This window comes from Prochlorococcus marinus subsp. pastoris str. CCMP1986, assembly GCF_000011465.1.
Taxonomy (GTDB): domain Bacteria; phylum Cyanobacteriota; class Cyanobacteriia; order PCC-6307; family Cyanobiaceae; genus Prochlorococcus_A; species Prochlorococcus_A pastoris.
In genome coordinates, this window is the sequence record NC_005072.1 from 1,196,968 (window position 1) to 1,254,638 (window position 57,671).

Sequence of the window (57,671 nt, forward strand, 5' to 3'; positions counted from 1 at the left end):
ACCTAATACTAGTATATCCATTGAGGTATTTATAAAACATCTTAAAGCATCTTCTGGAGTGCAAACTATTGGTTCTCCTCTTACATTAAAAGAGGTATTGATTAAGACAGGGCAACCAGTTAATTTATTAAACTCAGAAATTAATTTAAAGAACTTCTTATTTCTTGATTCTGAAACAGTTTGAACTCTACAGCTATTATCTAAGTGAGTAATTCCAGGATAAATTGATCTAATTTGATTTACCTTATCAATGCCATACCTATTATCTTTAGGATCTGAATCTATTAAATATTTTTTTGATAAATTTCTTGTAATCAGCATATAAGGAGATGAATGTTCAATTCCAAAAAGTTCTTTTTTATGAGAGTCAAGAATAGCTGGAGCAAATGGTCTAAAAGATTCTCTATTCTTAATTTTAATATTCATCTTCTTTTGCATATCTGGAACCCTAGGATCTCCAAGGATTGATCTATTACCTAAAGCTCTTGGGCCGTATTCCATCCTACCCTGAAACCATCCAACAACCTTACTGTCTGAAAGATATTGAGCTACCTCTTTAAATAATTCATCATCCTGATATTTTTCATACGAAATATTCAAACCTAAAAGAAATTTCTCAATTTTTTCATCTGAAAATTCTGGTCCTAAATAAGAAGAGTGCATCTTGTCAATTTTTACATTATTTCTTTTGAAATTTTTGGACTTAGACAATAAAGCTAAAGCTGATCCTAAGGCTCCTCCCGCATCACCTGCTGCAGGCTGAATCCATATATTTTTAAATTTGCCTTGATCTAAGATTTTGCCATTTGCAACACAATTTAGTGCAACTCCACCTGCCATACAAAGATTATTTATTTTATATTTTTCATATAATTTATCAGTAATATTCAAAATTAATTCTTCAGTGACTTTTTGTATAGAAGAAGCAATATCCATATAAAATTTGTTTAAAGGTTCATTGGATAATCTCGGCTTTTCTCCAAATAGATTTATAAATTGAGATGATATCATTCTTAATCCCCTATGGTATTTAAAATATTTCATATTTAGTTCATATGATCCATCAGAAAAAACAGTTATTAAATTATTCAAAATTTTGTCTTTATATATAGGTTCTCCATAAGGAGCTAAACCCATTAACTTATATTCACCACTATTAACTTTAAAGCCGCAATAATATGTAAATGAGGAATAAAGCATACCTATAGAGTGAGGAAAATTAATTTCCCATAAAGGTTTTAAATCCTTTCCTTTTCCATGCCAAGCAGTAGTTGTAGCCCACTCGCCAACAGCATCTAGACATAAAACTATAGATTCATTGAAAGGTGAGGGATAAAAAGCAGATGCTGCATGAGATAAATGATGCTCTGAAAAAAAAAGTTTGTCTTCAGTAAATTTCTCATCAATTAACAATATTTCATCAACAAGATTTTGTTTTGTAAAGATTTTCTCCCCAATCCAAGTTTCCATAGCAGGTATAAAGCTCGTGAGCCCTCTTGGAGCAGTTGAAAAATAAGTTTCTAAAAGTCTCATAAAAACTCTTATAGGTTTTTCGTAGTAAATATATTTTTCAACTTCAATATTATTTTCCTTAGCTATTTTCAAGCAATAGTCTACAGAGCAAAAAGGAAAGCGAGAATCAAACTTTTTTCTAGAAAATCTTTCTTCCTGAACAGCTGCGAGTATTTCTCCATCTTCAGATATTAATGCTGCGGCACTATCATGGTAGTAACACGAAATACCAATAATTCCCATATATTAAGTGTTTTTTTTCGAATTATATCATAATTCAATATAATAAATAGAAACGCCTATCTAGGAAATTCATTTAAAATCATTAAATTCTGAATTTTTATTTATAAATTTGATAATCTTTTTACCAATGTATTTGTAACCCTTTATTTCAGGATGATGATCGTTATACATATAAAATCCATTGCAAGTTTCATCTTTATCTTTACAGGGGAATAATTTTTGATCAATTGATATTGGAATATGGTATGACTTTAAATCATCTATCTCATTATTCATTTTTACAACATCTTCTACTAAAGAAGCAATACTGAATTTGAATTTTCTATCTTCTGAGACTGAATCAACAATATTTCTAGGGTGAGGCATAGTAACAAAATACAATTCCTTAACTCCCAAGTCTTTAGCAGATAAAATATAATTTTCTAAAACTTCTTTAAAATATTTCTCCTTCTTAAAATCCTTTATAATTAGTGGCTTTGTTATGTCTGACCATCCTGGAGTTCTGGTTAAATTAATCTTACTATTGGTAAGATAAAAAAGTTTTACTACAGAAAGAGTATAAATTTTACTTATAAATTCAAATGTAAGTGGCTTAATTCTATAAGGACTTACTGGGTTAAGGGCACTTCCATAATTATAAAAACGAAAATGTTTATTTTTAAAAGGTTTTACTACGTAATGTCGAAAAGGCTCATTTTTATAAACAGAGTTATTTTTGTATCTAATAGCGTCATCGCCTAGGTCACCTTGATCTACATAAGTAATTAGGATATCTGGCTTAATTCCCTTACTATTAAAATAAGCTAATTGCCCAGAAAAATTTTTTGGGGAAAAGCTTGTTGTCCCACCATGTAAAACCTGCCAACCATTTTGAGAAACTTTTGAAAACAAAATATCTGAGGCATGATTACCAATACCTTCCCCAACAGAGTCTCCCTGAAGCAATACTGTTTTGCAATTATTTTGATTTACACAAGATGCAAATCTTGAATATATGAAAAAAGAATCCTCTTTAGTATTAATAGGTTTCAATTTATTATTTGATTCAACCTCAGATTTTAAAAAAGCATCTCTAAAATCTTTATCTCTGTAATGATTAACATACTTTAGATAATTAGCTATTTCTGGGTATGTATTTATCAGCAAGGGCTCTTTAATCTTAAACCTATAAAAGTAGTAAAAACGTGACAGGAATTCTAAACCAATAAAAGCAAATACTAAGTTTAGAAATATAATTTTCAAGAAGGATTTAGATAGGCTCAAGATACTTTTGATATATCGTAAAATTATATACCTAATTCAATTTTAATTAAACCTTTCTAAAAAATTTAAGATTATTTAGAAAAATAAATTTAGTAATTAATAAAATAGAACAACTTGCTATATATTTTTAAAGAAAATTTTATTCAATTATAATTACTATTAATTGATATATTCTTTATATATATAGTAAAAGTGAATAAGCAATCTTGAAGATTCTTAATAATAGGTTCTTTATCTACTTTTATAAATTATTTCTACAATTTATCATCTTTTCAATTTTTATTAAATATTTGATTAAGTCCTTTGATAGTTAATTTATCAGGAATTATCAAAAAATATGTCTTCGGATAAAATGGGGTTTAAAAAGTAAAAAATTTTAATCATAGTTTGTTTTTAAAGTTTCTATATGTATATTTAATTCCTGGTATTGTTATGAAATTAATAATTTTTCTTTTTAATAATTGAATTGAATATAGGTTAGATTGATGCTTCGAAAAAATTTTTTTATATTAAAAAATTTTCTTGGCTCTAAATATTTAGTATTTGATAAAACTCAATGAACTTAATTAGAAATAAAATATTATTGTTAAAAGGATGCAGATCAAATTAGTGGACTAAAAACTAACAATATTATCAGGTGATTATTTACTTTTAAATATTTACCAGTAATACGGATACCATACCGTCAATACAAGCAGCTTTTTCATTTTTTAGATCTCCTATGCAATATATGCTCTTTTATAGTGAAGATAAGGATACTAAAAATCTTTTGACTTCAAAATAAAAATTTAACCTATAGAAATCTACGCTGAGTATAAATGAATATTTCATTTGCAGATGAGTTATTAAATTTCTCTAATATTAAGTTTCAAAATTGCTATCGTACGTAACTTAAATTTCAAAGAAATTCTATAAATTTTTAATTTATTTTTTTTTACTTAAATGGCTTGAAAGAAGTTCAGCAAATTTTTGATATCCTAATTTAGATAAATGCGGTCCAAGGGGTGCATAATTTTTAATATCCTTAGTATCTATTACTGTTGAACCATCAATAAATTTAATTTTTAGTTTCTTAGAACTCTTCTTAAGATGTAATTTATAAAGATCTCTCGCTTGATTTGGACGCCAATAATCACTGTTGGGTATATAAGCAACATAAGGGGTACATAATAAATTCACGTTACAAGTATCATTGAGTTCGCGTATGGCATTAAGACTAGTTGAACTTTTTGAATAATCATCATGTAAACCTCTAAATCGCTCTAAATTTATAATTCTTCTACGTAATGGCCAAAGAGATAGAACCCTATACCAAAAAAACATTTTTTTATTTGGATTGAGTAACTTATTTTTATTTATCTCTAATTTATTTAAGATTCCCTCTTCATCTGTAGGATAATTTTTTTTATTATTCTATTAAATGTTAAATTATATTCCTTGCTGGGATTAATTCTACCTCCTTTTGTAAAAACTGGAATTGGTCTAATTACAGACAAATGCTTAACTACAGTTTCATTAAAACCTACATTATCGTTATCATAAAAAACCAAAACAATGTCAAACTTTTGCTTTTTGATTGTCGAAATAATAGGTTTTACTACACCTTTTAAATTAGCTATATATTCATTTGGTCCATTATTACCAGCCCCAAGATTAATCGTATTTGCACCAACTAATGTTTCAAATACCTCTGTAAATGTGTATTCATCATCAACACAAGCGCCATTAGTATAAGAGTCACCTATAAAAAATGTTGCACCCTCTTTATTGATCTTATCCCAGTTTTGATCTTTATTTCGCATTCCAAATCTGTCAGACTTGTAAGTCACCAAGCCATAACCCTCATTACATAAATAGGAATTTGTATATGGAAGTGTCCCTACAGGGTAAAATTTCGAAGACAAAAAATATTTTAAAGTCTCTGCTGGATAGAAAGTTGGCAAGTTCCCTTCTTTAACACTATTGATTTTGAAAGGATAGTCAAATTCAATTTGACGTTTTAATTCTTTATCATAGGGTACCTGAAAATCCTGGTGCTTTACAGATATTAATTCTTCTAAAAAAGAGTAGGCTAATAGAGGGAAAATGGAGGCCGAACAAAATAAAGCACAATTTAAAACTATTCCTTTAAATTTCATCCTCAAAATATTGAGTAAATAAAAGGCGCAATAACAGAACCTTGCGTAAATACAATCAATGTTCCCATGAAGACAATTGTAAAAATCAAAGGTGCTAACCAATACTTTTTGCGGACTTTGAGGAAGTCCCACATGTCTTTAACTAGATCAAGAAATGCTTCCATAGTTTAAAAGATTCGTGTAATGTCAGTTTGATGATTCTGTTTGTTTTCCCTATAGGTTTTTTTATCTTTTCTTTTTTTTCTTAATGGATCGTATCCAGAAATACGCATAATTAAAGCAATTGGTAAAAGGACAAGAATAAATACCAGACCTAATACTAAATGACTATTGACCCATCCTAGCTTATGACCAAGTAACATCCAGCCCTTATACGGATAAAGCAATATTCGAGGTGCGATGAGCCCAATAATTAGTCCAGGGATACCTATCAAAAGGGTCCATTCTCTAAATCCATGACCTGCAAAAGAAGGCATTATCCAACCGATTAGGAATGGAAATCCAATTCCAATAAGAATACCAAATTCACGAAGTTTCTTTTTAGTGATTTTTTCTGACATAGTTAATCGAGTTCAAATTCTTGCATCCAGGTTTCATCCGTTTCAATCTTTGGTTGTTCGCTTTTGAAGAGAATTTGATTCTCAAGAACCAAAATATCCATCTCAGTTCTCATAAAACATCTGTAAGCATCTTGGGGAGTACAAACGATAGGTTCTCCTCTTACGTTGAATGAGGTATTAACAAGCGTTGGGCAACCAGTTTTTCTTTTGAAGGTACTTATCAGATTGTGATATCTAGGATTTGTTTTATAGCTAACTGTCTGGATACGTGCCGAGTAATCAACGTGAGTGATTGCTGGCAATGAAGACTTAGGTACATTAAGTTTTTCAATACCAAAAAGCTTATTTTCTTCTTTTGACATCTTCTTTCGAAGTTCTTCTTTAACTGGAGCGACAAATAGCATATAAGGACTTTTAGTAGATATTTCAAATTGGGTTCTGACATCTTCTTCAAGAACAGATGGAGCAAAGGGTCTAAAACTTTCTCTATATTTAATTTTGAGATTCATTACGCTTTGCATTTCTTTATTTCGTGGATCACCAAGAATTGATCTTGCTCCAAGCGATCGAGGTCCAAACTCCATCGGCCCATTAAACCAACCAACTACATTTCCTTTTTCTATTTCGCAGGCTAATTTGTCGAATAATTCATTATCGTTATAAGTATAAAAAGTAGCATTTATTTGATTGAGATATTGAACGATTTGGTCATTACTGTATTCTGGACCAAGGTATGCTCCTTTCATTGAGTCGCATTTGTTTATATTTCGATCTTTTTTATGATATTGGTACCAACTTACTAGTGCCGCGCCTAGTGAAGATCCTGCATCTCCGCTTGCAGGCTGAATCCAGATATTTTCAAATATATTTTCTCTTAGAAGCAATCCATTCGCTACACAATTAAGTGCAACACCGCCAGAAAGGCATAAATTTTTCATACCTGACTCTTTACGAAGAGAACGCGCTATTTTTAGAACAATTTCCTCAGTTACAGATTGAATTGAGGCTGCTATATCCATATGGAATTGTGATAATTCCGTCTCAGCTTTACGAGGTTTAATTCCAAAAAGCTTGTGGAATTTTCGTCCAGTCATGCGAAAACCCCTATGATATTTGAAGTAACTTATGTCGAGATTGAAAGTACCATCTTTTTTGATATCAATTAAATTCTCCTTAATTTTGTCAGCATATTTAGGCTTTCCATATGGAGCAAGGCCCATTAATTTGTACTCTCCTGAATTTACCTTGAAACCACAATAGTAAGTAAATGCAGAGTACAAAAGTCCGAGAGAGTGAGGGAAACTAATTTCCCAAATAGGTTTTAAAGAATTATTTTTACCGGTCCATGTTGAAGTTGTCGCCCACTCGCCAACACCATCCATACATAAGACTGCTGATTCATTGAATGGACTTGGATAAAATGCAGCAGCAGCATGAGAAAGGTGGTGTTCTGAGAAATGAAGATTTGGTAACTGAAATAAGTCTTTAGAAAGTTCTTTTTGAATTAGTTTAAGATTGAGTTTTATTTGATTCTTCAAAAATAGTTTTTCTTTTAACCAAACTTGCATTGCTGTAATAAAAGATCTAATACCTCTTGGAGCTACACCAAGATAGGTTTCCATTAGTCTTTCAAAAGTCAGGAGAGGTTTTTCGTAATAAACAACTTCTTGTATATCAGCAAGACTAATTTTTTGTGATTTCAAACAATATAGGATTGATAATTTCGGGAAGCTTGAGTCATGCTTTTTTCTAGTAAATCTTTCTTCTTGTACAGCAACTACAATTTCGCCATTCTTAAGTAAAGATGCTGCACTGTCATGATAAAAACAAGATATTCCAAGAATGTAATGATCCATTAATTAACAATAAAACTTTAAGTGAAACTTAGGAGATTTGAACTCCTTCCTCTTCATGCCATGAAGAAAAAAAACTGGCGAGTCCCATTACTATAACATCCATTAGAGATCATTACTAAAAGTAAATTGCGAAATCCGTTATAGGTTTTTAAGAGAGTATAAAACTCATTTCAATTATAAATATATCGCCAGCTTTTTCTTTAAATCAAGTGTAGAACCCGAGTACTTTACTAAATATCCATCTTGAGTATAGTTTCAGAAAGAATCCCAATTTTGTTAAGAATTTATACTAAAGAATATAATAAAATTTCTTTACAAAAATGGCTATAAAAAAGATTTACTAATTTCCTGTTTTATCCATATGGAAACATTCTCGTTTATGAATTAATAATATCTCTGAAGCGAAATTTTTATTATTAAATAATCTTCCATAACAATTAAAATCAATATCTTATATTTTAATTTTTGTACTATAAGTATATAAATACAAAACAATTATTAGATTTGAATGTAAATGATTACTTTTAAACAATCAATTGTTGGGATTTTAGGTAATATTGCAACAACCTTTTCATTCCTCCCATACTTGCCAAATTTTATTCACAAATTTCGCGGAGTCAGGTTTGAAAATTTTTTAAAGGTACATTTTTCAAGCAATGTTATTTTAGATAATAGATATCCAGATAAAATCAGAATAGATAAAGGAGTTGTTTTTGCTACAGGGTCTTTAATTACAGCTCATTCTTTTGTGCCTAAAAATAACAAAGTAGTTGGCATTAAAGAAATTATAAAATCAGTATTTATTGGTAAAAATGTGTTTATTGGAGCAAAAGCAATTATATTACCAGGAACACATCTTGAGGAAGGATGTTATGTCGCTGCTGGTGCTGTTGTCTCAGGTAAATTCAAAAAAAATTGCTTAATAGCAGGAAATCCAGCTATTATTAAAAGAAGTATTAAGTCTTGATTTTGAAAAGAGATTTTATATGCTTATTAAGAATCTTTATAGATTCGTTGCCTGAATTCATAAGAAATAGCGAAATACTTTTTAGAATTTCAATGTTTATTTTTAAAGTTCCTGCATCATTATTTACATTTAGAAAAAAATATAAATCTGGAATAATTAAAGATCTTTCAGAGTATTATTCTGCCAATGAAAGTTTTTCACTGAAAAGGATTTCAAAAGATACTGATATAAATTCATTGCATTTAAGAATTATCAAAAGATACTTCAAAAAATATTTGCCTAATTCTTTATTAGATGCTGGATGCGGATCTTGTTATTTGTTAGATAATTTTAGAATTTTAAAACCCTCTGCAAAGTTGGTAGGAATTGATTACGATACCCCCATCTCAACAAACAACAAATTCAAATTAATTGAGGGGGATATATTAAATACACTTAAAGGATTTCTGGAAAATTCATTTGAATTTGTTGTTTGTACTCATGTTATTGAACATTTAAATTATCCCGATGAGGTTGTTCTTGAACTAAGAAGAGTATGTTCGAAAATCCTTATTATTATATGTCCAATTGAAAAGGAGTTAAAATGGGGGATGAATTATCATATCAATTTTTATAGTAATAAAAAATATTTTCTGAATTTTATTCTTGATACAAAATTAAAGAATAAAAAAATTAATAATTATAAAATCTATCAAAGATTAGGAGATTTAATGTATGTTGAAAATATTATTTAATTAAAAATTAAGTTTATTTTTTATAGTAAAATTTAATTTTTAATAATTTCTTCTAGATTTCAATCTTCTTATTAGAGGCTGTTGAGTTGAATCATAATAAAGGAATCCAATAACAAGCTGAGAAATAATAATAGCAAGTAAAGTTATAAGATTTGCCTCGCCAGGAGTAGCTAATTGGTTATTAAAAGTACCATTCAAATAGGTTTTGATTATTAAGATAGCTAAAACCAAAGAAAGAATTGAACTACTAAGTAGTTCAAGAGAACCTATATTAAAATCAAGTAAAAAATATTGATAAATTATTCTTTTTAAAAAATTTCTCAAATGATTTTTACTAAATCTGAATATTTCCACAAGAGGTTTAAGAGAACTTTCTTCATCTGAATAATTACTTTTCATTGGAAGTTGAGTAAAACATATATTTTGTAAGCTGCATTGAAACAAGAGATCAGATTCAAAAAAATATCTATTATCTACTTTATCTAATCTAACTTTGAGTAAACCAGTTTCTGTAAATGCGATAAATCCATTTGTAGGATCAAAAAGTTCCCAATAACCACTTGAAAGTTTGTTTAGAAAGCTTAGAAACAAGTTACCAATAAGCCTCAAAAAGGGCATAGTCAGTACATGATCTAGACTGGAAAAACGATTACCCTTTGCCCCATCAAATTCACTTCTAATTAAAGGCTCAATTAATTTAGGAATTAATTGAGGATCAATTTGACCATCGGCATCAACTTTAACAATAATTGCAGAATCATTTTTTAGTAAATACTTCATGCCCCTTATAGTTGCTCCACCCACTCCTAAATTTTTTTGATTATATAAAACTTTAACTTTTTTCGAATTTGCAAATAATCTGGCAACCCTTTCACCGGTATTATATGGGCATCTATCATCGACTAAAACCAATAAATCAGTATACTTTAGAGCTGATTTGATAACGTTTATTGTTTTTTTACCACCTTTATAACAAGGGACAACACAACCTACTTTAACCTTATTATTTTTCATTGTAGTAAAAATCCTCAATCATTTTTGTATTTAAAATTTTTGAAATTGTCATTGATGATATCAAAATATAAGGCGTTATAAACATATAATAATATCGACTCATTGCTACTCCAATTAAGCTTGGAGAAATAGAGATTATACTTGCTAATAGGCAAATCCATAATCCAGTATTAATTATTTTTCTTCTGAAAATAAAAATTCCTAGAATAGATATATAAGTAATAGGAGCTAACAAAGTTGTCCCCACCGAAACCCTCATTAAAAAGGATAATAGAGGAGTTGTTTCTGAATTATGAGTATCTCTTATATCAATTATTCCAGTTAAAAAATCGTTCATCTTCCATAAAACTTGATATAAAAATCCTTCTAGATTTTTTAATATTTCAGAACTTTGAAGCAAAATTTGAATTTTATTTCGCATTAATTCACGATCAAATCCCATGAATGTTCCTTTTTCAATTGAAAATGCATTTAAAGCTGCAATTGAATAATTTCTTGTTTCCCAAAGTTGATTAAAACTAACCACTAAGGAAATAATAAAAATAAATATAAAAAATGAAGATAATTTCTTATCCTTTTTATATTTTAAAATATTTAAGATTTCTAAACAGGCCATTATTAAAGAAACAATAATACAAAAAATTATTGAACTTGGTCTTAGAAGTGACATATAAATCAAGACTAGAAAGAGAAATATTTTTTCTAAAGTTTTATTATTATTCAAATAATTTTCAGATTTGCAATTGAAAATTTTTAAAATTAAATAAGTGCAAATACTCGTACCAAACATAATATAAATAGTTATGCCTCCAGATAAAGCATAAAAATACGAATATGGAGAAAAAGTAAAAAAAATCATTGAAATTATTCCAGTTCTTTCATCAAAAAGCAACCGCCCAGATGCATACGTAAATCGAATAGTTAAAAATGTCAATATTGAGGAAATAGAAATGGTTATTAAATTCCATAACATTGATGTAGAGCTTTGTTTAAATAATTTTATGGATATAAAACTTATCCCTTTTAGTATATTTGGATATAATGGACCACCTTTGAAGGGTTCATAACCACTAAATGTAAAATCAGTATCAACGGCAAATGGATCAGAATCTAAAATATAAAAACCACGATCCCCAATTTCTAAGGGTACAGCTTTAATACCTATTTCTCCATTGCCAGCTTGTATTGGTTTAAAAAAACTTATAAATATAGTAACAATAAGAAAAATCAAAAAAATGAATTCGATAATTTTTGCTTTTCTTGAAGTTAATTTGATACTCATTATTGATTTGATTAATTAAACATTCTTATGGAGCCAAGCGGACTCGAACCGCTGACCCCCTGCATGCCATGCAGGTGCTCTACCAGCTGAGCTATGGCCCCACATCTTGAAACAACAGTTATATCAATCAATCTAAAGATCTCGTTCGTAACTGCCTTAATTCCTATAGTACTTTATAGCGTTTGATTAATGGATTCTGCATCTTAAAATGCACCTAGAGATTTACAAGTTGTAGCATGCTTTCTGGGGCTGAACTAAAGCAATTCCGCACCTACTTAAAAAGTCAGGTTGGGCATGGGTGGTCTGTGGAAGGAAGACAAAGTAAAAGAAGATATTTAACTAGAGTTTTTTTAGATATTTATCTGGCGAGAGAAGTGTAGTTTTTATTGGATATTAATTTTGATGTTGACAATCAAGATCTTAATTTCTTGATATCAGCCTTAAAGACTATTCAAAATCCTTGAAGTAAAACAATTTCTTGATATCAGCCTTAAAGACTATTCAAAATCCTTGAAGTAAAACAATTTCTTAAATCAGTTAAAAAATCCATCCTGATAAATATTTAACAATTAATAGATTATTCCAAGTAGTAAATTATTCTCTCTTCTTTAGATAAATTAAATTTACCATATTTCTCAATATATTTATTTTCAACTTGATTTATATCGATTGGACAAAGTTCTCTATAATTTCTATCTACGGTATCAATCCTTTCTGCTCTATTAAGTAGAACTCCATAAATAAATGCAGGAAATATCAATATAAGATTAATGGAAGATACAATAAAAGACCAATCAGATTTTCTTAAAATCCTTGCCAGATATTCGAAAAAAGATTTTACGGGGTATGGATGATAAGAGAAGCTAACTAACATTGAACTAAACTGAGATTTAATAACTTTGAACAGTTTCTTTTTTCTAGTCTTTATTGGAATTCTTGTTCTAAACAATTTATGTTTGATGGAAAGAAAAGCTCCTTTAGCCGCAAGTTTGTTACACAAAAGTCTATCTTCAGTATAGTAAACATTTGGATATCTATTTTTTAAAAGTAAATCTCTTGGAGCCATATGTATTTGGTAGCCACTAAGAATAAAATTTTCAAACTCTAATCTTTTACTCAATTCATGAAATACTCTTATAAATGAATCTATATAAGGCCCCCATTTATCATCCGCATCTATATGTAGAATGACATATTTTCCTCTTGCTGCCTCAATTGATAAGTTCCTAGTATCACCCAATCTTCTCCTATAGTCTCTTGCAAGAGGTATGTATCTTAAGTTTTCATATACTTTTGAAAGATTTTTGAGTATTTCTACGGAAGAATCTTTTGAGCCATCATCAATAACGATAACTTCATATCTTTCATCCAATTGATCAAGAACACTTTTTAAAGATACTTCTAATGTTTCAGCCATATTATAATTACATACACAAACTGAATAAATAGGCTTCATATAAAAATTAAAATCACACTAATGTAAGATACTCCCGATTTAACTGCTGGGCAAATGTTAAAAAAATTCATATCTATAACTAAATCATCATTTTCTCCCAAAACTACTAAAAAGAGTTTGGCAGATATTAAAAACCTTTTTTGCAATATTTAAATCAAAAGGTGAAATTTCATTATTCATTAACTGTCAAGAAATTTAGACAATTTTATAAAGCTAGAAAAGCCTTAGATTAATATTTAGAAAATAATGATCTCAAAGACTGGTCTTAAATGCGAAAGATAGACTATATAGTTAGAGGTTTAGAAAAAAAATATATTTATTTTTAACAAAAATTTTAATTTATAAAGGATGGTAAAGTTTCAAATAAATAAACATAAATTTTAGACAAATTTTCAATCCTTATATTCATATGTCCATGATTTATTTGACAAATTCTCTATATTTTCAGATATCCATATATTAATAATATTGAGTCCCTCATCAAGAGATACTTCAGGTTCCCAATTTAAAACATTTTTAGATTTTTTTATATCAAGTCTGTAATATCTATCTTTCCCAGGCCTTTCTGGACCAAACTTTAAAATTCTAGATTTATCGACATTAGTTAAATTACAAATCTTATTTACTAATGACATTATAGATATCTCTTCATTAGAACTAAAATTAAATTCTTGTCCAATTCCATCAAATTTGATCATACTGTCAATGGCGCTAACAATATCCTTTGAAAATATAAAAGATCTTCTAGATTCTCCTTTGCCATCCAAAATAAAATTCCTTTCACTTCTACAAGACAAAAATAGTCTTGGAATAATTCTATAAAGTTGTTGACCAACTCCATAAAAATTTGCAAACCTACCAATTAAATATGGAAAGTTATATTGCTTGTAAAGACATCTCAAATTAAAATCTATTGCAGCATGCGAAACTGCATATGGAGTTGAGGGGTTAAAACATTCATCTTCTTTAAGAAAATTTTCATTACTTCCGAAAACTTCAGGAGTTCCTATTCTTATATATTTTTGTAAAAAGGAAGAATCTATTAATGCATTCATCAATCTTGACTTGATTGCAATATTTGTTGTGTACCAAACTTCAGGTTTTAACCAACTTGGAGCAACCATCCCTTGTCCCATAAAATCAATAATGAAGTTTGGTTTTAATCTATTAATATGACTTATCATTTCCTCAACATCATTAGTTAGGTTATATTCAAACCATCTATTCCCCAGATCATTTTTATATTTTTTTATCCATGGCCACTGATAATGATCCTTAACTCTACTTCTATTAAAACCATAAACATCATAATTTCGTTCTAAATATTCTGAGAAAATGAGTTGTCCTGCAAAAGAACCTGATCCAAGAATAAGATATTTCATATATAGTTTTAATAATTTATATATTATTGCACTTTAAGAAGGCAAGTTAAATTTAAAAAAAATTTCAATTGATAAAAATAATCTTATCTTTCTAATTTCTTTCTATTTAAAAGCTTAATTAATAAAAACAGATCATCTACAAAGCAATATATTAAACACAATAGAATTAAGTTACTATATTAATTTAAAGTAAAAAAAAATTAATGAAGAATTTTTATCCTCAACAATATCAAACAGATTCAGAATTTAATATTAACCACAACTATTTAAAGGAACAATTTTCAGACTATAAAGAAATTTTTAATGAAATTGAGAAAGTTGTTAGAGACGGAGATTTCACTTTAGGTCAATCTGTTAACGACGTAGAAGAACTCATAGCTAAAGAAGCTTCGACAAAATATGCTATAGGTGTAGGAAGTGGAACTGATGCTATTTTTTTAAGTCTTAAAGCATTAGGTATCGGGCCTGGTGATGAAGTAATTACAACAACTTACACTTTTTATGCCACTATTGGTGCGATAGTTACAGCTGGAGCAAGACCTGTTTTCTGCGATATTAAAGACGACTTTAATATAAATACAGAAGAGATAGTTTCCAAAATTAATTCAAAAACGAAAGCAATTATTCCTGTTCACTGGGCAGGCAGATCTTGTGAAATGGAAAAAATAAATAAAATTGCTTTTGATAATAACTTATATGTTATTGAAGATGCTTGTCATGCCATTCAAGGTGAATATAAATCTAAGAGATGCGGTTCTTTAGGGGACTTGGGATGTTTCAGTTTTCATCCTCTTAAAAATCTCAATGTATGGGGAGATGGAGGAATAATAACCACCTCAAATGAAGATCTTGCTAATAAATTAAAACTAATTAGAAACCATGGTCTTATAAATAGAAATACATGTGTAGAGTTTGCTTACAACTCTCGCCTCGATTCTATTCAGGCTGTCATTGCTCGTTATTTAATAAAAAATAAACTTCAAAATATAACACATACAAGAATCACGAATGCTCATCTTCTAGATCAAATGCTAAAAGATATACCACAGGTAAATCACCCTAAAAGATTTTCAGAATTAAAAGAAGTTTTCCATCTATATGTATTTAAAGTAGAAAATAGGGATGGGCTTTATCAATATTTAAGAGAAAATGGTATAGATGCAAAAATTCATTATCCAGTACCTATGCATTTACAGCCTGCTGCTAAAACCTTTGGTTATAAAATTGGGGATTTCCCTATAGCAGAAATTGCAGCAAATCAAACAATCTCTTTGCCAGTTCACGAATTCATAAGTTTCGAGCAGATTGAAAAAATGTCTACTATCATCCATAAGTATTACTCCAGTATTTAAAGATAATAATATGAATATTCCTTTCGTTAATTTATCTAGAGAAGCAGATTATTTTCTTCCATTACTTCTTCAAAAAACTGAAAAAGTTCTAAAATCCGGAATCTATATAAATGGACCAAATGTCAAAGAATTAGAAAAGAAAGTCGCAATTTATCTAAATGTAAAATATGTTGTTTCTGTTGGTAATGGATCAGATGCACTTACTTTTATATTGAGGTCTCTAAACTTAAGCTCTAGTGATGAAATTATTTGCCCTGCCAATTCTTTTATTGCAACTGCATGGTCAATTATTGCATCAGGAGCAAAACCAGTTTTTTGTGATGTTGATAAAAACTTTCTTCTAGATATTGATGATTTCAAAAAGAAAGTCAACAATAATACAAGAGCAGTAATTCCAGTACACTTAACTGGCAAAGTTTTCCCTACTGAGCAAATTTTAGATTTTTGTTCTGCCAAAAGTATTAAGATAATTGAAGATGCCGCCCAGTCATTTGGGGCTGGTAAAAATAACGAATATAAAACCGGAGCTATAAGTGATGCAGCGGCTTTTAGTTTGCATCCTCTCAAAAATTTCGCTATCTATGGGGACGGAGGATTAATTTCAACAAATGATCCAGAAATAGCTGATAATTGCAACCTGCTGAGAAATCATGGGTTAAAAAATAGAGACGAAGCGAAAATCTGGGGATATAACTCTAGGCTTGATGAGTTACAAGCAGCTTATGCTTTAACAAAATTGGCAGAGATAGATAATTTAAACAATAGATATATCGAGATCGCAAAAAGATACGATAATGGGATCTCTCCAATTGCAAAAAAACCAGAATTAAGAAAAGAATATAAGGACGTTTTTCATAATTATGTTATTCTCGTTCCAGAAATAAGAAGAAACTCTATAATGAGTAATCTTTATCAAAAAGGGATCGAGACAAAAATTCATTACCCCATTCCTTTACACTTACAGGAATGTTCCAAAAATTTAAATTATAAAATTGGTGATATACCAAGATGTGAACAATACGCAAACTCAATGATAAGTCTTCCAATATATCCAACACTTTCTAACGAAGAAGTTGATTATATAATTGATACTCTTAATAATGAATTAATGTCAATTTGATAAATAGAAATATGTTTAATCTAGTAAATAGTTTTATAAAATTTATTAAATATAAAACTTAATTTTTAAATATTATTTTATAGGAAAATATTTTGCGTAATCTTATTACTGGTGGAGCAGGTTTTTTAGGTTCCCATTTAGTTGATTATTTAATGAATAAGGGAGAAGATGTCATTTGCCTAGACAACTTTTCCACTGGTTCAAAAGATAATATCGCACTTTGGATTGGGAATAATCGATTTAAGCTAATAAATCAAAATATTATTTATCCTTTTTTCTGTGAAGCAGATAGGATATGGCATCTAGCTTGTCCAGCATCTCCTCTAAATTATCTAAACAAACCTATAGAGACTTTAAACACAATTTTTTTGGGAACTGATAACATTTTGAAACTTTCAAAAAAAATTAATGCAAGAATTCTAATAGCCAGCACAAGTGAAATATATGGTAATCCAAAAATTTCTCCTCAGAAAGAAACCTATAATGGATCAGTAAATCCAATAAGTAAAAGAAGTTGTTACGTAGAGGGTAAAAGAGTAGCAGAAACTTTATCTTTTGAATTTAAAAGGATTCACAACATTGATCTTAGACTGGTAAGGATTTTCAATACATATGGCCCAAGAATGATGAAGAATGATGGTAGAGTAGTAAGTAATTTTATTTATCAAGGACTCAATAATAAACCTTTGACTATTTATGGTAATGGTTTGCAAACAAGATCTTTTTGTTATGTAGATGACATGATTGCAGGACTTTCTAGAGCTATGAATTCTAATTATTCTCATCCTATAAATTTAGGTAACCCTGAAGAAATAACCATTAAAAATCTCGCACAGAAAATTTCTCTGAATTTAAATAAGAAGCTAAACTTACAATATCTTAAACTGCCAGAAGATGACCCTATCCAAAGAAAACCTTGTATTGAAGTTGCTATTCAAGAATTGAAATGGCAGCCTAAAATATCTTTGAATAATGGTCTAGACAAAACCATCCATTATTTTGTTGAACGCTTTAAAAATGAAAGATAGCGAAGTTAAGAACATCTGTTGCATTGGCGCGGGGTATGTTGGAGGACCAACGATGGCAGTAATTGCCGATAATTGTCCTTCTTTAAAAGTAAATGTAGTTGATATTAACGAAGAAAGGATCAAAAAATGGAATGAAAAAGATTTTGACCGACTTCCTATATATGAACCTGGTTTAGCTGAAATAATTAAGAGATGTAGAAATAAAAATCTATTTTTTAGTATAGATATTAAAAAGCATATCGAATCAGCAGATATGATATTCCTTTCGGTAAATACTCCAATAAAAAAAAGTGGTCTTGGTAAAGGTCAAGCAAGTGATTTAAAATATATTGAATCTTCTACAAGAGAAATTGCGAAATATGCCAAAGGAGAGACCATAATCGTCGAAAAAAGCACTTTACCAGTAAGAACAGCCGAAACAATAAAGAGTATTCTTGAATCTAATGATAAATCGTTCAACAATCAAAAATTTAGTGTACTATCAAATCCTGAATTTCTTGCCGAAGGTACTGCTATTAATGACTTAGAAAATCCAGATAGAGTTTTAATAGGAGGAGAGAATCCTGAAGCAATTACTGCTTTAGAAGAAATTTATGTAAATTGGGTTGATAAAAATAAAATTTTAAAAACAAATTTGTGGAGTTCAGAATTATCTAAATTAGTAGCTAATGCATTCTTAGCACAAAGAATAAGTTCTATTAATTCGATATCTGCAATATGTGAAACTACAGGTGCTGATATTAATGAAGTTTCTAGAGCAATTGGTATGGACACAAGGATTGGAGAAAAATTCCTAAATGCAGGACCTGGATATGGAGGAAGTTGTTTCAAAAAAGACATTCTGAATCTTGTTTACTTATCTAAATATTATGGCCTAAATGAAGTTGCTTCATATTGGCAAAAGGTAGTAGATTTAAATGTTTGGCAACAACATAGAATACGTAAGATAATTGTTAAAAAGTTATTTAATAACCTTACAAGTAAAAAAATTGGAATTATGGGATTTTCTTTTAAAGCAAATACTAACGACACTAGAGAATCTCCTGCTATTCAAATATGTAAAGACCTAATTGAAGAAGGCGCAGATTTAAGGATTTATGATCCTAAAGTAAATAAATTCCAAATCGAAAAAGATCTTGAACAAAATCAATTTAACGATAATGGAGAGGGCTCTTGGACTCTTTGCAAATCAATAAAAGACATCGCTATAGATGCTGATGCAATAGTAATAGCGACTGAATGGGAAGAATTTAAATCTTTAGATTGGTCTGATATCTCTAGATTAATGAGATCACCTAAATGGTTATTTGATACAAGGGGGATAACAAATTCCAAAGATATTAAACAGCATAATATTAATTATTGGAAGATTGGGTTAGGAGATTCATCCTCTAATATAAAATTCAATTTCTAACTGATCTCCATACAGCTAATAACTTGCCTTGAAAAGTAACTTCATTTAAGTTTAATTCAATAGGATCATAGGCAGGATTTGCTGCTTCTAAATATATCTTCCCATTTCTTTTAAAGAAATATTTTAAAGTTGTCCCTAAACCAGGAACCAATGCACTTACAATGGTTCCGTTTCTTAAGGAAAATGAATCCTTAATTGGTTCCATCAAAACCATATCCCCATCAGCAATACATGCATCGATCATTGAATCGCCATTTACTGTAAGTGCAAAAACATCTTTTTTTCTAAAAATTTCTGAGACATCTAAATTTTCTTGGAGGTCGGAAAATGTTTCAATTAAGCCACCAGCTGCCACTGAACCCATAATTGGGACTCCCTCAAAGATCTCATCAACTATTTGCATAGTTCTAGCTTTTCCTTCTTGCCAGGATATATATCCCTTATCTTGCAAATGCCTTAAGCGACTTTGAACAGGGGCTGGAGATTTCAAACCCATAGCTTTCATCATTTGTCTAATAGAGGGACTATGTTGAAAATCTCGCATATAATTTTTTATCCAGTTAAAAAGCTCATTTTGAGCAGCGGTAAGATCATTATCAATAGAAGGGGGCATTGGAACAAATGTACTCTAATACATTTGTACCTCTTAATATTTAAAATTGCAAGTGACCTTAATAAAGAAGGCAGGATAAGAGTGCTTGTTGAACATGCATTCTATTTTCTGCTTGATCAAAAATTCTATTTTTTTTACTTTCAAATACTTCATCAGTTATCTCTTTAGATCTATAGGCAGGGAGGCAATGAAGAATAATTGCTTCTTTATCAGCCTTACTTACTAAATCATTATCAATAGTGAATCCATTAAAGACTTTATCTTTCTCAGCCTTTTGATTTTCCTCCCCCATTGATGACCAAACATCTGTATAAAGAACATTTGCACCAAGAACAGCAGTATCGGGATCATTAGTGATTTTCAATAAATTCCTATTTTTATATATTTCATACGCTTTATTGATCACCATAGAGTTGGGTTCATATCCCTTAGGACAGGCAATTCTAACTTCTACTCCTAATAATGCCCCGCACAAAATAAGAGAATTTGCGACATTATTTCCATCACCTATAAATGTCAAAACCACATCTTTAAAATCAAGAAATTCCTCATAAATTGTTAAAAAATCAGCTAAAGCCTGACATGGATGTTCTAAATCTGTAAGAGCATTAATAACTGGCTTCGTAGACCACCTTGCATATTCTTCCAAATCTGCATGATTAAAAGTTCTAATCGCAATTACATCACAATATCTGCTTAGAACTCTTGCAGTATCTTTAATTGGTTCTCCCCTCTCTATCTGTGATGTTGTTGGGTTGAGGTCAATAGTGGTTCCCCCAAGCCTAGACATCGCAACTTGGAAACTAACCCTTGTACGAGTCGATGATTTATCAAAAATCAAACCTAAGACTTTATTATGTAGATTAATATTTAATTTTTTATTTTTAAATTTTTTAGAAAGATCTAAAATATGAAAAACTTCATCTGTTGTAATATCCAAGCTTGATAAAAAGTTTTTATTAGCAAGCCTGTTTGGTTTAATCATAAATATTTCTAATAAAATCTAATTTCGACTATGCAGGCATTTTAGTTTCTGCAAGTAGATTCTTTAAATCTTCCCCTTCAATGACTTCTTCTTGAAGAATTTTCTGAGAGATAGATTCAAGTAATGGTAAATTATTTCTTAAAATATTCAATGCTGTCTCGTGCGCATCATCAACCAAATCTCTTACCTCTTTATCAATTGCTTGTGCTGTCGCATCACTAACTGATCTCCTAGGGTTATTACCATTCCCTAAGAATTGACCACCTCCTTGTTTATCGTAAGCAAGAGGGCCAAGAATATCACTCATTCCAAAGGTTCCTACCATTTGTTCTGCTATATCAGTTGCCCTTTGAAGATCATTAGAAGCACCCGTAGTTATTTTGCCAAAAACAACCTCTTCTGCCGAGCGTCCACCTAGAAGTGTCGCTATCTGACCTTTCAATTCGTCTTTTGAATTAAGAAACCTTTCTTCTGTGGGAAGTTGAAGTGTATATCCCAATGCGCTCATACCTCTAGGAACAATGGAAATTTTTGCTACTTTTGATCCTCCCGGCATAAGATGTCCAACAATTGCATGACCTACTTCATGATAAGCAACAACTTTTTTCTCATCATCCTGAAGAACTCTACTTTTTTTCTCTAGACCTGCGACGACTCTCTCAATTGCTTCACTCAAATCTTGTTGTTCTACACTTTTTCTTTTTGCTCTTGCAGCTAACAAAGCCGCCTCATTAACCATATTTGCCAGGTCTGCCCCAGCAAAACCACTTGTAGCTTGAGCGATTGAATCTAAATCAATAGTTTCTGCTAATTTTACTTTTTTGGTATAAATTTCTAAAATTGTTTTTCTACCGGATAAGTCTGGTCTATCTACTAAAACTTGCCTATCAAATCTACCTGGTCTTAATAATGCTGCATCAAGAACTTCCGGCTGGTTAGTCGCAGCTAAAACTATTACAGGTTTATCAGCTGAAGCAAAACCATCCATTTCAGTAAGCAATTGGTTTAGTGTTTGCTCTCTTTCATCATTTCCTCCCACTACACCCATTGATCCTGAACGACTCTTACCAATAGCATCTAATTCATCAATAAAGATAATACAGGGAGCTTTCTTCTTTGCTTGTTCAAACAAATCTCTTACTCTTGCGGCACCAGCTCCTACAAAAAGTTCAACAAATTCAGAACCAGAAATAATGAAGAAAGGAACTTCTGCTTCTCCTGCAACTGCCTTAGAGAGAAGAGTCTTTCCGGTTCCTGGTGGTCCGACCAATAACACACCTTTTGGGATTCTTGCACCAATATCAGTGTATCTTTCTGGTTTCTTCAAAAAGTCAACTATTTCTGTTAATTCATCCTTCGCCTCATCAACACCAGCAACATCTTCGAAAGTAACTTTTGATTCATCATCTGGAACATAAACTTTAGCCTTACTTTTCGTAAAACTCAATGCACCTTGAGCACCTCCTCCACCCATACTCCTTCTTGCAAAAAATTGCAGTACCAAGATAAAAATTAATGGTGGAACTACCCAGCTAAGAATTGTTGAAAAGAAATTTGGTTTTTTAGGGGGAGCTGCCGCGAATTCAACACCTTTACTTTCCAACCTTTGAGGCAGATCCATATCAAAAATTGGAGTCGTTGCTAATACTGAAGGGGCTCCCTCTTCTGCTCCATTCAGTTCGTATCTAATTTGTTCTTGTGTAATATAAGCTCTCTTAACTTCACCATCATTTACTTGATCTATAAATAAAGAGTAAGGGACTCTTGGTATTTGCATATTTTGGTTAGGGAACAAGCTGCTGAATAAAAGTAATGCTCCGAGTCCAATTAAAATGATATTTACTATTCCAAATCTTCTATTAGGCTGATTATCGTCTTGTCTTATTGGCATGATTAATATCAATTGTGGGTTTATTATAAACTAAAAGAACGAGTTCCGTACCTGTATGATTTTTTTTGGGTAAGAACCGAACGGTATTTTAATCAAAAACCACTTCCAAATTTTTTAAGTAATACTCTTCACATAAATATCATTACCGATAAAACTAGTTTCAGGTTCATTTAGGTTAAAAACTTCATCCATATCTGTAAATTCAAAATCCGAGAAAGGATTCATGCTACTTACTCCTCCTAATATCTTTGGTGCAATAAAAGTCATTAGTTCTTGAATACAACCTGCTTTCATAGCTGAAGTTGCCAACTTAGGTCCACATTCCCAGAAAACATTATTACAACCTTTTTTTGCTAATAAATTTGAAAGTAATATAGGATTATCAGAGGATAATTTTTCAATCTCTACACCCTCTGGGATTCTCTTAAGAAATTTCTCATCTGCAGTAGAAGCGTCATATACAACAAGTGTCCTGGCTAATTTACAATCCCACAAATTGGATTTTACTGGCAGGTTTAAAGTTTTTGTGAATACTACTCTTAAAGGCTCAGGATTTCTTATACCTCGAGAAGTTAAAAAAGGATCGTCTTTTCTTAATGTGTTACCCCCAATAACTATTGCGTCAAAGGAAGCTCTTAAAGAGTGAACTAATGATCTTGAATCTTTATTTGTAATCCATTTACTTTTACCATTTTTAAGACCAACTCTTCCATCCATACTCATTGCCCATTTCATAACCCCATAAGCGTTATCGGTAATATTCTTATGAATAAAAGACTTATTTAGTTCTTTAGATTCTTTTTTACATAATCCAAGGTGAACTTTAATCCCAGCATCTTTGAGTAATTTAATACCTTTTCCCGACATTCTTTTGTCGGGATCTTCAATAGAGACAAATACTCTCTTTATTCCAAAAGAAATTATTTTATCTACACATGGAGGGGTTTTACCTTGATGACAACAAGGTTCGAGGTTAACGTATATTGTCCCATCTCTTGCATCTTTTTTTAAATTATTGAAAGCCATTGCCTCTGCATGAGGCATTCCTGATTTTGAATGAAATCCTTCTGAGATAAGATTTCCATTTTTATCCAAGATTACTGCTCCAACCATTGGATTAGGACTTGTTCTTCCTTTACCTAAAGAAGCCAAATATATGGCTCTTTTCATCCACTTGATGTCAATAATATGGCTTTCTATCATCTAAAAAAAATTATTAATCTAATGATCTCCATTCTTTAACGACGAAAGGAGGAACTGGCAACTCTGAAAAAACACCTGATAAAGATAATCTGAGTGGCCTATTTTTATCAATGTTATTTACTAGTTCATTCAAATCAAATTCCGCAGCAGCTTGTCTTCCATCGTTAGCTAATTCAGCATTTAATAATGTTTTGTCATTTAATAACCACTGTTTTCTTCCAGAATCCACTTGTAACTTTGTTGGATGATCAATCCTAAGATTGCCAGGATATCCAATTACTCTTAGGATCAATTTATCTTCAAAAAATGGCGACTTATATGCAACTAGTTGCCATGTTTCAAAATCTAGATCTCTTAAAAACTCACTGCTAGCATTCATTAATTCTCCATTAATTTCTGTTTCTGCTATTTCTGCAAAAACCTTAAGTGGATTAAAAACTATAGAAATTAGTATAGAAAAAGGTATTAAAACCTTGAAAAGAATATTCTTATTTAATTTTAAAATTTTCATCATTTTCAGAATCCATGAGGGCGTCTAGAGTAACTGCTGTTCTAACAAGAGCTTGGTACCTTTTTATGATTTTACGATTTTTTTCTATAACTCGAGATAGATTCACAGTATCTTTATCAGAAAAATTCGTTGTTAAATCACCAGAGTCTTCCTCTATTAACTCAAAATTACTTTCTTTGTTAATTAGAGTTAATAATATTTCGTGTAATCGCTTTCTCCTGTCTGACAAGTAATTTATTATTATTAATCTATAGATATTAGGATAAATTAATAAAACATACAAATAATTTATAATATTCCTCTTAATAAAATTATGACTCAGATAATAAGAAAAGTTCATGTGATAGGAATTAATTCTTTTGAATTTAACGAGCTACCTTTCAAATTACAAAAATTATTTATAGAAACAGAAAATATTGCCGTTCCAGATTCATACTTTGCAAATATTAAATTATGGGCCAAAAATAATGCAAAAAATGAAAAGTTATTCTTCGCTAGCAGAAGTGACAATAAACTGATTAATTGGCTTAAATCTCAAAAAAGCGACGTAATTTTATTTTCTAGGGGCGATCCTCTTTGGTTTGGTATTGGGAGAATACTTATCGAAAACTTTTCAAAAGAAGAATTAAGTTTCTATCCATCAAATACATGTTTTCAATTAGCATTTAGCAAACTAAAAATATCTTGGCAAGAAGCTATTTATGTAAGTATTCACGGAAGAGATTCAACTAAATTGATTGAGGTACTAAAAACAAAGCCCTTAAGTCTAGCGATCATTACAGATTCAAAAAACAACGGATTAGAAATAATTCAAAATAATTTATTAGAGTTAAATCTAGAGAATCTTTACGAATTTTGGATTTGTGAGGAAATAGGTTTTAAAAATGAAAAGATCAGAAAATTTAACCTCAAAGAAAAATTACCATCTGACATTTCTAATTTGAATATTGCTGTTCTTCTGAGAAAAGAAAAAGATCATGTAGAAACTGATATCCCTTTATTTGGATTAAAAGATGATACTTTTAAAACTTTTGAAGACAGACCAAATTTATTAACAAAAAGGGAAGTTAGAATTCAAATTTTGGCTGATTTAGAGTTACCAGAAAATGGCACAATTTGGGATATTGGAGCAGGTTGCGGCTCCATTGGTTTAGAAGCATTAAAATTAAGGCCTAATTTAAAATTATTTTGTATTGATAAAAGAATTGGCTCAAAAGAGTTAATCTCAGAAAATGCAAGAAGATTAGGAGTTTCCCCTAAAGATATTTTTGAAGAAGATGTAAATAATTTATTTAATTCCAATAATATTAATTCTTTGAGAGAGGCTAAGAGAATAATTATTGGTGGCTGTGATAAAAAGACTAAGCTTCGAATTATTAATGAATTGTCTATACATATGAACTGTGGAGATATTGTTGCTATTCCTTTAATAGATATCCAAACCATTAAAGATCTAAGAGATACCTTAAAAGGAAATAATTTCGAAGTGAATTTAAATCTTATCCAGACTTATAAAAGCTTAAGTATTTCAGAAGGAATAAGAATGGATCCAAATAATCCTGTATTTTTGCTTAGAGGAAGAAAACTTTCTTAACTTTAGATTACTTATTAGGTTTACCAACATGAGGCAAACCCCAACCTAATTTATTTCTTAATACCTGAAAGAACTCATGATCCTCAAGCCTTATGAACTTAACCGAATGTTTACTTTTTCTAATTAGAACCCTATCTTCAGGCCAAACATAACAACCTGCATTTCCATCAACCACCATAACTAACCTTTCAGGAGTAGCAGGGAAAACAGTAACTGGTTCCGAATCATTAAAAACCAAAGCCCTAGAAGCTAATGAATGTGGAGCGATTGGTGTTAATTGCACTACTGGGCAATCGGGTGTAATAACAGGGCCCCCGGCGCTTAAAGAATAAGCTGTTGAGCCAGTTGGAGTAGAAAGGATGACCCCATCTGCAGATATATCGACTGGAGCATGTCTTCCTATGGAAATTTCAAAATGACACATACTCGTCAGAGGTTCTCTATGAAGGGCCATTTCATTCAAACAAAGAGATTCCCATCTTCTTTGCTCATTTCTCATTACGCTAATAATTAAACTTTTTCTTTCTTCTATATCCCATTTACCGATAATAAGTTTATCAATTGCTTCCTCTAGATTTGAAAGATATGCTTCCGCAAGAAAACCTAAATGCCCAGTGTTTATTGTAAGGATTGGAATTTTTGCAGGAGCTGTTTGTCGCGCAGCAGAAAGTACTGTTCCATCTCCACCAAGAACAATCGCAAACTCCATAGAGGAATCGAACCCTTCTGGCACACAATTCGAATATCCTAATGGACGCACGTGTTGATCAGGATTGGCAAAGCCAACCATACCTCCAGAACTACTTACTCTTACAACTTCATAATTGGATTTTTCCAATTTTTTTTGAACGGAAATTGCAGTTTGAACAGCCAGTTCTTTACCATCATTGACGATTAGTCCAGCTTTACGTACCAATCGATAAATTTAAAACTAATAGTATTTTAAACTAATTTGATAAAGAAACCTAATTTAAAATACTAATCATATTAAAACTGCTTTAAGAATCTAAGATCATTAGTATAGAACCTTCTTATATCATCAATCTGATGTCTCACCATACAGAATCTCTCTACACCTAATCCAGCAGCAAATCCAGTCCATTTCTCAGAATCAATTCCTAATTTTTCTAGAACCTTTGGATCTACCATTCCACAACCCATTACTTCTAACCATTTACCTTTCCATTGAACATCAACTTCTGCAGAAGGTTCAGTAAAAGGGAAATAACTAGCTCTAAATCTTACAGGAATATCTCCAAAAAAAGTTTTTAAAAAAGTCAGCACAGTTCCTCTTAAATGACTAAAGTTTATATCTTGATCGATACATAAAACCTCCACTTGATTAAAAACAGGAGAGTGAGTAGCGTCTACAGCATCTCTTCTGTAAACTCTTCCTGGAGCAATAATTCTTACTGGAGGTGGATTATTTTCAAGATATCTAATCTGAACAGGTGATGTATGAGTTCTTAGTAGACGATTTTCATCTAGATAAAAAGTATCCTGCATATCTCGAGCTGGATGATTTTTAGGTATGTTAAGTGACTCAAAATTATAAAAATCACTCTCTATCTCTGGGCCATTCTCTACTGAGTATCCTAATCCGCAAAAAATATCTATGATCTCATCTTGAGTTGAAATTAAGGGGTGCTTATTCCCAGGAAGGGTTCCTGTGGAAGGAATCGTAACATCAATTTTTTCATCTTCGATCTGTTTATCTATGGCTTCACTAATAAGTTGATTTTTTCTTTCAGTAATTAAATCTTGCAAGTTTATCTTTATCAAGTTTGCCTTCTGTCCAATAATTGGTCTATCAACAGAAGATAATTTGCCCATAGTCTTCAATATTATTGATAATTCTCCTTTTTTTCCTAACAAAGAGACTCTTAATTGGTCCAATTCAGAATCACTTTTCGCATTTTTTATATTTTCATTCGCGAGGAGGGAGAGATTATTTAATTTGCCCTCAATTTGGCTTAATGATTCAATTTGACTCACTGATATAGTAAAAATAGATATAGTTTTATCTTACTTAAATATTGTCCATAATAAAATGTATTGATTAATGGAATCATTAAATATTTTAATAAGTAATGACGATGGGGTTTTCGCTGAGGGAATAAGAGCTCTAGCCAAATCCGCATTAAAAAAAGGGCATAAAGTAACAGTAGTATGTCCGGACCAAGAAAGATCGGCGACTGGTCATGGCCTCACTTTGCAGTCACCTTTGAGAGTTGAAAGAGCAGATGAATTATTTGATAAAGGTATTAAAGCTTGGGGTTGTTCAGGGACCCCTGCTGATTGCGTTAAACTCGCACTATCAGAATTATTAGATAAAAAACCTGACTTAGTTCTTTCTGGAATAAATCATGGTCCAAATTTAGGAACAGACATTTTTTGTTCTGGAACAGTAGCTGCAGCTATGGAAGGTACTTTAGAAAATGTTCCATCAATGGCAATAAGTGTTGCGAGTTTTAAATGGAAAAATTTTGAATTTGCAGGTGAAATTGCAATGAATATTGCTGAACAAGCAATAAAGGATAGTTGGCCAAAGTCTCTTCTTTTGAACTTGAACATACCTCCTTGTGAAAGAAATAAAATAAAGGAATTATCCTGGACAAGATTATCAATCCGAAAATATAAAAACCAATTTTCTAAAAGGGAAGATCCAAGAGGCGATGATTATTATTGGTTAGCAGGTGAGGCTGTTTTAGATCTTAAATCAAAAGGTGATGGCCCCAAGAATTGGCCTAGTGATGTCTCTCAAATACAAGAAAATAAAATTTCTCTTACACCAGTAGAACCAGACTTGTTTTGGAGAGGAAGTATAGATGTGTTACCAAAAATCAATACTTCATTTATAAATGCTTCTTAGCAACCATAAAGAGAAGCAAAGTCCAAAGAAATGAGCGGCGATAACTTGTGTATTACTTAGTACTGATAAAATCTCAAGACCAGTAATAGGAATATCAGATGACGCCGTAATAAGTTGACCAGTTGTTTGAGAGGAAGCCTGTATAAAAAGTGCACCCATAAGTGCTTGATATCCAATTAAGCCAAACAAAATTCCTAACAAATCATTTATTAAGCCTCTTTTTATTAATTTGCTTGTTTGCCCTCTAGAGGGTCTAGCATTACTTGCAATTGCTCTGCCAGTTCTGACTATTAACCAACCTTGCCACAAACTAAAAAGTAGTAAAATCAAAGAAATTGTTGTTAGAGATAGACCCGGAGTCAAACTCAGTTGTCCTTCGCTTTTATTTACAACATTTGAAAAAAGCAAAACAGCTGTTACTACAACACCTAAAATGGATTGAAGCCAAAAGCGTATCCACCCAATGCGCCGCATTCCAAATGAAAGCGACTGAAAATCAATTTTGTCAGACATTCATTTGATTGAATAACTATGATCTATTCAAATTTGCCATCAAAATCATAAAATTGCACGTTATCTTGTGATCTCTTTAATATCACCATCTGAAGTTAAGCAGCCCACCTCAATCGCTATTGGTAGTTTTGATGGTCTGCACGCGGGTCATAGAAAATTAATAGAAAGTGTTGTTAAAGAAAATGATTACACACCCACAATCGCAAGCTTTTGGCCACATCCAAGAGAAGTGCTCTATAAAGAAACTCGTCTTAGACTTGATCTACCAGAGGAAAAGCTCCCTATCCTTGAAGATCTTGGCATAGAACAATTGGTTCTAATTCCCTTTGATAAGAATCTTTCTAAATTAAGTGCAGAGAAATTTATTAAAAATATTTTGATCAATCAATTACAAGCAAAAAGTATTTCAGTAGGGGCTAATTTTAGATTTGGCTTCAAAAGAAGTGGAGATATTAATACAATTAAACTTGCCACAAAAGATTTGGATATAAAACTAAAAATCATTTCAATTTTAGAGGATAAGGGAGGAAGAATTAGCAGCAGCAGAATAAGAGATTTATTACAAAAAAGTGATTTAAAGAATGCTTTTAAAATACTTAATAGGCCATACAGTTTTAAAGGAAAAGTAGTTAAAGGAAAAGGTATTGGGAAGAGCCTAGGATTTCCTACAGCAAATCTTGAAATAGATGGAAGAAAATTTTTACCTGGTGAAGGAGTCTATGCAGCATGGTCTACGATAAATAATTCTTCCAATAAAATTGCCTCTGTTATGAATCTTGGTTCTCAACCAACTATTGATCCTCTCTTGCCATCTGCTGTTGAAGTTCATTTAATTAATAAAGATATCAACCTATATGGGCTAAATTTATCAGTAGAACCTATTGAGAAGCTAAGATCACAAATCAAGTTTCAAAATATTGATGAACTCTCTAATCAAATTACAAAAGACAGAGAAAATGCATTAAAAATTCTTTGTAAGCATAATAAATAAATTTCTATATGAAAAACCCAAACATAATTCAACCTGAAGATTTACGAATATCTCAAATTATTGACGCTAATTTAGATAGAGCAAGAGAAGGTCTAAGGGTTTTGGAGGACTGGGCCAGATTTGGCTTGGGTAATGAAGATTTTGTTATAAGAATAAAAAACTTCCGACAAATATTAGGTAAAAATCATTTAGAAATTTATAAATTATCAAGAAACCATATTGAAGATCAATGCAAAGGGTTATCTCATGTCGAACAAATCAACAGGAATAGTTCCTCTAAAATAATAAGTTCTAATTCTGCAAGAGTTCAAGAAGCGCTTCGAGTTATTGAAGAATTTTCAAGGATTCATAATAGTAAACTTTCTAAAATAGCTTCCGAGATTAGATATGAAATTTACACTTTAGAAATTGAAATATTAAATTTCAATACTCGTAAGAGAGCACAATCAATAATTAGTAAAAACAATTTATATTCGATAACAGACCCAAGAGAAAACTTATTAGAAATAATTGAAAAAATATTATTAGGAGGGGTAAAAATAATTCAGCATCGATTTAAAGAAGGTAATGATAAAGACCATCTCAAAGAGGCAATTGAAATAAATAAATTATGTAAGAAATATAATTCTTTGTTCATCGTTAATAACAGATTAGATATAGCATTGGCATCAAAGGCAGATGGTGTTCATCTTGGTCAAGACGACCTCGATATAAAAACAGTAAGAAAATTACTTGGTGCCTCAAAAATCATTGGAGTTTCAGCCAACAATTCAACTGACATCAATAAGGCTGTAAAAGATGGATGCGATTACATTGGAGTCGGGCCAGTTTTTCCAACTTTGACAAAGAAAAATAAAGAACCTCTCGGTGAAGAGAAAATTAAGGCCTTAACAAAAGAACTAAATATTCCTTGTTTTGCAATAGGAGGAATTAATAAATTAAATATCTCTTCTCTAAAAAATCATGGAATTAGTAAGGTTGCAATAGTTTCTGGGCTGCTAAATTCAGAAGATCCAAAAGATGAAGCTATGATTATCATAAAAGAATTATCCCATGAAAATTAGTGTTAACGGTAAAGAAAAAAAAATAGAACTAGAAAATGAAAATGCTTTACTTTCAAGCACTTTAGAATTCCTAGGATATAAGCAAAATACTGTGGTAGTCGAAGTAAATGACTTAATTATTAACTCAAAAAAATGGGATAGTGAAATACTTAAAGAAGGCGATAAGTTAGAAATCGTATCTATTGTTGGAGGCGGATAATTTACTATGTAGTAGAAATTCGGAAATCTTCATATTTTTTTAACGTTAAGCATGAAACAATAACCCAATTTTTAATTTTTTCATTTTATATTTTTAATACTTTAACAAGAAAATGAAAGAAAACCTAAATCAAAATTCAAGATCTTTGAAATGGGAGCCGAATGGTGAATTAGCCCAAAAAGATTTATCCGAATTAATCGAAAGATTAAAAAATGTAGAAGGTGATGATACTTCTTCAGAATTATCAAGATTAGGTACCAAATCGAACATAATATATTAATTTTGTTACTAAGAGCTTGTTTTTAGAGAAATCTATATCAAATTATAATTACTGTAGATTAAATACATGACCAAAAGATATCCAGAATGGGTAAATACGAGTGTTGTTATAAAGGCTATAAAAATGCGGGAAGAAGGATTACTTTCTAAACAACTAAATTTATGGATAGAGAATTTATTAGAAATCGAAAAACATAATTAACCTTTAGCAAATCCTTTTTATAATTCTTAGCGCAGCCATTGCCGCTCCATAACCATTGTCTATATTCATAACCGAAATCCCAGGAGCACAACTTGATAACATACTATTTAGAGCAGTTTCTCCATTCTTACTAACTCCATACCCTATGGAAACCGGCACCGCAATTATAGGTTGAGATAATAATCCTCCAATAACAGTTGCGAGAGCTCCTTCCATTCCCGCACAAACTATAAGAACATCGTATTTATTAATTTCCTCTATTTCACTGAATAAACGATGAAGTCCTGCTACTCCTACATCTATAAAAGTTTGACAGCTAACTCCATAAATTTCTAGAGATAATTTAGCTTCAAGTGTTACTGCTAAATCACTAGAGCCTCCTGAGATTATTGCTACTTTTTTATTTGTCGAGAATTTATTTAAATTTTCACCAATTATAAAGCAATTTGCTTCTTCAATAAATCTCCCCTCCTTAAAGATTTCTAATAAATGTGCAGCTTTTTCTTTATCAATACGCGTAATAAAAACTACTTCTTTTTTTTCTAAGACTTCTTTAGACACTCTCTCCAATTGATCTATACTTTTATCTGCACCCCAAATCGCTTCAATAAGTCCAATTCTTCCTCTTCTCTGGAAGTCAAACCTAATATCTAAATTCATCCTTGTTTAACTAACTCTCCTTCATAAATTAATTCAAAAGGATTAACATTTGTATTCAAAGATGTTTTAACGTTTTCTTCGAATTTTTCTTGCACCTCATTTACTTCGTTCATTGATATACTTTTCCATAGTTTTTTATTTTCCCAGTTTACCAATATTAAAGCTTCTTCCTTTTCTTTATCCCAGAATATTTGTCTACCTAAAAAACCAGATTGAATAGATAACCAAGGCTCCCAAACTTCTTTTTCAGCCTGAAGCCATACTTTTTTAAACTCAGAAGGAATCTTAAGTCTTAATTCTTCTGTGACAGGTCCACTTTGATAAGTATCCATGGGAAGAGCATTAAGGGTTGGAGAATTGATTTGAAAAAGAAAAATGAATAGAAAAATAAATAAAAAAGAAAGGTTTTTTATTTTCTCTTTAACATTAAATTTTATTTTCATTCTTTTTTCTCAAGCAACACTACAGAGTGACAACTTATTCCTTCCTCTCTACCCTCAGGTCCCAATTTCTCATTTGTGGTAGCCTTTATTCCAATAAAACTACCATTAATTTGTAAGGTATTGGAAATATTATTCTTCATTAGTTGCACATGGGGTTTAATTTTTGGTCTTTCAGCCACGATAACGCTATCAATATTATTAACTTCCCAACCTTCCTTTCTAATTAATTCAATAACTTTAGATAATAAAAATAAACTATCAGCATTTTTCCATTTCTGATCAGATGGTGGGAAATATTTTCCAATATCTCCAAGAGATAGAGCTCCTAATAATGCATCCATTATTGAATGACTAAGAACGTCAGCATCACTATGACCATCAAGTCCTAAATTATCAGGATGCTGCATCTTAACTCCTCCAATTATTAAGTCCCGCCCCTCCACTAATCTATGAATATCATATCCATTACCTATTCGGAATTTCATTATTTCATTTGAGTCTCTGTTTATTCTCTTACTTTTTGGTAATTTTTTATAGTCATCATTCGAAATCAAATCATTTCTTCTATCCAAGGTCCTTTCTAACATTTTTTGCTTACGCCATAATTTAATCTCTTCATGATTACCACTAACCAGAATATCTGGTACCCTCATTTCTCTAAAAATTAAAGGTCTAGTGTAATGAGGATATTCTAATAAAGAAGAATTATGACTCTCATCTATTAAGGAGCCTGGATCTCCTAGGGTTCCTGGTAATAATCTTGTTAAGCCATTTATTATAGATATAGAAGGAATTTCGCCACCTGAAAGTACATAATCACCGATAGAAACCTCTTCATCAGCCAAGCATCTAACTCTTTCATCAAAACCTTCGTATTGCCCACAAATAATTATCAATTGATCCAAAGAAGACCATCTTAAAAGATCCTGCTGCTTCAAGACTTTACCTTGTGGAGTCATTAATAGAGTTTTACTATTCGGTAATTTATCTATTGAATCATGAGCCTTGTAGATCGGTTCTGGTTTTAAAACCATCCCTGAACCTCCCCCGTAAGGCTTATCATCTACTTGCCTATAATTACCTTCTCCGTATTCTCTTAAATCGTGCAAGTTAACATTAATCAGATTTTTCTCTAAAGCTCTTGTTATGACCCCTAAATTATTGATTAATTCAAAAGCTTTGGGAAACAACGTAATTACGTCAAAATTGAAACGAGTCATTTAATAATCCACCTCATAACCTAGCTCCATTAATTTTGATTCTTTTTTTCTCCAATTTGGAACAACTTTTACAAACAACTCCAAGTGAACTGGACCATTTATTAACTTCTTCATATTTGATCTTGCACTCTGACCGATAGTCTTTAACATCGAACCTTTTTTACCAATAAGAATTCCCTTTTGACTTGTTCTCTCAACAATAATTGTAGCCAAAATAGCCGTAAAATTTTTACCCTTATCTCTTTTAATTTCCTTAATTTTTTCTATGTTTACTGCAACACTATGGGGAACTTCCTCCCTTGTATTGATTAATACTTGCTCTCTAACTAAATCCGCTAATAAATTATCTAGAGGTTGATCGCATATTGTCTCTTCCTCGTAAAGCATTGGTCCTATTGGGAGGAAATTTAAAATTATATCAATCAATTCAGAGCACCCATCTCCTTCAGATGCACTTACAATTTGAAAATTTTTACTATTTCCAAAAACTTTTCTATATTGATCTAATCTTAGACTCTTGAATTCCTTATTCACTAAATCCCATTTATTCAATGCAACAATAAATTCAGTTTTATTGGCAACTAAAAAATCTTTTATGTATTCATCACCTCTCCCAGGTTCAACACTTGAATCTAGAACTAAAACAACCATATCTACTCCATTTATTGCTGATTTTGCATTTTTCACAAGTATTTCGCCTAGAAGATGATGAGGTTTATGTACTCCAGGCGTATCTACAAAAATTATTTGCCCAAATTTTGTAGTAAGTATTCCTTTTAATTTATTTCTAGTAGTCTGAGCAACAGGAGATGTAATTGTTATTTTCTCTCCAATTAACTTATTTATTAAAGTAGATTTCCCTACATTTGGCCTTCCTAGTAAAGTTACGAAACCAGATTTATAATTAGTCAAAACTCTTTTAAAATATCCATAATAAAATTCTGATCAAAAATGATAAAAAAAGCTATAAACTTAAAAGAAACTTCTTTTACTCAGGCAATAAATATATCTGCTCAATGGTGTAATGAATGGGGAGAAGATCTTTTAAGTGAGGAAGTTTTGGCGGATAGAGTTGCAGAGCTAATTAAAACAAAAAACGGTTTAAGAGGTTTTTTTGCTTATGCATTGTCAGATCAAAATTGTTATTTATTAGATAAGCTTCCGTTCTCATTTGTTTTCAAACTTCAAGAAGCTGGAAATGATGTAGTCGAAATAGTAGTTAAAAATCTAATTATGAGCTCTGCCCAAATAATTGTTCATGAAAGTGATAATAATCTTGAATATAAATCTAATTCGGAAAATATATCAGAGAGATGTAAAAGCATTTTGCGAGTTTTAGAAACTAAGTCTGTTACTAAAAATATTAATCAAATAATGAATAATTTAGACAATCTTGGAAATAGCTTCGATAATTCAAAAAAATATAATGAAAAGCAAAAGCAATTTATAAAGCATCAAATTCTTGATATTGCAAAGTAAAAAAGCGTAGATAGTTCTACGCTTTTAGATATAAAAATTAAGTTAAAATTATTTTTTAATTTCTTCTTCCACCACCTTGAAGTGCAATCATCAATCTTAAAATAAATACAAATAGATTTATGTAGGTTAAATACATACCTAATGCTCCGGCTAGATATTGATCGTCACTATATCTTCTTGGCATTGTGTAAAAATCTAAAAAAGACATCGCAACGAATAAAACTGTTCCAAATCCTGCAATCATCAATTCAAGACCTGAACCTCCAAAAACACCTGGAGCAAAGAATCCTCCAATTAATTGAACAAACATTGCTATCAACAAACCAATCAAGCCAAGTCCAACAACTCCGCTAAGAGCTTGTCCCACGCTATCGCTCATCCTTTGTCCTGTGTAAGAAGCTATTACAAAAGTGATCCCCGTTGCCAATGCTGCTGTGCCAACAGATCCGATTCCAATTGTCCCAATGGCCAAAGCAACTATGCCACTTAACGTAAATCCTGTTAACAAACTGAATCCAGTTAACAAAGGTAATGCTTTTGCATTATTAGCATTGTTGGCTGCACTTGTTGCAATGAAGAATAAAACCAATTCAGCTATTAAAGCAACAATAGAAAGAGGTTGAAATAGTGAAGGATTTGTTGCTATCAGTGAGACACCTGCCAATACACCTAAAGAAGTTAAAACCATTCCACCACCTACATAGGGAAGAGCTTTCTGTACTACATTTGGTCCAACGATTGAGCTAGTTTGAGCATCGCGAATAGCTTGATTAAAATTACTGCTTGCTGGCATTTTTATACCTTTTTATTTAATTATATTCTATCTAACTTTTTATATTTCAGTGTACGGATCACCCGAGTAATAGTTTATTCATAGGCCTTAATAATTTTCTGGACTAATGGATGGCGAACTACATCATCAATAGTTAAATAACAAAACTTTATTCCTTCGATATTAGAGAAAATTTTTGATGCTTCAACTAAACCACTTAACTGATCATTTTTTAGATCAATTTGAGTGATATCACCATTTATAACCATCTTTGATCTTTCCCCTAACCTAGTTAAAAACATTCTCATTTGAGAAGTGGTAGTATTTTGAGCTTCATCTAAAATAATCAAAGAATTATCTAAGGTTCTACCTCTCATAAATGCTAATGGTGCGACTTCAATAATGCCTTTATCAATTAATGAATTTGTTTTATCATATCCAAAAATACTATGTAGAGAATCAAATAAAGGGCGTAAGTATGGATCAACTTTTTGCTGTAAATCTCCAGGCAAAAAACCTAAATTCTCACCAGCCTCTACGGCTGGTCTTGTTAAAACAATTTTTTCAATTTTTTTCTCATTTAATAATCTGGCGGCACAAACAGTTGCTAAAAATGTTTTACCTGTTCCTGCTGGACCAATAGCAAAAGTTAAATCAAAGTTCTCTATAGATTCAACGTATTCTTTTTGACTTATAGTTCTAGGCCTTAAATATCTACCCTCTTTTGAACGAGCTAGAATCTTTTTTCCAAGTTCAGCATGAGAAGAAGATTCTCCCATATTTAAAGAACTCAGAGCAGCCTTAAGATCCACTTCTGGGACTTCTAATCCTTGTTCCCAAATTGGTCTTGTTAGCTCTACCAATGCAGACGCCCTCTCAAGTTTAGGTATTACTCCATTCAATTCAAGTTGTAAACCTCTAATAGTTAAGGAGACACCAGTAAGAGATTCAAATTTTTTTAAAAAAGAATTTCCAGGACCAGATAATGCAGTAGCAGCATCTGAACTTGGCAAATCTATAGTGAAGTGACCAGTTTTGGAAACTTCTTTCATCTAATTAATAAATAATAATAAGTTTGACAATTTTTTAGCTTTCAGCTTCTTTACTATCACTTTCAGCCTCTTTACTCTTGGCTTTTGCAATCTTTTCTTTTTCTAATTTAGCCTTACCAATAGCTATGGAAGGTCTAACTTTCTTTTCTAGTAATCCACCTTTTTCTAATAAAGTTCTTACAACATCGGTAGGTTGTGCTCCCTGAGTAAGCCTGATTCTTAATGCTTCTGTATCAAGCCTAGTTTCTTTAGTTCTTGGATTGTAAAAACCTAACTCTTGAAGAGGTCTTCCATCTCTTCTAGAAGTACTATTGCATGCAACGATCCTAAAACTTGCTTCTTTTTTCTTTCCAAAGCGCTTAAGGCGCAATTTAATCATTTTAAATTAGTACAGATTATTTAATAATATCATTTGAAGGTAGCTATTAATAAACTATAAATCCCCAAAGCCTTTTTTCTTTTTATTAGATTTTTGTTTTTTAAACGATTTATTACTATTTCCTCCTCCCATTCCTGGCATCCCTCCCATTCCTGGCATCCCACCCATTCCTGGCATTCCACCCATTCCTGGCATCCCACCCATTCCTGGCATCCCACCCATTCCTGGCATCCCACCCATTCCTGGCATTCCACCATTTGACATTTGTTTCATAAAACCTCTCATTCTTTGAAAATCAGCAAGTACTTTATCAACATCTTTTGCTTGATATCCACTGCCTTGTGCAATCCTTTGTCTTCTTGATGGTTGAGCCGCAAGGACTTCTGGCTTTTGCTTTTCTTCTAAAGTCATAGAGGAGATCATTGATTCAATTTTTTTTAATTGTTCTTCCCCATTTTTTATCATTCCATCATCTATTTTATTCATCCCTGGTATTAATTTAATTAAGCCTCCAAGTGATCCCATTCTCTTCATTAATCTCATTTGCTTAACAAAATCATTAAAATCAAAAGTTGCCTCTTGAAGTTTCTTTTGCATTACTTCCGCATCAGCAAGCTCAACTTCTTTTTGTGCCTTTTCAACAAGTGTTAAGACGTCTCCCATGCCAAGAATTCTGCTTGCCATTCTTTCTGGATGGAATGGCTGTAATGCTTCTATCTTTTCACCAGTACCTATAAATTTGATTGGTTTTCCACTTATTTTTCTTATTGAAAGAGCAGCTCCACCTCTTGAATCCCCATCCAACTTTGTTAATATTGCCCCTGTTATACCAACTTTTTCATGAAATGACTTCGTCAAATCAGCTGCTTCTTGACCAATCATAGAATCTACAACCAGTAAAACTTCATCAGGCTTTGTAACCTGTTTTATTCGAACCATTTCGCCCATCATTGATTCATCTATTTGCAATCTTCCAGCAGTATCAACAATTAAGGTATCTATATTATTTGCGTTGGCATAACTTAAAGCATCCCTTGCTATTTCTTCAGGCTTACTATTTTTTTCTTTCGCTGAGAAAACTTCAAGATCATATTGATTACCAATTGTCTTAAGTTGTTCAACAGCTGCAGGCCTATAAATATCAGCTGCAACTAATAAAACCTTTTCTTCTTTCTCCTTCAAATAAAGGCCTAACTTACCTGTTGCTGTTGTTTTCCCAGCACCTTGTAAACCTGCCATCAAAATAACAGTCGGTGTCGTTTCTTTTTTATTTAATGGAGAATTTTCATTTCCCATAATATTTATTAATTCTTTGTTAACTACTTCTATAAATTTCTGTCCGGGATTAACACCTCTTACGACTTCTTCTCCAATAGCTTTATCTTTTACATCTGAAACAAATTCTTTAACCACCGATAAACTAACATCAGCATCTAATAATGCTTTTTTGACTTGCTTTAAAGCATCATCAATATTATTTTCGCTAATTTTTGCTTCACCTCTTAAACCCTTTACGGCGTCTTCAAAGCGTGAAGAAAGTTCATCAAACATTATTTATTATTATTTCTTTAAGTATTATAAATGATACTAAAACTCAATCCTAAACACCACTAATGTAGTCAACTAATTTCCAGGAGTTATTTGAGAAACCTAAAATATATTTAACTTTCAAAAAAGGAGTGAAAGTTGTTTCATTTATCAATTCCCCATCTATTTTTAATATTTTTTCTGAATACTTTAAGTCAACTGATACTGATATTCTTGATGCCGTTTGAGTTAAAAGTACAATATTTTCGATATTAGCATTGATATTTTTGTAGATACCTTTTTGAATATCAAGTTCTCTTTCCTTCTTTAATCTATCAATCAAATCATCTTGAACTATCTTTGATAAATTAATTTCACCTTTTCCTGCTAGAAATTTACTTTTGTTAACAAGCCATGTATTAATTAAATTTTCTATTTTTTCTAAGGAGGGAGAAGCAGTTTTTATTTCTTCACCTGAAAAAATAACTTTTTCTGCATTATCTGAGAGAATAATTTTTGAGTTATCGAGAACTTTCTTTTTATCATCTTGATTTAAACCTTCATAAAAGACATTCTTATTTTCATTTATCGATAACGAGTTATCAATTATTTCTTTTTCCTGCACGGGTTTTTTGAGATTATTTCTTACAAATCCAACACCTAGGCCAAAAGCAAATAAAATCAAAAAAGCATACAGATATGTTAGGTAGGAAGATTTATTAAATATTCTGTAGTTCTCTAAGGCTTCTCCAAATACAAATTTTAATTCAGCAATTTTTTCTATTGCGTACTTATAAAATTCTATTGATTTGTTTTTAATAATCTCATCTGTATAAATATTTTCTTCAATAACTTCTTGACCATCTTCTCTTACTCCTCCAGGCAAAGGTAATCGGCCTTCTTCAAAATTATCCGAATTTAAATCAGGGCCCGTACTTGAATCTTTTAAAGATTCTTGGGCTTGAAAAATAGGTTTATTTTGAGGCCCAGACTTAAACACAGTTCTATTTGACTTCTTTTCTATTTGCTCAATAAATTCTTGGATTTCTCTATCTTCAAACCAAGAGTCTAAATCGATTTCTTTTAAATCAATATCCCTATAACCAACCAAAACATCATTTTCTAACCAATTTTTACAAAAAATACATATTGCTTCTAATTTTTCTCCAGGATAATTATTCAACCAATCTCTTAACTTCTCATCGGAACTACTTAAAAACCTTGCTGAGGATTGCTCAACATCTGCTAAAAGCAAATCAAGGCAACCTATTAATGGCATTGAGTCAAGTCCTGATAAATTTAGTTTTTTTAATATTTTTCGAGCTTCGAATAATTTTGCAGGTTTTCTTCTTGCAAAACCAATTGCTGTTAAAGATAAAAAAGCTAAAAATCCTGCTTCACTTGAACCCCTTTTTTGTAATTCTAAAAATAAATCTATCTGATCCTGAACAGTCAAGAATGGCTTTATTTGTTGAAAGAAAGATTCAAATTCTTGCTGATTTAGAAAATCATTATATTCAGATTTATTTTTTCCTTCTAATCCACCTCTTTTGATTATTAAATTTTCCAGCATACTTAAACCTTTTTTATGCGAGTCATAATCATTTAGATCTCTACTTAACAAATCAAGAATTCGATACGGAAGAAGCGACACTAAGTCCTCCTCAAGAGTTTTCCGTAATTCCCCTAGTTTGCCCATTCTTTGAAGAAGCTGTATGCCTTCTTGTAAAAAATCTGCAGCATTTGAGTAAGATCTTTGATCTTGCTCTTGTATTGCAGCATCTCTAGATGTTAAAGCCGCTAACAAGGTAAGATCAGCTTCTCTACTGCTACCCAATGCAGGAGTTTGGGGGGGTTGCAATGCTTTTCTTGTTATTTTAAAGGCTTCTTTAGAAGAGCCCGATTCCCAAAGGAGAATTAATCCTGCAACCTCTCTATTGGAAGATAAATCTAAACCTGATGCTCCATTTAGTAATAAATTTTCGTAATCTCTTCTACTATCTGGATCTGTAAGCAAATCTGCAGTAAGGCGAAGCAATTCCGACCTTTGAGTTAAAACCTCGTACGTGAATCCTTCATCAGGAGTTTTATCCAAGCGTAATTGGAAAGCCCTTAATATTTCCTCAGATGTTGCTGAGGGGCTTACGCCTATTAAACGAAAGTGATCTAATGGAAGTTCCAAACAAATATCCTATTGAAAATCCTTTAGATGAATTTTATCAATTTATATTTTTTTTTCATAATGTCTTGGAGAGTTATTAAAAAAAAACATGAAAATCGTCCATTGAGGCTTAGAATGTTAACAAACCAAAACTTCATTAAGGTATTTTCTTGGAAACACACGTAGAGAGAATTTCAAATCTTCAGGACTTTAAAAAAGCGAAGTTAGATCGTGAAACCGGATTATTTCTCTATGAAGACATGACGCTTGGTAGAAGATTTGAAGATAAATGTGCTGAGATGTACTACAGAGGTAAGATGTTTGGTTTTGTACACCTTTATAACGGCCAAGAAGCAATCAGTACTGGAGTGATTGGAGCAATGAAAAGGAAGCATGACTGGTTTTGTAGTACTTATCGCGATCATGTTCATGCGCTTAGTGCAGGTGTTCCATCTTTTGAAGTAATGAGTGAATTATTCGGTAAAGCAACAGGATGCAGTAAAGGCAGAGGTGGTTCTATGCATTTGTTCTCAAAGGAACATCATTTATTAGGAGGATATGCTTTTATTGGAGAAGGTATTCCAGTTGCTTTGGGATCAGCTTTTTCAAGTAAATACAAAAAAGAAGTTGTAGGTGACAATCAAAGTGACTCTGTAACAGCTGCTTTCTTTGGAGATGGTACTTGTAATAATGGACAATTCTTTGAATGTTTGAATATGGCTCAATTATGGAAATTACCAATTATTTTTGTAGTTGAAAATAATAAATGGGCTATTGGCATGGCTCATGACAGAGCCACAAGCAACCCAGAAATATGGAGAAAAGCATCAGCTTTCGGTATGCATGGTGAAGAAGTTGATGGGATGGATGTATTAGCTGTGAGGGGAGCTGCTCAAAGAGCTGTTGAAAGAGCAAGAGCTGGAGAGGGTCCAACATTACTGGAATGTTTAACTTACAGATTCAGAGGTCATTCTTTAGCCGACCCAGATGAATTAAGAGCTGAGGAAGAGAAGGAATTCTGGGCCAAAAGGGACCCTATTAAGAAATTAGCTAATCAGATCATAGAAGGAAATTTTGCTCAAGAGGAGGAATTAAAGAGTATAGAGAAAAAAATAGATTTAGAAATCTCTGAATCTGTTAAAAATGCTCTAGATGCTCCAGAACCGCCTTCTAACGAATTAACTAAATATATTTGGGCTGAAGATTAAATTAAATCCCACTAGGTAATTTTCTAGTTAAGTTTCTTAATTTTCTAAGAGCCTTAAGTTCCACTTGTCTTACTCTTTCTCTAGAGACTTCTAATAACCTACCTATTTCTGCTAATGTATGTCTCTCATTTCCATCTAACCCAAATCTTAACTTGAGAACATGTTGTTCTTGTTCGCTTAAGTGACTTAACCACTTTCCTAACTGCTCTTGATGCATCTTTTGCTCAACTTGGTCCAGGGGTTCTTCATTATTACTGTCTGCAATAAGGTCACCCAAGAAACTCCTACCATCATCTCCATTTACAGGTGCGTCCAAACTACTTGTAGATAGAGCTTGTCTCAATACAGAATCCAGTTCTTCTACATCTATTTCCATTGCTTCCGCAATTTCAATTCTACTTGGCATTGCTCCAAGTTTATGAGCTAATTCCCTACTTATTTTTCTTATAGTGGCAAGCCTCTCACTTAAATGAACTGGTAAACGAATAGTTCTGGATTGGCAGGCAATAGCTCTGGTCATACTTTGACGAATCCACCAAAAGGCATAAGTAGAAAACTTATATCCTCTTGTAGGGTCAAACTTTTCGACTGCTCTCTCTAAACCTAAAGAACCCTCTTGAACAAGATCTAAAAGTTCTAGTCCTTTACCTTGATATTTTTTCGCAACACTAACTACTAACCTTAAATTAGCTTTCATCATTCTCTCTTTTGCTCTTCTTCCAATCTTTATAGTTCTTTTATCTTGAGGAGTAAATTCTTTTGTTTTTTCATTTAGTTGACCGTCTTCGGTTAGAACCATCATTTTTTGAACTTGGTTACCCAATTCAATTTCTTCAGCAGGTGTTAATAAAGGGACGCGACCTATATTTGAAAGATACCAACTTATAGGGTCATTACCTCTTCTTTTTTGGGGTTCAGTTGATGTTGTTGCTGATGCAGCCATTTTTTACCTAGATTGAGGTATTAAAACTTTCCTACACTTTTATTGAAATACGCGATTACTTAATACCTGCTTCAGATTTCAGGTGCAAATTGTGTAGTTATGTGTTAGAAACTATAAAAAACTCTTTATAATTGTTTCTTTCATGACATTAGCCTCGTTTTTGTTTTTCTCATTAACTTTGATAATTGGGCTCCTATTAAAGAAGCATTTGATCCTTTTTTACACTTTGATGCAGCAAAAGAGTGTAAAAAAACGTATTTTGCTAAAGATTCAGTCTTTGTGTAATCTCTAGAAGACAACTCTATTGATGAACATCCACCAATAAATCCAGATAAAAGATCTCCTAAACCCGCTCTCGAAGTTTCAGCATCAGTTCCAAAAAGTTGCCATGCATTTTCGTTATTGGCAATAACACTATTTGCTCCCTTTAATAAAATACTTATATCAAATGCTTTTGCAGCTTTTTTAGCTAATTCAACTTTGTTAGTACAGTCAATCTCAGGGAATAACCTCATAAATTCTTTATTATGGGGAGTAATCCAAGTCTTAGATTTTCTTTCTAAGAAAAATTTAGGTCCCAAATTTGATTTAGAAATTCTATTAAGTGCATCCGCATCAAGAATCAATAAACCTTTTAAATCTAATAAGTACTGTGTTGATTTTTCCCAATCTTCCTCATTCAAGCCAATTCCTGGACCAATAACTATTGAATCATAAGCAGAAAAATCAACATTCTTTAAGGCATTGAATAAAATTGAATTTCCATTTTTGTCGCTACTGAGACTTCCTGTAACTACTACTTCTGGTTCAACTTGCCAAATAGAATTTGAAACTAAATTAGGGATAATTGCTGATACAAATCCTGCCCCACTTGAAATAGCACCTTTTATTGCTAGATATGCTGCCCCAGGATATTTTTCACTTCCCGCAATTACTAATGTTCTGCCTCTTTTATATTTACTTGAATTTTTTGGCAGTAAAGGAAGCTTAATTGTTCTTAAATCTTGATAAGAAATTTTTAAAATCTTACTTTCTAATTTACATAATTGACTTCTACATATACCTATATCGATATGATGTAATTCGCCAACGTAAGGTAGTGCAGTATCTTGTAATAATCCAATCTTATTAAGACCGACAACTAAATTAAAATCAGCTTTTACAGCATTTTTCAAGAAGGGTTTCCCAGAATTAGGACATAAACCCGTTGGAACATCTATGCTTACAACCTTACCAGACCTTTTTTCAAATTTTTTATTAAATAATTCAATTAATTCCTCATCAACTTTTCTTTTTTGATTATTCCCAAAAATAGCATCAATCCATAAGTCTTTCCCTTCAGGATTGGGAGAATCTCCTAATATTTCTACTCCAAGAGATGTAAGATAATTTACATAATTAATCGTTATTGTTTTTTTTAAAGGAAATGGGCACCATAATTTAACTAGGTATCCCTTTAAAAAAAGCTCTTTAGCGATTACTGCCCCATCCCCACCATTATGGCCAGGACCTAAAAAAACGATTACTCCCTTCTTTAAAAGAGATTTTCTTTTCAAAAGCCATTTAGATAGTTGAATTCCAACCTTTTCCATCAAAGCCTCTTGAGGCATTCCTTGAGAAAAAATTTCATTCTCTAAATCCAACATTTGCTTTGAATAAACAACTAGATGTTTAGAGTCAATTGTTGGCCATCCAATTTCTTTCATAATTAGTTCAAAGCAATTAAAAACTGTTCAAAATTTTAAATTTCCATGTTAAAGACTTTAAAGGATAAAAAATTAGAGAACTGTTCTTCTATAAATAATAAATCTAAAAAACAACAAAAAATAATTGTTGGTCTTTCAGGTGGAGTAGATAGTTCACTATCTGCAGCTCTTCTTATAGAAGATGGTTGGAAAGTTGAAGGCCTAACTCTTTGGTTAATGAAAGGAGAGGGCTCATGCTGTTCCGAAGGATTAGTTGACGCTGCAGGTCTATGTGAAGATTTAGGAATTAATCATAATATATTGGATTCAAGAGTAATTTTTGAAAGGGAAGTAGTTAAAAAGACTACTGAGGGATATGAATCCGGTTTCACTCCACTTCCATGCTCGATGTGTAATAAAAATGTAAAATTTGAAGAAATGCTCAATTTTGTTATTAAACAAAAAGAGTTTACTTATATTGCTACTGGTCACTACGCGAGAGTTCAAAAAGTTTCTTGCGAGAACATCAAAAACTATGAAAATTTCCAATTCAAGGATTTCTTACTCCTAAGGGGGGCTGATAGAAATAAAGATCAGAGTTATTTTCTTTACAGTCTTTCCCAAGAGGTATTAAGCAGATTAATACTTCCCCTCGGAAATCTTAAAAAAGAAGAGACAAGAAAAGAGGCCTTAAGATTAGGACTTAGAACTGCAAAAAAACCAGAGAGTCAAGATCTATGTTTAGTTGAACATTATGGATCTATGCAAAAATTTATTGATAATCATATTGAACCTAAAGAGGGGGAAATTAAGCATATTAATGGAGAAATTCTTGGCACTCATAATGGTATTCAACATTTCACAATTGGGCAAAGAAAAGGTTTGGGTATTGCTTGGCCAGAGCCTTTATATGTAGAAAGTTTAGATAAACAAAAAAATATAGTTTATGTCGCAAATAAAAAAGATCTTTTTAAAAGAGAAGCCATAATAAAAGAAATTAACTGGGTTTCAATTGAAGCACCTTTAAAAGAAATAGAAGTAGAAGCGCAAATAAGATATCGGAGTGAACCCGTAAAAGGAATTTTAGTTCCTGTAAAAAATGAAGACAACTTAACCAAAAAGTTTAAATTAATTTTCGAAGATAACCAAAGCTCTATCACTCCTGGGCAAGCAGCAGTTTTTTATAAAGATGAAATTCTATTAGGAGGCGGATTAATTTGTGAATTTTCCAAAATATAAATTTAATCCTATTAAAAACAAACATAATAAGAACAAGGGGCGTTCCCCATATGTTGTATAGAAAGTTTTTTCAATAGAAAAATTAGGATTTACAACATCATTTTGCTCAGTATTAGGATCAAAGAGTTTAATTATTTTTCCTTCTTCACTTATTAATCCTGAAGGACCAGTATTTGAAATAATTATATTATCTTTTTTATTTTCTATACTTCTTACTCTGGCCAAAGATAGAAATTGATAATGAAGCTTCCTTGGATAGGGATCTAAGTTAGCTGCTGAAATTATTAGTTCTGCCCCACTTTTTACAGCATTTCTTATTTTAAATCCATCAGTAATTTCATAACAAATTGCTATTGCAAGTGGCTGAGTAAATTTCCATTTAAAAAACCTTGAATCTGATCCTGGCTGAATACCTCCTACTGCCGATAGTCCTCTTGAGAATATATTTAAGAATCCTGGAATTTTCTCCCCCAAGGGTACCAGTCTATGTTTATCAATGAAAGATGAATAAGTTTTATCCCCAATTTGATATCCAAGCAAAGAACTTCTTAGGCCATTTTTAGAGTTTCTAAAACCTCCTGCCAACATCCTTATTTTGCTTTTGAAATTTAAATTGAAATTATTATTTAAAGTCCCCTCGGGTGTAATAAGTAGTTTTGCATCATTTGATAGAGCAATTTTTTGAGCAGAAATCAACTTATCATTTATAAATTGATTTTTAAAATTCGTTTTTTCTCTTGTGGGCATATTAGTTTGCCATAGAGCTACTGGATAGTCATTATTTCTTTCAATTGGGTTCGTTAAACCTCCAAGGAAATGTAAAATGACGAGAATCAAAAGCCCAAATAAGAATGTTTTTTTAAAATGATATTTTCTTTTCCATTTCTCATAAATTAGGTATATCCAAAAACCTATAGTTAACTGCACTACACATAAACCACTCGCACCAATCCATCTTGCTAAACCTGCAAGATACAAATCTCCGGGAACTATTCCTTCCCCCAAACCAATCCAAAAAAGAGGCGTTTGGGAAAGAATGAATTCACCTATACCCCAGGCAAAAGATAACAATAAAACTTTTATAGTTAATCTTAAAGAGTTCATATTAGAAATTTCTTTTTTTTGGAGAATTTTTTTAACTAAAAGACCCCATAAATAAACCAATATTCCTCCTATTATTGAGCAACCAAACAAGATTGAAATAGAAATAATTAAACTTGATATCCACGAAAAACCTAACCAGGTCAATGGGTGAAGTTCATAAAGCCAAGAATGACTTACTAAAATAAAGAAAAACCCCCAAAGAAAGTTTGCTAATTTTTTATCACTTCTACTCCATAAAATAAATAAGGATAATGGCATAAAAAGCAGCCAAAAATGCGTAGATGTGGCAATTCCTCCAAAAATGCCACCTAAGCATGGAACAAAATACTTATTAAACTTTTTATTTTGAGTATTAATCAATAATATAAAATTTCTAAATTAATTCTTTTTAAAAGATATATTATTGTACCTTCTTCTGTAGAATTGAAATAGTGACTTTTAAAATTAAGTGAAAGAAGTTTTAATTAGTTTTACGATTTTTGTATTTTGCCTTTCATTAACTCTGTTTAGTCAATTTAACTCCCCTCAAGTTGTTAATGCAGCTGAATCAAAAACTGAATTCGTAAATAAAACACCTATTGCAAAATCATCTAATGTTTCAAATACCAATATATTTGAATTAGATCCATCAGATCCAAACCCAATACTTTTCGCTATGGCAGAAGAAACACAAGAAGAAAGCAATTCTAGAACTACAGATAGTGGTTTAATTATTGTAGATATAATTAATGGAGAAGGAGATGAAGCAAATTCTGGGCAAACAGTTTCTGTAAACTATACAGGAACACTAGAAGACGGAACCCAATTTGATACCAGTATTGGCAGAGGGCCATTCAGTTTCCCATTAGGTGCAGGGAGAGTAATCAAGGGTTGGGATGAAGGAGTAGCCGGAATGAAAGTTGGTGGAAAAAGAAAATTAACAATTCCTCCTGAGCTAGGATACGGATCAAGAGGAGCAGGAAATGTAATTCCTGCAAATGCAACTTTAATTTTTGAAGTTGAATTATTGAAAGTCAATTAAAGTAAGAAATAACAACTAAAACTTTTCAATTTAGTTAATCTACAAGTAAGATATATTCAAATATAAAAAAACGAATGTTAACTAAATTAGTCAATTCTCTTTTAAATAAAAAATCTACATTGGAAGTTCATGCTCACTGTGATGGTCCTTGTGGTGTTTACGACCCTGCCTCTACAAGAGTCGCTGCTGAAGCAGTATTAGCAATGACAAAGAAGCTAATTGCGCTTAATCCTCCTTCAAGTACAGACTCAGCAGATTGGGCTGCTTACAGTAATACGTTTTCTAGATTTGTAGCAGTTAAAGAAGAACAGGCTAAAGAAACTAAGAAAGAAATTCTAATCTTATGGACAGATTACTTTAAACCCGTTCACTTAGAAACTTATCCAGATTTACATGAAACAATCTGGAAAGCAGCGAAATTATGTAGTGCTTGTAAAGTGAATATTGATCTTGCTCAAGCCGAAGAATTAATGAGTTATGTAGAAAAGATACATAACATCTTCTGGGAATCAAAAGGCAGAAGTGATGCTTTTGTAAAAAGCTAGCTAGTTCAATTATTTTTAAAAGTTTTTACGATTTAATTGCCTTTTTTTTTGGGCTAAGAAAAATAGCAACCGTCAAAGGTCAATCCATGTTGCCTACTTTAAAAGAAGGTGACATGGTTTTTTTTAAAAAATATATAAAAAAAAAATCACTTTTGAAAGCTGGTCAAATAGTAATTATCTATCATCCTCTTAAAAATATTAGGTTAATTAAAAGAGTAAAAATTGTAGGTAAAAATAGTATAGAAGTTTTAGGGGATAATATTGAATACAGCAATGATAGCAATAAATTTGGATTAATTAATAATGAAAAAGTAATTGGAATAGTTACTTCAAAAATTAAAAAAATATTCTAGGTCAAAAATAGAGAAGTACTTTTTTGGACCCAAAACAAACCCATAGAAAAAGATAATCCACCCGCAAAAGCTATTAACCTTCTAATAAATTTTTGACCTGCATTTAAAGTTGTTACAGAGATTAGGCAAGTAAACAAAACCATACTTGCTAAAGAACCACTCAAATATGAAATTAAATAAGCAAATGCATTAGGAAGAGGTAAAGCTAATGCTGGAAGAACTGCGAGAAAATGTGAGCCACCTGCTAAACCATGAAGTAATCCTAGTCCTGTCAATGCATGAGAATGCTTATTATGTTTTTTTTGATCTTCACTATGAAAATGCAAATGATGATGAGCTACACCATTATGTTGATGAGAGTGAGAGTGAAGGTTTAGATGTAAAGAATTTCTTATCGCAAAGAATCCAACAATAAGAAGAGAAATTCCAACTAAAAATTCAGCGAAAATAGAAAATTTACTTAAAGGGGTAATATCTTTTATAAAAATTGCTAGAAAGGCTAAAAATATTATTCCTGAAGAGTGCCCCAAGCCCCATGAGATACTATTTCTCGCTGCAATTTTTGGACTCGTAATCGATGATGGGGCCATTGCAATCAGATGATCAGCGCCACTTACCACATGAATAAATCCAGCAAGAATTCCAGTTAATATTACAACCTGCATTGATAAATACAACTTAACAATACTCAGTTTTATAGCATAAATATCCAGCTTTAATTAAATTGAGTTAAATAATTTCTTAAAAGAGTTTTCAATATCACTTTCCCTCATAAACCGTTCGCCAATTAAAACCCCCTTTATTCCAATCGAATTGAGAGTTTTTAAATCATCAGAGTTATTTATTCCAGATTCACTAATAGGAACAATATTATGTTTTGAAAATATATCCGAATATTTACTCATTATTCTTATTGATGTTTTTAGATCAGTTTTAAAAGTCTTCAAGTTTCTATTATTTATTCCTATTAAATTAAATGATTTCAAACTCAATATTCTTTCAAGTTCTTGACCATCATGAACTTCAACTAAAACACTCATCTTTAAATTATCTGCAATTTTCTTCAAATAAAATAAATCATCATCGCTTAAGATCGCAGCAATTAATAATATTGCATCAGCACCAGATACTCTCGCTTTATATATTTGATAAGCAGAAATAATAAAATCTTTGCAGAGCAAAGGCAGATTAGTTGCTGTTCTGACATCTTGAAGTATTTCATAACTTCCTTGAAAAAACCTTTTATCAGTCAATACCGAGATACATGAGGCACCAGACTTTTCATAACAAGAAGCAATTTCTTTTGGTTTAAAATCTTCTCTAATAACACCTTTACTAGGGCTAGCTTTTTTAATCTCAGCAATCACTCCCGGTTTAATTTTGGAATGCAAAATACTTTGAAAAAAATCTTTTGGTGGAGAAAGTTTATCAAGTTTTTTTATTAAATCTTCAAGGGAGACTATTTTCTTAAAATTTTTGATTTCAGTATCTTTGTACCAAACAATTTCCTCAAGAATATTTTTTGCTTTTGCCTCTCTATGAGGAACAGCATATTCTAAATTTTCTACCCTGACTGTTGGATTTGGTGGCCTACGTCGTATTTCCATAAACAAATCAATTTATTTAACTTGAGAAGCTGCCTGTTTATAAGCGACCTCAACTACTTCACTAAGGGTAGGGTGAGTATGTACTTCAGTAGATAGTTGCATTACATCTTGGTTTCTAGAGATTGCATTTGCAATTTCTTGAATCAAATCAGCTGCATGCATCCCAAAGATATGGGCACCTAATACTTTTCCACTGTCTTTATTGAAAAGTAACTTAAGAATTCCATCGCTTTCTAATTCTGCTAATGCCTTGGAATTAGCTTTAAAATAGCTCTTCACAACTCCTAAAGTAAAACCCTCTTTGCTAGCTATTTCTTTAGCATCAGTTTCAGATAAGCCAACTGAACTTATCTCAGGATGAGTAAATGTTGCAGCTGGAATACTCCCATAATTGATTTCGATATTCTCACCACATATATTTTCAACAGCAATTGTTCCTTGAGCTGCTGCTGTATGGGCAAGCATAAGTTTGCCAGTAACGTCACCAACGGCCCAAACATTAGGTATTATTTTTTCACCATTTAAAACTCTCATTTGATCATCAATAGGAATGTAACCTTTTATAGTTTCTATACCAACTGAATCAAGATTAAGATTTTTACTATTAGGACTCCTCCCAGTAGCCACAAGAACGCCATCAACTTCTAAGTTTTCTACAATTTCTTTTGATTTTGCATCCGTTAGCTCTATCTTTACAGGGCATCCAGGGGTAATTTTAGTCGCAAACACATTAGATTTTGTATCAATATCTCTTGATTGAATAAGATTTTTCTTGGCTATTTTTGTAATATCCGGATCAAAGGTGGGCATTATATTTTCCAAAGCCTCAATGATGGTCACTTCGCAACCTAGAGCGGTATATACATCAGCGAATTCTAAACCTATATATCCACTTCCAATAATGGCTATCCATCTCGGGAGCCACTCAAGTTTTACTGCTTCATCACTTGTGAAAACTGTTCTATTGTCTAAAGTTATTCCAGGAGGCACAAAGGGAGAAGAACCTGTCGCAAGAACTATATTTTTACATGTAAAGATCCTATCAATTCCATTGTTGTCTCTTACTCCTACTTTCTGATTACCTTCAAGTCTTCCAAATCCTAAAATAATTTCAACTCCACTTCTTTTGAGGGTTTTTGTTAAATTTTCTCTAACGTTTGATACTAAATTATTGGCGTGATCAGCAATTTTTGATCTTTCGAATCTAACAGGGGAAGCATGAATACCAAACTTTGCTAGATGTTCGTAATTGGCTATTTCTCTAACTTTTCCACTTGCTGCTAAAAGAGCTTTTGAAGGTACGCATCCTTTATTTACGCAAGTACCTCCCATATCTCCAGACTCTATGATGGCAACTTTAAGACCTTTTTCTGCAGCATGTTTGGCGGCATCAAATCCTCCATATCCTGCACCAATTACTATCAAATCAAAGTCAAAATTTGTATCAGTCACTTTTGTATTCTTGAAGTAGAAGTATATGTGACTCTTTTTCGTTCAAGTAATAATGGAACTGCAACACAAGCCACATTCAATGATTCTACAAGCTCACTATGCGGAATAGTAATTGTTTCATTAAAAGCTTCTTGAATTCTTTTATGAATACCATTTCCTTCATTGCCCAATATAAGAGCGGTTGGTTTAGACCAATCAATTTCCCAATATGGTTTTTGAGATTTATAAAGATTTTTATTATGGCTACTTGTAGAAATTATTTGAAACCCGTTTTTTGAAAATTGATCTAATGATGACAATAAAGAATTAATTATTTCTTCTTCACCTCCATCAAATCTTTTAAATGGGAGATGAAAAACAGATCCACTAGATGCTCGTAATACCTTTTGACCTAAGGGGTGCGCTCCCCCTGCTAATAATATCTTACTAACACCAGCAGCTAAAGCTGTTCTAAAAAGGTTCCCCATATTCCCGGGGTCTTGAATCCTATCAAGGACAAGAATAAAGTCATCTTCAATATTATTAAAGTCAAAATTAGGTATTGATGAAATCTCTACCAAGGCGGCTACTCCATCAGGATTTTTTGTAGATACTGCTGAAGCTAAAACTTCCTCTGATACGACATTTATTAATGATTGATCAATCTTTTGATAAAGATCCTCATTTTTATCAAGCCATTTTTCAGTAGTTAAAATTTTTGAAGGATGATTGCCAGACTTCAGCATTTCTTCAATCAAATGAGTACCTTCAATGCAAAAATAATCTTTATCTTTTGTATTAGATCCTTTTTTAAATGATCTAAATATTTTAACTAAAGCATTACTTTTACTAGTTATTTTTGGAAAAAATTTTTCTATAGTAATTTAAATAAATTTTATTTTAAATACATCTTAGTAACTTAAATATTTTGATCAATTATTTTTTTTAAATCTTAATTCTTAGCCTTTTAAATTTATACCCTTTAGTATTAATTAATATTCATCGCGTTACACAGGGTGGACTTACTATATTTAGTTTGTCATTATTAGACCAATAAAAAAATTCTTAATGGTTTGCGTAAGCAACAATAAGTCATATCTTAAATCCCAACATTTAAAGATTATTGGCCAAAAAACCTTAAGAGGGAAGGTAAAAATAAGTGGTGCAAAGAATTCTGCTTTAGTATTACTTGCGGCATCATTACTAACTGACGAAAAAATCATATTAGATAATGTTCCTCTTCTGACTGATATTGAGAAGATGGGAAATATACTTAAGAATTTAGGAGTTAAATTACATAATAAAGATCATCAATTAATAATTGATTCAAAGAATATATCTATACAAGAACTTCCATATGAACTTGTAAATGGATTAAGAGCTAGTTTCTTTTGTATTGGAGCATTATTAACAAGATTTGGGGAGGCTTCAATACCTTTACCTGGTGGGTGCAATATTGGTGAAAGACCTATCAACGAGCATATAAACGGGCTAAGGGCACTAGGTGCAGAAATTATCATTGACAGAGATGTCGTAAAAGCAAAACTAGTCAAGAAGAAAACTAAACTATTTGGTGCAAATATCAGATTAAATTGTCCAAGTGTTGGGGCTACTGAAACGTTAATAATGGCGGCATCCTTAGCAGAAGGCAGGACTGTGATAGAGAATGCTGCAAGGGAGCCTGAAATTCAAGATTTATGTCAGATGTTAAATAAAATGGGAGCAAAAATTTATGACTCTGGTAAAGAAAAAATAATTATTGATGGAGTACATAAACTTCATGGCTGTACTCATAAAGTAATCCCAGATAGAATTGAAGCAGGAACTTTTTTAATAGCTGCTGCTGCAACTTCATCTTCAATTACAGTTTCTCCAGTAATTCCAAATCACTTAGAGGCAGTATTAAATAAGCTAGAAGAAAGTGGTAGTAAAATAATAATAAAAGGAAATTCGATTTCAATAAAAGGTAATAACATTAAAGCAGTAGATATTAAAACCGCTCCATTTCCAGGATTCCCTACCGACTTACAGGCTCCATTTATGGCTCTAATGACTATTGCAAAAGGGAGATCTAAGATCACCGAAACAATTTTTGAAAATAGAATGAATCATGTTGATCTTTTAAATCAAATGGGAAGCTCTATAACTTTGAAAAATAATATAGCTCACATAAATGGAGTTAAAAAATTAAGAGGAATGACATTAGTTGGATCAGACTTGAGATCTTCAGCAGCGCTTATAATTGCTGCTTTAACCTCTAAAAGTGTTAGTTATGTATATGGGCTTGAACATCTAGATAGGGGTTACGAAAATTTTGAGCAAAAATTATCTAAATTAGGTATTGAAATTAAGAGACAAATAACGAAACAGACCATTAACAAGTCAAAAAATCGCAGTTCTAACTCAAAACTTAAAGAGGTATCTGAAATAAGAGCAGCTTGATCTTGACCTTAAACGTAAGCTACATTAACAAGTGACACACAGCCAATAAAGAGAAAGGACAATACTAAGAAACGAACAGACCAATATTTATTTAATCCATTAATTTTTAAATCATTCATACCCATGTGCCGCCGTTAGTACCGAAAGCAGTGAAAATAGCTACTGCTATAAATAAATATGGAGCTAACCTAAATGATAATTTTTGAGTATTATTTTTTGTTTTGATTCCTGACATAATTTTTTATAAGCATTACTAAGAAATATAACACAATATTACTATCTGTGAAGTCTAATCATCAAAACTAGTCTTCAGAACTCTATTCTGAGACAGTAATGTTTCAAAAGTGTAACTTAAGGCTATATTTTGAGCTTAATTTCTAATCTTATGTGTTTAATTTAAGATCTTTTTTTGGATTATTTATTTTTTTTAACAACTCTTTTCCGTAAAGCAGAAAAAGTAGTCAATGCATGAAATATTGTTATAGTTAAATAAGTTAATTATTTGTGAAGAGCCTTGGGAGCGTGGTGGAATTGGTAGACGCACCGCACTCAAAATGCGGCACCTTCGGGTATGTCGGTTCAAGTCCGACCGCTCCCACTTTAATGAATACTTATACTAGATTTGATATTTCTTTCAAGAAAGGTAATGGATGTTGGCTATGGGATGAAAAAGGCAAAAAATATCTTGATGCTGTGGCTGGTATAGCAACATGTAGCCTAGGGCATAGCAATAGAATCTTAAGAAAAAAGTTATCCGCACAATTAAAAAAAGTTCAGCACATCTCAAATCTTTATAAAATTGAAGAGCAAGAAGAATTAAGCAAATATTTAACTAAACAGAGTTGCGCTGAAAGTGTTTTTTTCTGCAATAGTGGTGCCGAGGCAAATGAGTCAGCTATTAAATTAATCAAAAAGTATGGTAATACAGTACATAAAGGTAAAGAATCTTTTATTCTTGCTGCTGAATCTAGCTTTCATGGTAGAACACTCGCAACTTTAAGTGCTACTGGTCAGCCTAAGTACCAAAAAGGTTTTGAACCAATGGTTAAAGGTTTTAAGTTTTTTAAATATAATGATATTGCTTCTGTAAAAAAATTATTTGAAGAATTAAAAGCAAATAACCAAAAAGCTTCAGGGATTTTAGTTGAACCTATTCAAGGAGAAGGAGGTGTAATACCTGGAGATAAAAAATTTTTTAAAGAATTAAGAGAAATTTGTAATAAATACAATTCTCTTTTAATTCTTGATGAAGTTCAGAGTGGAGTAGGGAGAACGGGAAAAATGTGGGGATATGAGAATCTAGAAATCGAACCAGATGGATTCACATTAGCTAAAGGATTAGGCGGAGGGCATGCAATTGGTGCTTTATTGGTACAAAAAAAAGCGAACATTTTTACTCCTGGAGATCACGCAAGTACTTTTGGTGGCAATCCCTTTGCTTGTAGAGCTGCCATAACAGTTTTAGAAGAAATTAAAAGACGTAAAATTCTTAAAAACGTTTTAGAAAGAGGTAATCAATTAAATGAGGGTTTTACGAAAATTTCAGCGAAATTTCCTAAAATTATTAGTGGCATAAGAGGACTAGGATTAATACAAGGACTTGTTATAAATGATTCCTACACAGATGCAAAAACGATCACATTAAAAGCTTTTGATAAAGGTTTACTATTAGTACCGGCTGGAGGAAACGTTGTTAGGTTTGTACCACCTTTAATAATTTCGAGAAATGAGATCAATATACTTTTAAAGAAATTAGATTTAATTTTCGAAGAGATGTAAATTTTATTAATTTTGATTAATGTAAATATTGAGAATTTTGATTTACTCTCGCCCAAATTAGAAAGGGAAAATATTCAATTAGGATTATCAAGAATAAAAAATGCGTTAAGAGATTTAGATGACCCATGCAAAAATATACCTGCTATTCAAATTGTTGGGACAAATGGTAAAGGTTCGATTACCGCTTTTATAGAAAACATTCTTTATGCAGATAAAAAGAATATTGGGGTTACTACTTCACCTCACCTTTTAGATATTTGTGAAAGGATCAGAGTGAATAAAGAAAAGATTAGTAAGGAAGAATTTGAAAGACTATTTAAGAAAATAAAAAATAATCTTTCAACCCATAAATTATCTCCTTTTGAACAAATTATCTGTTGTGC

At 31.6% G+C, this 57,671-nt stretch carries 58 protein-coding genes and 2 tRNA genes (2 of these 60 only partly in view); 23 read left to right on the plus strand and 37 right to left on the minus strand.

The features are described from left to right. The 7 genes from TX50_RS06700 to TX50_RS06725 all read right to left on the minus strand — a co-directional run. Nucleotides 1-1,755 carry the 5' portion of a carbamoyltransferase family protein gene (locus TX50_RS06700; protein ID WP_011132880.1) on the minus strand. It extends 78 nt beyond the left edge of the window, so 1,755 of the gene's 1,833 nt are visible here — the first part of the coding sequence; the start codon lies at nucleotides 1,753-1,755; the stop codon falls past the left edge of the window. A 69-nt stretch (nucleotides 1,756-1,824) separates the two neighbouring features. Then, on the minus strand, nucleotides 1,825-2,901 hold the full coding sequence (locus TX50_RS06705) for a hypothetical protein (protein ID WP_042116141.1): 1,077 nt from the start codon (nucleotides 2,899-2,901) through the stop codon (nucleotides 1,825-1,827). Between the two features lie 1,041 nt (nucleotides 2,902-3,942). After that, nucleotides 3,943-4,341 carry an SGNH/GDSL hydrolase family protein gene (locus tag TX50_RS06710; protein ID WP_011132882.1) on the minus strand — a complete coding sequence of 133 codons (399 nt, stop codon included), beginning with the start codon at nucleotides 4,339-4,341 and terminating at the stop codon, nucleotides 3,943-3,945. Between the two features lie 47 nt (nucleotides 4,342-4,388). Beyond that, nucleotides 4,389-5,156, minus strand: a complete 768-nt coding sequence (locus tag TX50_RS06715; RefSeq protein WP_011132883.1) for a hypothetical protein — start codon at nucleotides 5,154-5,156, stop codon at nucleotides 4,389-4,391. A 2-nt stretch (nucleotides 5,157-5,158) separates the two neighbouring features. Next, on the minus strand, nucleotides 5,159-5,320 hold the full coding sequence (locus TX50_RS09885; RefSeq protein WP_225866752.1) for a DUF5989 family protein: 162 nt from the start codon (nucleotides 5,318-5,320) through the stop codon (nucleotides 5,159-5,161). Nucleotides 5,321-5,323: 3 nt separating this feature from the next. Then, entirely contained in the window at nucleotides 5,324-5,716 is a 393-nt protein-coding gene (locus TX50_RS06720; RefSeq protein ID WP_011132884.1) for an SxtJ family membrane protein, read from the minus strand. Nucleotides 5,717-5,718: 2 nt separating this feature from the next. Continuing rightward, nucleotides 5,719-7,572 (minus strand): carbamoyltransferase family protein, encoded by a 1,854-nt coding sequence (locus tag TX50_RS06725; RefSeq protein ID WP_011132885.1) that lies wholly within the window; start codon nucleotides 7,570-7,572, stop codon nucleotides 5,719-5,721. A gap of 514 nt (nucleotides 7,573-8,086) precedes the next feature. Between TX50_RS06725 and TX50_RS09210 the strand changes: the two genes are divergently transcribed. Both TX50_RS09210 and TX50_RS06735 read left to right on the plus strand, forming a co-directional pair. After that, nucleotides 8,087-8,539 (plus strand): acyltransferase, encoded by a 453-nt coding sequence (locus tag TX50_RS09210; RefSeq protein WP_011132886.1) that lies wholly within the window; start codon nucleotides 8,087-8,089, stop codon nucleotides 8,537-8,539. Nucleotides 8,540-8,541: 2 nt separating this feature from the next. After that, nucleotides 8,542-9,273 carry a class I SAM-dependent methyltransferase gene (locus TX50_RS06735; protein ID WP_152556142.1) on the plus strand — a complete coding sequence of 244 codons (732 nt, stop codon included), beginning with the start codon at nucleotides 8,542-8,544 and terminating at the stop codon, nucleotides 9,271-9,273. A 39-nt stretch (nucleotides 9,274-9,312) separates the two neighbouring features. Here the strand turns inward: TX50_RS06735 and TX50_RS06740 are convergent, their stop codons facing one another. The 5 genes from TX50_RS06740 to TX50_RS06760 form a co-directional block, all read right to left on the minus strand. Further along, the gene (locus TX50_RS06740; RefSeq protein ID WP_011132888.1) at nucleotides 9,313-10,287 is read right to left on the minus strand and encodes a glycosyltransferase family 2 protein; all 975 of its coding nucleotides are present in this window, start codon (nucleotides 10,285-10,287) and stop codon (nucleotides 9,313-9,315) included. Beyond that, nucleotides 10,277-11,569 (minus strand): hypothetical protein, encoded by a 1,293-nt coding sequence (locus TX50_RS06745; RefSeq protein ID WP_011132889.1) that lies wholly within the window; start codon nucleotides 11,567-11,569, stop codon nucleotides 10,277-10,279. The genes TX50_RS06740 and TX50_RS06745 overlap by 11 nt, the downstream gene beginning before the upstream one ends. A gap of 28 nt (nucleotides 11,570-11,597) precedes the next feature. Beyond that, nucleotides 11,598-11,670 (minus strand) — tRNA-Ala (locus TX50_RS06750). 476 nt (nucleotides 11,671-12,146) lie between these two features. Then, complete coding sequence (locus tag TX50_RS06755) at nucleotides 12,147-13,025, minus strand: glycosyltransferase family 2 protein (RefSeq protein WP_011132890.1); 879 nt, start codon at nucleotides 13,023-13,025, stop codon at nucleotides 12,147-12,149. Nucleotides 13,026-13,417: 392 nt separating this feature from the next. After that, nucleotides 13,418-14,407 carry an SDR family oxidoreductase gene (locus tag TX50_RS06760; protein ID WP_011132891.1) on the minus strand — a complete coding sequence of 330 codons (990 nt, stop codon included), beginning with the start codon at nucleotides 14,405-14,407 and terminating at the stop codon, nucleotides 13,418-13,420. A gap of 203 nt (nucleotides 14,408-14,610) precedes the next feature. Here TX50_RS06760 and TX50_RS06765 point away from each other — a divergent pair, with 203 nt between their 5' ends. The 4 genes from TX50_RS06765 (at nucleotide 14,611) to TX50_RS06780 (ending at nucleotide 19,321) form a co-directional block, all read left to right on the plus strand. Further along, entirely contained in the window at nucleotides 14,611-15,759 is a 1,149-nt protein-coding gene (locus TX50_RS06765; RefSeq protein WP_011132892.1) for a DegT/DnrJ/EryC1/StrS family aminotransferase, read from the plus strand. Next, nucleotides 15,713-16,879, plus strand: a complete 1,167-nt coding sequence (locus tag TX50_RS06770) for a DegT/DnrJ/EryC1/StrS family aminotransferase (protein WP_011132893.1) — start codon at nucleotides 15,713-15,715, stop codon at nucleotides 16,877-16,879. The genes TX50_RS06765 and TX50_RS06770 overlap by 47 nt, the downstream gene beginning before the upstream one ends. A gap of 92 nt (nucleotides 16,880-16,971) precedes the next feature. Further along, nucleotides 16,972-17,907 carry a UDP-glucuronic acid decarboxylase family protein gene (locus TX50_RS06775; protein ID WP_011132894.1) on the plus strand — a complete coding sequence of 312 codons (936 nt, stop codon included), beginning with the start codon at nucleotides 16,972-16,974 and terminating at the stop codon, nucleotides 17,905-17,907. Further along, nucleotides 17,897-19,321 carry a nucleotide sugar dehydrogenase gene (locus TX50_RS06780; RefSeq protein WP_011132895.1) on the plus strand — a complete coding sequence of 475 codons (1,425 nt, stop codon included), beginning with the start codon at nucleotides 17,897-17,899 and terminating at the stop codon, nucleotides 19,319-19,321. The genes TX50_RS06775 and TX50_RS06780 overlap by 11 nt, the downstream gene beginning before the upstream one ends. On the opposite strand, the gene lexA is transcribed toward TX50_RS06780, so the two are convergent. From lexA to TX50_RS06810, 6 genes are all read right to left on the minus strand, one after another. Further along, nucleotides 19,311-19,934 carry a transcriptional repressor LexA gene (gene lexA / locus TX50_RS06785; RefSeq protein ID WP_011132896.1) on the minus strand — a complete coding sequence of 208 codons (624 nt, stop codon included), beginning with the start codon at nucleotides 19,932-19,934 and terminating at the stop codon, nucleotides 19,311-19,313. The genes TX50_RS06780 and lexA overlap by 11 nt on opposite strands. 58 nt (nucleotides 19,935-19,992) lie before the next feature. After that, nucleotides 19,993-20,919, minus strand: a complete 927-nt coding sequence (gene argF, locus TX50_RS06790) for an ornithine carbamoyltransferase (protein ID WP_011132897.1) — start codon at nucleotides 20,917-20,919, stop codon at nucleotides 19,993-19,995. 28 nt (nucleotides 20,920-20,947) lie between these two features. Then, nucleotides 20,948-22,810, minus strand: a complete 1,863-nt coding sequence (gene ftsH / locus TX50_RS06795) for an ATP-dependent zinc metalloprotease FtsH (RefSeq protein ID WP_011132898.1) — start codon at nucleotides 22,808-22,810, stop codon at nucleotides 20,948-20,950. Nucleotides 22,811-22,924: 114 nt separating this feature from the next. Next, nucleotides 22,925-24,013 (minus strand): bifunctional diaminohydroxyphosphoribosylaminopyrimidine deaminase/5-amino-6-(5-phosphoribosylamino)uracil reductase RibD, encoded by a 1,089-nt coding sequence (ribD, locus tag TX50_RS06800; RefSeq protein WP_011132899.1) that lies wholly within the window; start codon nucleotides 24,011-24,013, stop codon nucleotides 22,925-22,927. 13 nt (nucleotides 24,014-24,026) lie between these two features. Then, the gene (locus tag TX50_RS06805; protein ID WP_011132900.1) at nucleotides 24,027-24,527 is read right to left on the minus strand and encodes a DUF3122 domain-containing protein; all 501 of its coding nucleotides are present in this window, start codon (nucleotides 24,525-24,527) and stop codon (nucleotides 24,027-24,029) included. Next, nucleotides 24,502-24,753: a hypothetical protein gene (locus TX50_RS06810; protein ID WP_036930597.1), complete on the minus strand. Its 252-nt coding sequence runs from the start codon at nucleotides 24,751-24,753 to the stop codon at nucleotides 24,502-24,504. Before TX50_RS06810 ends, TX50_RS06805 begins: the two co-directional genes overlap by 26 nt. Nucleotides 24,754-24,837: 84 nt before the next feature. On the opposite strand from TX50_RS06810, the gene TX50_RS06815 reads away from it, so the two are divergent. Beyond that, complete coding sequence (locus TX50_RS06815) at nucleotides 24,838-26,118, plus strand: bifunctional cobalt-precorrin-7 (C(5))-methyltransferase/cobalt-precorrin-6B (C(15))-methyltransferase (RefSeq protein WP_011132902.1); 1,281 nt, start codon at nucleotides 24,838-24,840, stop codon at nucleotides 26,116-26,118. Between the two features lie 7 nt (nucleotides 26,119-26,125). Here the strand turns inward: TX50_RS06815 and TX50_RS06820 are convergent, their stop codons facing one another. After that, a complete protein-coding gene (locus tag TX50_RS06820; protein WP_011132903.1) occupies nucleotides 26,126-27,034 on the minus strand; it encodes an NAD(+) kinase in 909 nt (302 codons plus the stop codon). Nucleotides 27,035-27,105: 71 nt separating this feature from the next. Continuing rightward, nucleotides 27,106-28,113, minus strand: a complete 1,008-nt coding sequence (gene pheS / locus TX50_RS06825) for a phenylalanine--tRNA ligase subunit alpha (RefSeq protein WP_011132904.1) — start codon at nucleotides 28,111-28,113, stop codon at nucleotides 27,106-27,108. A 67-nt stretch (nucleotides 28,114-28,180) separates the two neighbouring features. Here pheS and surE point away from each other — a divergent pair, with 67 nt between their 5' ends. Further along, nucleotides 28,181-28,990, plus strand: a complete 810-nt coding sequence (surE, locus tag TX50_RS06830; RefSeq protein ID WP_011132905.1) for a 5'/3'-nucleotidase SurE — start codon at nucleotides 28,181-28,183, stop codon at nucleotides 28,988-28,990. Here surE and TX50_RS06835 read toward each other — a convergent pair. After that, nucleotides 28,970-29,503, minus strand: coding sequence for a DUF3611 family protein (locus tag TX50_RS06835; RefSeq protein ID WP_011132906.1), 534 nt, complete (start codon nucleotides 29,501-29,503; stop codon nucleotides 28,970-28,972). The two genes, surE and TX50_RS06835, sit on opposite strands and share 21 nt — an antisense overlap. Before the next feature lie 67 nt (nucleotides 29,504-29,570). Between TX50_RS06835 and TX50_RS06840 the strand changes: the two genes are divergently transcribed. The 5 genes from TX50_RS06840 (at nucleotide 29,571) to TX50_RS09955 (ending at nucleotide 32,238) form a co-directional block, all read left to right on the plus strand. Continuing rightward, on the plus strand, nucleotides 29,571-30,494 hold the full coding sequence (locus TX50_RS06840; RefSeq protein ID WP_011132907.1) for a bifunctional riboflavin kinase/FAD synthetase: 924 nt from the start codon (nucleotides 29,571-29,573) through the stop codon (nucleotides 30,492-30,494). Between the two features lie 8 nt (nucleotides 30,495-30,502). Continuing rightward, nucleotides 30,503-31,558, plus strand: a complete 1,056-nt coding sequence (locus TX50_RS06845) for a thiamine phosphate synthase (protein WP_011132908.1) — start codon at nucleotides 30,503-30,505, stop codon at nucleotides 31,556-31,558. Continuing rightward, complete coding sequence (thiS, locus tag TX50_RS06850) at nucleotides 31,548-31,757, plus strand: sulfur carrier protein ThiS (protein WP_011132909.1); 210 nt, start codon at nucleotides 31,548-31,550, stop codon at nucleotides 31,755-31,757. The genes TX50_RS06845 and thiS overlap by 11 nt, the downstream gene beginning before the upstream one ends. Before the next feature lie 112 nt (nucleotides 31,758-31,869). Then, nucleotides 31,870-32,037, plus strand: a complete 168-nt coding sequence (locus tag TX50_RS09780; protein ID WP_011132910.1) for a hypothetical protein — start codon at nucleotides 31,870-31,872, stop codon at nucleotides 32,035-32,037. A 66-nt stretch (nucleotides 32,038-32,103) separates the two neighbouring features. Next, on the plus strand, nucleotides 32,104-32,238 hold the full coding sequence (locus TX50_RS09955) for a hypothetical protein (protein WP_011132911.1): 135 nt from the start codon (nucleotides 32,104-32,106) through the stop codon (nucleotides 32,236-32,238). A gap of 3 nt (nucleotides 32,239-32,241) precedes the next feature. Here the strand turns inward: TX50_RS09955 and larB are convergent, their stop codons facing one another. From larB to era, 4 genes are read right to left on the minus strand one after another with little or no spacing between them, the layout of a single operon-like run. Further along, nucleotides 32,242-32,898, minus strand: coding sequence for a nickel pincer cofactor biosynthesis protein LarB (larB, locus tag TX50_RS06855; protein ID WP_011132912.1), 657 nt, complete (start codon nucleotides 32,896-32,898; stop codon nucleotides 32,242-32,244). After that, nucleotides 32,895-33,341: a TIGR03792 family protein gene (locus tag TX50_RS06860; protein WP_011132913.1), complete on the minus strand. Its 447-nt coding sequence runs from the start codon at nucleotides 33,339-33,341 to the stop codon at nucleotides 32,895-32,897. Before TX50_RS06860 ends, larB begins: the two co-directional genes overlap by 4 nt. Beyond that, nucleotides 33,338-34,561, minus strand: a complete 1,224-nt coding sequence (gene trmD, locus TX50_RS09360; protein ID WP_011132914.1) for a tRNA (guanosine(37)-N1)-methyltransferase TrmD — start codon at nucleotides 34,559-34,561, stop codon at nucleotides 33,338-33,340. The genes TX50_RS06860 and trmD overlap by 4 nt, the downstream gene beginning before the upstream one ends. Continuing rightward, on the minus strand, nucleotides 34,562-35,473 hold the full coding sequence (era, locus tag TX50_RS06875) for a GTPase Era (RefSeq protein ID WP_011132915.1): 912 nt from the start codon (nucleotides 35,471-35,473) through the stop codon (nucleotides 34,562-34,564). 39 nt (nucleotides 35,474-35,512) lie between these two features. Here era and TX50_RS06880 point away from each other — a divergent pair, with 39 nt between their 5' ends. Further along, complete coding sequence (locus tag TX50_RS06880; protein WP_011132916.1) at nucleotides 35,513-36,040, plus strand: hypothetical protein; 528 nt, start codon at nucleotides 35,513-35,515, stop codon at nucleotides 36,038-36,040. A 55-nt stretch (nucleotides 36,041-36,095) separates the two neighbouring features. On the opposite strand, the gene TX50_RS06885 is transcribed toward TX50_RS06880, so the two are convergent. The 5 genes from TX50_RS06885 to TX50_RS06905 form a co-directional block, all read right to left on the minus strand. Continuing rightward, entirely contained in the window at nucleotides 36,096-36,833 is a 738-nt protein-coding gene (locus TX50_RS06885) for a Bax inhibitor-1/YccA family protein (protein ID WP_011132917.1), read from the minus strand. A gap of 74 nt (nucleotides 36,834-36,907) precedes the next feature. Continuing rightward, nucleotides 36,908-37,864, minus strand: coding sequence for a PhoH family protein (locus tag TX50_RS06890; protein ID WP_011132918.1), 957 nt, complete (start codon nucleotides 37,862-37,864; stop codon nucleotides 36,908-36,910). Between the two features lie 34 nt (nucleotides 37,865-37,898). Next, complete coding sequence (gene rpsP / locus TX50_RS06895) at nucleotides 37,899-38,243, minus strand: 30S ribosomal protein S16 (protein WP_011132919.1); 345 nt, start codon at nucleotides 38,241-38,243, stop codon at nucleotides 37,899-37,901. A 54-nt stretch (nucleotides 38,244-38,297) separates the two neighbouring features. Next, nucleotides 38,298-39,794, minus strand: a complete 1,497-nt coding sequence (gene ffh, locus TX50_RS06900) for a signal recognition particle protein (protein ID WP_011132920.1) — start codon at nucleotides 39,792-39,794, stop codon at nucleotides 38,298-38,300. 49 nt (nucleotides 39,795-39,843) lie between these two features. Beyond that, nucleotides 39,844-41,952, minus strand: coding sequence for an IMS domain-containing protein (locus TX50_RS06905; protein WP_011132921.1), 2,109 nt, complete (start codon nucleotides 41,950-41,952; stop codon nucleotides 39,844-39,846). A 149-nt stretch (nucleotides 41,953-42,101) separates the two neighbouring features. Between TX50_RS06905 and pdhA the strand changes: the two genes are divergently transcribed. After that, the gene (gene pdhA / locus TX50_RS06910; protein ID WP_011132922.1) at nucleotides 42,102-43,139 is read left to right on the plus strand and encodes a pyruvate dehydrogenase (acetyl-transferring) E1 component subunit alpha; all 1,038 of its coding nucleotides are present in this window, start codon (nucleotides 42,102-42,104) and stop codon (nucleotides 43,137-43,139) included. A 1-nt stretch (nucleotide 43,140) separates the two neighbouring features. Here pdhA and TX50_RS06915 read toward each other — a convergent pair whose 3' ends face one another. Further along, on the minus strand, nucleotides 43,141-44,082 hold the full coding sequence (locus TX50_RS06915) for an RpoD/SigA family RNA polymerase sigma factor (RefSeq protein ID WP_011132923.1): 942 nt from the start codon (nucleotides 44,080-44,082) through the stop codon (nucleotides 43,141-43,143). 140 nt (nucleotides 44,083-44,222) lie between these two features. Next, nucleotides 44,223-45,788, minus strand: coding sequence for a bifunctional ADP-dependent NAD(P)H-hydrate dehydratase/NAD(P)H-hydrate epimerase (locus tag TX50_RS06920; RefSeq protein WP_011132924.1), 1,566 nt, complete (start codon nucleotides 45,786-45,788; stop codon nucleotides 44,223-44,225). Between the two features lie 45 nt (nucleotides 45,789-45,833). On the opposite strand from TX50_RS06920, the gene mnmA reads away from it, so the two are divergent. After that, nucleotides 45,834-47,006, plus strand: a complete 1,173-nt coding sequence (gene mnmA / locus TX50_RS06925; RefSeq protein ID WP_011132925.1) for a tRNA 2-thiouridine(34) synthase MnmA — start codon at nucleotides 45,834-45,836, stop codon at nucleotides 47,004-47,006. Here mnmA and TX50_RS06930 read toward each other — a convergent pair. Then, nucleotides 46,980-48,470: an apolipoprotein N-acyltransferase gene (locus TX50_RS06930; RefSeq protein WP_011132926.1), complete on the minus strand. Its 1,491-nt coding sequence runs from the start codon at nucleotides 48,468-48,470 to the stop codon at nucleotides 46,980-46,982. The genes mnmA and TX50_RS06930 overlap by 27 nt on opposite strands. Before the next feature lie 88 nt (nucleotides 48,471-48,558). Here TX50_RS06930 and TX50_RS06935 point away from each other — a divergent pair, with 88 nt between their 5' ends. The 3 genes from TX50_RS06935 (at nucleotide 48,559) to sodX (ending at nucleotide 50,029) form a co-directional block, all read left to right on the plus strand. After that, nucleotides 48,559-49,131, plus strand: coding sequence for an FKBP-type peptidyl-prolyl cis-trans isomerase (locus TX50_RS06935; RefSeq protein WP_011132927.1), 573 nt, complete (start codon nucleotides 48,559-48,561; stop codon nucleotides 49,129-49,131). Nucleotides 49,132-49,205: 74 nt separating this feature from the next. After that, nucleotides 49,206-49,676 carry a superoxide dismutase, Ni gene (sodN, locus tag TX50_RS06940; protein WP_011132928.1) on the plus strand — a complete coding sequence of 157 codons (471 nt, stop codon included), beginning with the start codon at nucleotides 49,206-49,208 and terminating at the stop codon, nucleotides 49,674-49,676. Nucleotides 49,677-49,738: 62 nt separating this feature from the next. Continuing rightward, nucleotides 49,739-50,029 (plus strand): nickel-type superoxide dismutase maturation protease, encoded by a 291-nt coding sequence (gene sodX / locus TX50_RS06945; RefSeq protein ID WP_225866787.1) that lies wholly within the window; start codon nucleotides 49,739-49,741, stop codon nucleotides 50,027-50,029. On the opposite strand, the gene TX50_RS06950 is transcribed toward sodX, so the two are convergent. Genes TX50_RS06950 through TX50_RS06965 form a run of 4 tightly spaced genes read right to left on the minus strand, consistent with a single transcriptional unit; the run spans nucleotide 50,026 to nucleotide 53,951 of the window. After that, the gene (locus TX50_RS06950; RefSeq protein WP_011132930.1) at nucleotides 50,026-50,694 is read right to left on the minus strand and encodes a hypothetical protein; all 669 of its coding nucleotides are present in this window, start codon (nucleotides 50,692-50,694) and stop codon (nucleotides 50,026-50,028) included. The two genes, sodX and TX50_RS06950, sit on opposite strands and share 4 nt — an antisense overlap. A gap of 54 nt (nucleotides 50,695-50,748) precedes the next feature. Beyond that, nucleotides 50,749-51,636 (minus strand): indole-3-glycerol phosphate synthase TrpC, encoded by an 888-nt coding sequence (gene trpC, locus TX50_RS06955; RefSeq protein ID WP_011132931.1) that lies wholly within the window; start codon nucleotides 51,634-51,636, stop codon nucleotides 50,749-50,751. A gap of 12 nt (nucleotides 51,637-51,648) precedes the next feature. Continuing rightward, nucleotides 51,649-53,088 (minus strand): dihydrolipoyl dehydrogenase, encoded by a 1,440-nt coding sequence (gene lpdA / locus TX50_RS06960; RefSeq protein ID WP_011132932.1) that lies wholly within the window; start codon nucleotides 53,086-53,088, stop codon nucleotides 51,649-51,651. Then, the gene (locus tag TX50_RS06965) at nucleotides 53,085-53,951 is read right to left on the minus strand and encodes a TrmH family RNA methyltransferase (protein ID WP_080503712.1); all 867 of its coding nucleotides are present in this window, start codon (nucleotides 53,949-53,951) and stop codon (nucleotides 53,085-53,087) included. Before TX50_RS06965 ends, lpdA begins: the two co-directional genes overlap by 4 nt. Nucleotides 53,952-54,135: 184 nt before the next feature. Here TX50_RS06965 and murA point away from each other — a divergent pair, with 184 nt between their 5' ends. The 4 genes from murA to TX50_RS06985 form a co-directional block, all read left to right on the plus strand. After that, complete coding sequence (gene murA / locus TX50_RS06970; protein ID WP_011132934.1) at nucleotides 54,136-55,509, plus strand: UDP-N-acetylglucosamine 1-carboxyvinyltransferase; 1,374 nt, start codon at nucleotides 54,136-54,138, stop codon at nucleotides 55,507-55,509. Between the two features lie 516 nt (nucleotides 55,510-56,025). Further along, nucleotides 56,026-56,107: transfer RNA gene (locus TX50_RS06975), tRNA-Leu, on the plus strand. Nucleotides 56,108-56,112: 5 nt separating this feature from the next. After that, nucleotides 56,113-57,288, plus strand: coding sequence for an aspartate aminotransferase family protein (locus TX50_RS06980; RefSeq protein WP_036930592.1), 1,176 nt, complete (start codon nucleotides 56,113-56,115; stop codon nucleotides 57,286-57,288). A 12-nt stretch (nucleotides 57,289-57,300) separates the two neighbouring features. Beyond that, nucleotides 57,301-57,671, plus strand: the 5' end (the start) of a protein-coding gene (locus tag TX50_RS06985; protein WP_011132936.1) for a bifunctional folylpolyglutamate synthase/dihydrofolate synthase. Its footprint extends 862 nt past the window's final position; 371 of the gene's 1,233 nt are visible here — the first part of the coding sequence; the start codon lies at nucleotides 57,301-57,303; its stop codon lies off the right edge, out of view.

Excerpts from the sequence above, each read along its gene's own strand:
- TX50_RS06710 (WP_011132882.1), bottom strand. The coding sequence starts at position 4,341 with ATGTTTTTTTGGTATAGGGTTCTATCTCTTTGGCCATTACGTAGAAGA.
- TX50_RS06715 (WP_011132883.1), bottom strand. The coding sequence starts at position 5,156 with ATGAAATTTAAAGGAATAGTTTTAAATTGTGCTTTATTTTGTTCGGCC.
- TX50_RS09885 (WP_225866752.1), bottom strand. The coding sequence starts at position 5,320 with ATGGAAGCATTTCTTGATCTAGTTAAAGACATGTGGGACTTCCTCAAA.
- TX50_RS06720 (WP_011132884.1), bottom strand. The coding sequence starts at position 5,716 with ATGTCAGAAAAAATCACTAAAAAGAAACTTCGTGAATTTGGTATTCTT.
- TX50_RS06725 (WP_011132885.1), bottom strand. The coding sequence starts at position 7,572 with ATGGATCATTACATTCTTGGAATATCTTGTTTTTATCATGACAGTGCA.
- TX50_RS09210 (WP_011132886.1), top strand. The coding sequence starts at position 8,087 with ATGATTACTTTTAAACAATCAATTGTTGGGATTTTAGGTAATATTGCA.
- TX50_RS06740 (WP_011132888.1), bottom strand. The coding sequence starts at position 10,287 with ATGAAAAATAATAAGGTTAAAGTAGGTTGTGTTGTCCCTTGTTATAAA.
- TX50_RS06745 (WP_011132889.1), bottom strand. The coding sequence starts at position 11,569 with ATGAGTATCAAATTAACTTCAAGAAAAGCAAAAATTATCGAATTCATT.
- TX50_RS06755 (WP_011132890.1), bottom strand. The coding sequence starts at position 13,025 with ATGAAGCCTATTTATTCAGTTTGTGTATGTAATTATAATATGGCTGAA.
- TX50_RS06760 (WP_011132891.1), bottom strand. The coding sequence starts at position 14,407 with ATGAAATATCTTATTCTTGGATCAGGTTCTTTTGCAGGACAACTCATT.
- TX50_RS06765 (WP_011132892.1), top strand. The coding sequence starts at position 14,611 with ATGAAGAATTTTTATCCTCAACAATATCAAACAGATTCAGAATTTAAT.
- TX50_RS06780 (WP_011132895.1), top strand. The coding sequence starts at position 17,897 with ATGAAAGATAGCGAAGTTAAGAACATCTGTTGCATTGGCGCGGGGTAT.
- lexA (WP_011132896.1), bottom strand. The coding sequence starts at position 19,934 with ATGCCCCCTTCTATTGATAATGATCTTACCGCTGCTCAAAATGAGCTT.
- argF (WP_011132897.1), bottom strand. The coding sequence starts at position 20,919 with ATGATTAAACCAAACAGGCTTGCTAATAAAAACTTTTTATCAAGCTTG.
- ftsH (WP_011132898.1), bottom strand. The coding sequence starts at position 22,810 with ATGCCAATAAGACAAGACGATAATCAGCCTAATAGAAGATTTGGAATA.
- ribD (WP_011132899.1), bottom strand. The coding sequence starts at position 24,013 with ATGATAGAAAGCCATATTATTGACATCAAGTGGATGAAAAGAGCCATA.
- TX50_RS06805 (WP_011132900.1), bottom strand. The coding sequence starts at position 24,527 with ATGATGAAAATTTTAAAATTAAATAAGAATATTCTTTTCAAGGTTTTA.
- TX50_RS06815 (WP_011132902.1), top strand. The coding sequence starts at position 24,838 with ATGACTCAGATAATAAGAAAAGTTCATGTGATAGGAATTAATTCTTTT.
- surE (WP_011132905.1), top strand. The coding sequence starts at position 28,181 with ATGGAATCATTAAATATTTTAATAAGTAATGACGATGGGGTTTTCGCT.
- TX50_RS06835 (WP_011132906.1), bottom strand. The coding sequence starts at position 29,503 with ATGTCTGACAAAATTGATTTTCAGTCGCTTTCATTTGGAATGCGGCGC.
- TX50_RS06845 (WP_011132908.1), top strand. The coding sequence starts at position 30,503 with ATGAAAAACCCAAACATAATTCAACCTGAAGATTTACGAATATCTCAA.
- thiS (WP_011132909.1), top strand. The coding sequence starts at position 31,548 with ATGAAAATTAGTGTTAACGGTAAAGAAAAAAAAATAGAACTAGAAAAT.
- TX50_RS09780 (WP_011132910.1), top strand. The coding sequence starts at position 31,870 with ATGAAAGAAAACCTAAATCAAAATTCAAGATCTTTGAAATGGGAGCCG.
- TX50_RS09955 (WP_011132911.1), top strand. The coding sequence starts at position 32,104 with ATGACCAAAAGATATCCAGAATGGGTAAATACGAGTGTTGTTATAAAG.
- larB (WP_011132912.1), bottom strand. The coding sequence starts at position 32,898 with ATGAATTTAGATATTAGGTTTGACTTCCAGAGAAGAGGAAGAATTGGA.
- TX50_RS06860 (WP_011132913.1), bottom strand. The coding sequence starts at position 33,341 with ATGAAAATAAAATTTAATGTTAAAGAGAAAATAAAAAACCTTTCTTTT.
- trmD (WP_011132914.1), bottom strand. The coding sequence starts at position 34,561 with ATGACTCGTTTCAATTTTGACGTAATTACGTTGTTTCCCAAAGCTTTT.
- TX50_RS06880 (WP_011132916.1), top strand. The coding sequence starts at position 35,513 with ATGATAAAAAAAGCTATAAACTTAAAAGAAACTTCTTTTACTCAGGCA.
- TX50_RS06885 (WP_011132917.1), bottom strand. The coding sequence starts at position 36,833 with ATGCCAGCAAGCAGTAATTTTAATCAAGCTATTCGCGATGCTCAAACT.
- TX50_RS06890 (WP_011132918.1), bottom strand. The coding sequence starts at position 37,864 with ATGAAAGAAGTTTCCAAAACTGGTCACTTCACTATAGATTTGCCAAGT.
- rpsP (WP_011132919.1), bottom strand. The coding sequence starts at position 38,243 with ATGATTAAATTGCGCCTTAAGCGCTTTGGAAAGAAAAAAGAAGCAAGT.
- ffh (WP_011132920.1), bottom strand. The coding sequence starts at position 39,794 with ATGTTTGATGAACTTTCTTCACGCTTTGAAGACGCCGTAAAGGGTTTA.
- TX50_RS06915 (WP_011132923.1), bottom strand. The coding sequence starts at position 44,082 with ATGGCTGCATCAGCAACAACATCAACTGAACCCCAAAAAAGAAGAGGT.
- TX50_RS06920 (WP_011132924.1), bottom strand. The coding sequence starts at position 45,788 with ATGAAAGAAATTGGATGGCCAACAATTGACTCTAAACATCTAGTTGTT.
- mnmA (WP_011132925.1), top strand. The coding sequence starts at position 45,834 with ATGTTAAAGACTTTAAAGGATAAAAAATTAGAGAACTGTTCTTCTATA.
- sodN (WP_011132928.1), top strand. The coding sequence starts at position 49,206 with ATGTTAACTAAATTAGTCAATTCTCTTTTAAATAAAAAATCTACATTG.
- TX50_RS06950 (WP_011132930.1), bottom strand. The coding sequence starts at position 50,694 with ATGCAGGTTGTAATATTAACTGGAATTCTTGCTGGATTTATTCATGTG.
- trpC (WP_011132931.1), bottom strand. The coding sequence starts at position 51,636 with ATGGAAATACGACGTAGGCCACCAAATCCAACAGTCAGGGTAGAAAAT.
- murA (WP_011132934.1), top strand. The coding sequence starts at position 54,136 with ATGGTTTGCGTAAGCAACAATAAGTCATATCTTAAATCCCAACATTTA.
- TX50_RS06980 (WP_036930592.1), top strand. The coding sequence starts at position 56,113 with ATGAATACTTATACTAGATTTGATATTTCTTTCAAGAAAGGTAATGGA.